Raw genomic sequence first — 57671 nt, 5'->3', positions numbered from 1 at the left:
CCCGCTCCTGGTAGAGATGGTCGAAGATGTTGCTCGGCGTCCGCGTGGTGTAGATCACCCCCGCGACGCGGTTGTTGACGATGACCGGCATCGCCGAGAACACGTGGACACCGAGGCCGCGGCTGAAGGAGTAGATCGACGGCGGCGGCTTATCGGGCACGCGGTTGCGCAAGGTGGCGCGGTATTGCCCGTGCAGCGCGTCCGCGACCTCCTCGATATGCGCGAGGGATTGCCCGACCTCCTGCCGTCCCGCGATCACCACGCCTTGGGGATCGAGGATGCGAAAGCCTGCCAGCGTCACCTTCTGGGTCTCGCGGATGATCGGCGTCAGCTTTGCGCCGATCTCGACATAGGCAGGCTGCGCCGGCCGGATTGCTGCCTGCGCATCGGGGCGCCGCCGCAATAAATCGTTGGCGGTGAGGTCGAGCGCGGGACGGATCGGCGTGACCTGGTCGCCGGGGTCGGGCAGCACGCCTGATGGTACCTCCGCGCCGAGCGTGAGGCCGCCATCGAGCTTTGCTGCGACCTCTTGCGCGTAGATGGTCGCGAGCACGCGGCTCTGCGCGATCAGTTCGGCTTGGGTCTGGCGGATCAGCTGGTTGTCGTAGAGACGGAAGAAGAACAGGCCGACCAGCGGCAGCACGCCGACGGTCGCCAGCACCGTGAAGATCACGAGGGTGAGCGAGGGCCGCCATTTGTCGGGCGCCGCGCTCATGCCTCTTTCTCGCAACGGCCGAGCTTGAAGCCGACGCCGTGAATGGTCTCGATGACGTTGTCACAGGCCAGTGCCGCGAGCTTGGCGCGGATGTTGCGGATGTGGCTGTCGATGGTACGGTCGGAGACCTGGATGTTGAGCTGATAGGCCGCCCGCATCAGCTGCTCGCGGTTGAAGACGGAGGTCGGCCGGGTCAGGAAGGCGCGCAGGATGCCGAACTCGATCGCGGTCAGCTTCAGCTGCGTGCCGGCGAAGGATGCGACATGCTGCTCGGGATCGATCAGCAGGCTGCCTTGCGCGAGTGCCGACGGCCCCGCCTTGGCCTCGCCATTGCGTGGACTGAGCCTTCGCAGGATGACGTTGACCCGTGCAACGAGCTCGCGCGGGCTGAAAGGCTTTGTCACATAATCGTCGCCGCCGATCTCGAGGCCGAGGATGCGGTCGATCTCCTCGTCGCGCGCCGACAGGAACAGGATCGGCACGTCCGAGCTTTTGCGGATTTCGCGGCAGACGTCGAGGCCGTCGAATTCAGGCATGCCGATGTCGAGCACGATGAGATCGGGCCTGTCGGCGGCAAAGCGGGCAAGGGCCTCCTTGCCGTCGCGCGCCTCGATCACGTCCATGCCGGCCTTCTTCAGCGCGACGCGGATGACCTCGCGGATGTGGCCCTCGTCGTCGACGATGAGAATGCGATGCGCCAAGGAAATCTCCGCTTACCCTGCCGGCTGATTGCCGGGCTGGCTTTTGGCCTGAGCATCGAGCCTGCGCTGTAGCCGCCAGCTCCGAAAGCCCCAGGCACGCCAGGCCAAGTTCAGCCGCTGAGCTTCTACAAGCCGATCGCGGCGCCGCGCAAGGCAGTCGTCGCCCGGGCGATGGGCGATGACCTTGTCGAGCGCGGGCAGTGCCTGCGGTCCGAGTGTGAGGAGATAGTTGGCATCGATTATCATGCCCTTGCCCGACATTTCACTGCTGTGCGCCAGATTGTAGTCGGCAATGAACGCGTCGAAGTTCACCAGAGAGACGGTATAGAGCACGATCGTCAGCGCGATCAGATTGGCGCCGACAAGCCACCGGTTGGAGCGGTCGAGCGCGATGCGGGCCACGATCAGGATCAGCCCGAGCGCCACCAGCCCCATCCAGATGAAGGCCGCGATGCGCCAATAGGTCAGCATGTAGATGTCGACGTATAGGTCGAGGCGGAGGATGGAGGACGCGACCAGAAGCACATTCTGCCCGACCCAGAGATAGACCAGCGGCCGGATCACCGTTGATTTTTCCGCCGGTCCACCCGGACGCATCGCCACCAGCACGAAGGCGGCGGCGAGGAGTGCGGTCGCGATCAGCGGATAGGCGCCGCGATGGGCATAGGCTGCGTAGGTCAAATTGGCCGGCAACGCCACATGGCCCCAGAGATAGATGCCGTCGAGAATGGACTGTGCCGCGAACAGCAGATTGAACAGGATCAGCGAGCGCAGGATGGTGGAGGGGCCCAGGAACTCAGCCGAGACTTGGGACGGCAGCGGCGGCGGCACGGGGCCATCGGCGACGGTCGCGGTGACCATCGTCCTGCGCCGCCAGCGCACATGGATGAACGGCCAGACCAGCGCCAGCATCATGGTCCAGAACAGCACACGCGCGATGCTGATATATTCGAGGATGAGCTTTGGATTGAGCAGTGACACCCACTGCTCGATCACCGGATTGGCCGCAGCGAACAGTGCGATGAAGACGGTGCTCAGCACAGCAGGCATCAGCCAGAGGGCGATGCCGCGGGCGAGCGCCGACATGTTGAAGATCTGCAGCGCGTCGAGGAAGAATCTGAAGGGCCCGAGCAGGAAGAGGTTGCGCAGCGCGCGGGCACGCTCAGTGAGTTCGGTCGTTTCCGGATTGGTCGCGATCAGAAGCGCAATGGCCAGCGCCAAGGTGAGGATCAGGAAGGACAGCATGTTGAGCTCCTCGACGGCCGGTGCGAGGCCGGCGACGAGAATGGCCGCGCTGATCACAGCGCGCCGCAGATCCAGGGCCGCATGATTGAAGAGCGCCGACACGCAAGCCATCGCGATCGCAAACAGCGTCAGCGACAGCCCGATCTTCGGGCCGTAGAACAGCCAGTCGGCGAGCGCGGCGAGAACCAGCGCGAGGCCGACTTTGGCCGGAATCGAGGAATGCCTGATCGGCTGGATTTCCGCCGCGATCGTCGTAGCCAGGCTCGTCATGTCCGGAAGACCTTTCGTGATGGGTGGCATCACGAAGTCTGAACGGTGCTTGTGCAGAAGGCGGGATCATCGTCTGCACGGTTTCAGGAGTCTCTTGCAGATTTCGTGCAGGCGCGGTTTTGGTCCTCGCGCGGCGCAGATCGGTTTGATAGGTGCGATGCGTTCATCACCTTGGGCGTGACGCATCATGCAATTCCTCAATCGCATCGGTCTCATCCTGCTCTGGCTTGCCGCGCCTCTCGTCGCATTCGCGGCAGCGAACAAGAACGATCCCTATCTACTCGTGCTGCGCGGCGCCGGAAACATCGCGATCGTCGTCGCAAGCATCGCGATTGTCCTCGTCCTGCTGCGCAGGGGGCGTTGGAGCACCGTCGCTGGCAAGCTGCTCGTCATGTTCTGGTGCGTTCCGCCGCTCCTGATGTCGGTGGCACATCTGAAATTCGAACTGCGCAAGCACGGTGTGCTCGCTGCGAGCGCCACTGAAGCACGCCAGCTCGGACCTCACTTCATGGTCGGCTATTCCTTCCTTCCCGAGGTCGCGCGCCTCGCCGAGCAGGGCTTGATCGGCGGCGTCTACGTCACCCGGCACAACATCCGCGGCCGGACCGTCGAGGCTCTGCGTGCCGAAATCGCGGTGCTCCAGGACAAGCGGCGAGCGGCCGGCCTGCCGCCGCTGGTCGTCGCCGCGGACCAGGAGGGCGGCATCGTCGGGCATCTTGCGCCGCCGCTGACGAAGCTGCCGGCGCTGGCGACGCTTGCCGGGCTTGCTCCCGATGACCAGCAGGCCAAGGCGGCAGAGTTCGGCCGTATCCACGGACGTGAACTCGCCGGGCTCGGCGTCAACCTCAATCTCGCGCCGGTGCTCGATCTCAAGCCGCCGGTCCGGCGCAATCGCCTGGATTTTCACACGCTGATCGGCCAGCGCGCGATTGCGACCGATCCGGCTGTCGTCGGCGCGATCGCGAGCGCTTATGTGCGCGGGCTGGAAGAATCCGGCGTCGGCGCCACGCTCAAGCATTTTCCCGGCATCGGCCGCGTGCGCACCGATACGCATCATTTCAGCGCCAATCTCGACACGCCGGTCAGGGAGCTGGAGGCAACCGACTGGCTTCCGTTCCGTGAGGTGCTGTCGCATTCGCGCAGCGCGCTCATGGTCGGGCATGTCACGCTCACGGCCGTCGATCCCGATCGCGCTGCCTCGCATTCGAAGCGCGTCGTCGAGGGCATCATCCGCGACAGGTGGAATTATCAGGGCGTGGTGATGACCGACGACCTCGTGATGGGCGCGATCTACCAGCACGACGTCTGCCAGGCCGTGGTGGAGGCCATCAACGCCGGGGTCGATTTGCTGCTGGTCGCCTATGACGGCGAGCAATTCTACCGGATTTTCGCTTGCGCCCTGGATGGATCGCGGCAGGGCAAGCTCGATACGGCGATGCTGCGCGCGAGCGAGGCGCGGCTCGCGCGGGGTTTCCCGTCCGAGCAGGCGCGGGCCGCCTCACACACTGTGAGCGTCGCCGATCAAAACTAGCCCTTCGCGAACTGCCGGTAGTCCGGCTCGCGATGAAACCAGAACTCGTAACCGGTGATGGCCTTCTGCATGGCGACATCGTGGATCGGCTGGTTGAGCGGGACGATGGGAACATCGCGCATGCAGAGCGCGATGAAATCCTTCACGGCCTTGTCATACTCGGCAGCATCCGTGGTGAACCGCGCCTTGTCGATCAGCGCGTCCATTTCCTTGTTCTGGTAGGAGGATATGTTGAAGATCGAATTGTTGCCGTGGAAATTCCAGTAGAAGTAATATTCGGGGTAATCGAGCCAACCGCTGAAGCGATTGAGCGCGAGCGGAAGCTCCTTCTTGTTCAGCGTCGTGCGCCAGTTCGCGCCTGGGATTTTCTCGATCGACGCCTTGATGCCGATCTTGGCGAGGCTCTCCTGGATCAGGATCGCGGTCGGCTCGCCGACGGTCGCAGTGCCGGTGTCGAGCGACAAGGTCGTCTCCAAGCCGGACTCGAAGCCCGCCTCCTTCATCAACGCCTTGGCTTTGTCGAGATCGGTGACGTAGGGAAACGGCTGCGGCCACACTGGCTTCGAAACGTCAGCGGCTCCACCATACATGGGCACGGCGCGTCCGAAGAACGCGCTGTTCTGGATCTGCTCATAGGGCATCGCCCAGGCGACGGCCTGGCGTAGCTTCACATTGTCGAACGGCGGCTTTGCCGTGTTCAGCGCGACGGACCAGAGCGCGTTCGGGATCGGTACGCCCGAGACCTTGACCTTGCCCTCTCTGATGATTTGCTCGAAGTCGCGCGGCGCAAAGCCGCTGGAGATATCCGCATCGCCCCGCTCCAGCATGGCGCGGCGGGTGCCGGCGGAGGGAACGTCGCGCGCAATGACGCGCCTGACCTTCGGCAGCGGCCCGCTCTTCCAGTCATCGAAGCGCGCCAGCACGGTCTCGCTGCCTGGCTTCCAGCTCTCGATCTTGTAGGCGCCGCCGCCGGCTTCGTTGGTCCTGAGCCAGGTCAGTGCCCATGGGTCCTCCGGCGCCGCGTTCTTCTTCGCGAGCTCGGAATTGATGATGAAGGGTACGACCACCGCGACGTTGAACAGCAGCATCTTGTCCTTGCGCACATAGTCGATGCGGAAGGTGTGGTCGTCGACCACGACGAACTGCTCGGGCTTTTCCAGCGACCCTGCTGACATCTGAAAGGTCGGAAAGCCGCCGACCTTCACGGCGCGGTCGAACGACCATTTGACATCCTTCGCGGTGACCGGTGTGCCGTCGTGGAATTTCGCGTCCTTGCGCAGCTTGAAGGTGCAGGACATGCCGTCGGCCGCAACCTCCCAGCTCTCGGCGAGTTCAGGCGCGAGCTTCTCGCGGTCATAAGACAGCGTGCTGTCGGGGAACGTCTTGGAGGCGTAGCTCAGCAGGCGATCGTAGCAATTCCAGGACAGCCCGTTCACGGTCTGGTTGGAGCCGACGCCCTGCATGTCGAGTGAGTTGGGACCCAACTCCTGCACCACCAGCAGCGTCTCGCTGCGCCCCTGCGCGGAGGCAAAGGGAGACGCGACGGCCGTCATTCCGGCGAGGCCGAGGCCACCCAGCACCACATTGCGGCGGTTCATATTGAAGGTCGATGTGCTCATGAGGGCCTCCCTGACAGCGCTTCCTGCATGAGAAGGCAAGGCACATGCCATGATGGCGTTGCATCGCCTCCGACGCCCGCGCACGTCGTCACCGGCTATGGGTATCGGCATGTTGAAATCATGCCGCGCTGTTTCCGTTGTGGCGCGCTGGCCACACGCCAACGCAATTATCAACCAGAGGGGTGCGTCCCCCTGTCGCGGCAACCGGTTTTCTGTAACAAGATCGCCGTTGCGGTTGGAATGGCGGGGGCCGGGAATGCGTCGTCTTGTTGCGGTTGGCGTTGGGTTGGTTTCGATTCTGGGATTTGCAAACGCGGCAAGTGCGGCCGATCTGGCGGTCAAGGCTCCGGTGGCGGTCAAGCAATTCAGCTGGACCGGGTGTTTCATCGGCGTTCATGCCGGAGGCGACTTCAGCTACGACAAGATCAGGAGCTCGGGCGACTTCAGCTCCACTGGTTTCATCGGCGGCGGGCAGATCGGTTGCGATTATCAGTTTGCATCGGTCTGGGTCGTCGGTGTCGAAGGCCGCGCGGCATGGTCCAGCCTGACCAGCAAGACGCCCGGGCTCGGCAATTTCGGTGGCGTGATCGTCCCGACGCAATTCACCGTCAGCAACGACTTCCTGGCGTCGGCGACTGCGCGGCTCGGCTATAGCTTTGCCGGCAACTTGCTTGCTTATGGCCGCGGCGGCGTCGCCTGGACGCGGGAAAAGGCCGACAATGTCGTCACGCCTCCGCTTCTTGGAGTCCCGGTCGATCCCAAGGCGACCATGACCCACACTGGCTGGACCGCTGGCGTCGGTCTCGATTGGGCATTCGCACCGCACTGGTCGACGAACTTTGCGTACGACTACTATGATTTCGGCGCCAACGATTTCGTTCTGACCAATTCCGTCCCGTTGGTAACCTTCAGCGGAAACCTGAAGGACAGAATCCACACCGTGACCGTCGGTGTGAACTATCGCTTCTGACCGGGGACCGCAGAGGCCCTACGGCGTGACCGCGCCGCGGCTCACGGCGCGCGGGGCGGTCAGCTCTTTCCAGGTGGAGTTGGCGACATGCACCGGCGAGAACGCCGGGCGCTCGACATAATGGCCGTCGCCGGCCTCGGCGCGCAGATCGCCATCCTTCCAGACGACGCGGCCGCGCGACAGCGTCGCCGCCGGTCCGCCGGTGCAGGAAAAGCCCTCGAACACGTTGTAATCGATCCGGCTCATCTGCCGCTTCGCGCTGATGGTCTTGCTCGCTTTGGGATCCCACACCACGACATCTGCATCCGAGCCGACGGCGACCGCGCCCTTGCGCGGATAGATGTTGAGGATGCGGGCGATGTTCGCCGAGGTCACCGCGACGAATTCCTCTTTCGTCAGCCGCCCCGTAGCGACACCGGCGGTCCATAGCAGCGCAAGGCGATCTTCGAGGCCGCCGGTGCCGTTCGGGATCTTCCTGAAGTCGCCGATCCCGAACCGTTTCTGCTCCGTGGTGAAGGCGCAATGGTCGGTCGCGACCACCTGGAGCGAGCCGGATTGCAGACCGGCCCAAAGACTGTCCTGGTGCGACTTGTCACGGAACGGTGGCGACATCACGCGCTGCGCGGAATGATCCCAGTCCTTGTTCTGATATTCACGCTCATCGAGCAACAGATGCTGGATCAGCGGCTCGCCATAGACGCGCTTGCCCGCCGCACGTGCGCGCGCGATCGCCTCGTGCGCTTCGCGGCAGCTCGTGTGCACGATGTAGACCGGCGTCCCTGTCATGTCGGCGATCATGATGGCGCGGTTGGTGGCTTCGCCCTCGACGTCCGGCGGCCGTGAGTAAGCGTGTCCCTCGGGGCCGGTGACGCCGCGCGCGATCAGCGCCTCCTGCATCAGGGCGACGACGTCGCCGTTCTCCGCATGCACCACCGGCATGGCGCCGAGATGGGCGCAGCGCGCGAACGAGTTGTAGAGCTCGTCGTCGTTCACCATCAGCGCGCCTTTGTAGGCCATGAAGTGCTTGAAGGTGTTGATGCCGTAGGTTTTGACCACGGTCTCCATCTCGTCATGGATCTGCTTCGACCACGACGTTACCGCCATGTGGAAGCCGTAGTCGGAGGCCGCCTTCTCGGATTTGTGCCGCCACTCCTGATAGGCCGCGAGCATCGACTGGCCGGGATCCGGCAGGCAGAAATCCACCACCATGGTGGTGCCGCCGACCAGCGCCGCCTTGGTCCCCGATTCGAAATCGTCTGCGGTGACAGTGCCCATGAACGGCATTTCGAGATGGGTGTGCGGATCGATGCCGCCCGGGATGACGTAAGCGCCGCCGGCATCGATGATCTCGCACCCCGTCGGTGCATCGAGCGATGGCCCGACCGCGACGACCGTCCCGCCGTCGATCAGCACGTCCGCGCGGCGCGAATGATCATGATTGACGACGATGCCGCCGCGGATGAGGAGGGGCATTGGAGGCTCCGGAGAGAGAATTGGACCTCGCGAAGCTAAGCGCGCTGCATGCGGTGCGACAGGTGAAATTTTAGTCAGGCGCCGACGACAGTTTAGCTGTTCTCTCTCGGCCCCTGCGCCGCCCGCGCCATCAGTCCGTCAATCATCGCGCGCACGAGGATGGCGATCTCCTTGCGCAGCGCCGGCAGCGGCACGGCGACCAGCCTCTGCTCGAGCCCCAGCGCCACCATGCCGTGCACGGCCGAGAACAGGCTGCGTGCGGTGATGCCGAGTTCCTCCGTCCCTCGCTTTGGAAACAACGCCGCCAGCGGCGCGTAGATGTGACGGAACAGCTGCATCTGGTCGTCGACGGACCAGTCGGGGACATCCTTGTCGGGCTCCATGCGGTGCTCGAACATTGCGCGCCAGAGTTCGAGATTCTCCGCGGCGAAATCGCAATAGGCGATCGCGATGCGGACCAGCGTCTCCTGCGGCGATGGATTGCCCGCGCGTACCGCTGCGCTGAGCGCCTGGTCGAGCCGGAGCAGCGTGCGCGAGCCGACGCGCAGGACCAACTCGTCCACGTCGGCCACGAGATTATAGACCGCGCCATTGGCGCAGCCGATCTCGCGCGCCAGATCGCGGGTTTTCAGGCCCGCCAATCCGCGGGTCGCGATCATCCGCTCCGCTGCCAGGATCAGGTCGGCCCGCAGTTTCTCTCGACGCTCCAAGGCTTTAGTCATTTGTTAACCAAATTCGTGAGCGTTGCTCAAATAATTATTGAACGATGTTCAAGGTTGCTGCTACAAACCATCTGTGAGCAACGCTCATAACAGGGAGCCGACAATGTTCAAGACTGTAGTGACACTTTTCCGCGGCAGCGTGGCCGCCGCCGGCGAGGAGCTGGAAGACCGGACCGCCCTTCTGATCCTCGATCAACAGATGCGCGACGCGGCAGCCGCCGTCGAGCGCGGCAAACGGACCTTGGCGCTGGCGATCGCACAGGACCAGCAAGAAGGCCGCAAGCTCGAGGCGACCGTCGCCCGCATCGCCGATCTCGAGACCCGCGCGATTGCGGCGCTCGACGGCGGCCGCGAGGATCTCGCCAACGATGCCGCCGAGGCCATCGCGGGCCTTGAGGCCGATCGCGATGCGGCGCTGACGGCACGCGCCTTGTTCGCAACGGAGATCATCAGGCTGAAGCGGCACGTCGCAAGCGCGCAGGCCCGCATCACCGAGCTCGACCGCGGCCGCCGCGTCGCCCGTGCCTCGGAAGCGGTGCGCTCGCTTCGCCGCAGCGGCATCGAGGCAGCACGCCCTTACGAATCCACGCTGCCGGAGGCGGAGAGCACTTTGAGGCGGCTTCGGGAGCGGCAGATGGAAGCCCAGGCCGCCGACGACGCGCTGGTCGAGCTCGATGCGGCCACCGGTCCGCTCGCCACCGCCGAGAAACTCGCCGAGCAGGGGTTTGGCCCCCGGCTCAAGACGACCGCGGACGACGTACTGGCGCGGTTGAAGTCCAAGCGCACGCCGACTGTCTGATCCCAAACCCCATCATCATTCGAACCAACAGGAGACCACCATGAACCAGAATGGCCAGCCCCACAGCAGCGCCTGGGTGACTTTCACTTACGCGTCCTTCGCAGCCTCCGCGTTCCTCATCGCCATCGGCATCTTCTTCCTGCCGATCGATCTCTGGATGAAGGGTTATCTCACCATGGGCATCGTGATGCTGATCCAAACCTGCATCACCCTGACCAAGACGGTCCGCGACAACCATGAAAGCAGCCGGATGGTGAACCGCATCGAGGATGCCAAGGCGGAACGTCTGCTGATGGAAGTCTCCAAGGCGGCTTGATGGGCATGGACAATACGCAAGGAAGCAGCGGAGCAATTCGCTCCGCTGCTTCGGCGCCGGAGCGCATTCCGCGAAACCTCATATCGCGCCTGCGAGATGCAACCGAGCCATGACGGATCGCGCGGGCGTGCGCTCTTGCGCACCGGCGGCGGCCGGAGCACTCTGGACCAGCGGTGCGCAAAGAACGCCGCCAATAAGATTGTGCGAGGAAGCATCCATGGCGGCGACGCGGATCGACTGCGACATCCATCCGGCGGTCGGTGGCACGCGCACGACGCTGCTGCCCTATCTCAGCGATCACTGGAAAGAGCAGGTGGTGAGCCGGGCCATCGACGGGCTCGACCTTACCTCCTATCCGCCGGGCATGCCGCTGGCGGGCCGCGCCGACTGGCGGCCGGCCAATGGCGCCAAGCCCGGCTCCGACCTTGCGATGGTGCAGAAGGGCGCATTCGAACAGCTGGGTGCCAGCCACGCAATCCTTAACGTGCTCTATGGCGCGCAGGCCGTGTTCGACCCCTACATGGCGGCCGACTTCTGCAAGGCGATCAACGACTGGATCGCCACCGAGTGGCTGTCGCGCGATCCGCGCCTGCGGGCCTCGATCGTGGTGCCGATGCAGGACCCGGATCTGGCGATCGAGGAGATCGAGCGCCGCTGCGGCGATAACTGCTTCGTCTCGATCCTGGTGCTGGCACAGGGCGAGACGCTGCTGGGACGGCGGCATTTTTGGCCGGTCTATCGGCTCGCTGAGAAATACAAGCTGCCGCTCGCGATCCACGCCGGCACGCAATATCGGCAGGCGCCGAGCTCGGCCGGCTGGCCGTCGCACCGCTACGAATATTACTTCGTCGAGGCGCAGGCGTTTCAGGCGCAGATCCTGAGCCTGATCTATGAGGGCGTGTTCGGCAAGTATCCGAACCTCAAGGTCGTGCTAATGGAATCCGGTGTGAGCTGGCTGCCGGCCTTCATGTGGCGCGCCAACAAGACCTGGCGCGGGGTGCGCGTCGAGGTGCCCTGGGTCGAGCGCGAGCCGGCTGCGATCATCCGCGATAATTTCCGCGTGACAATGCAGCCGTTCGATGCGCCGGGCGACGCCAAAAGCGTCGAAGAGATCATCGACCAGATCGGCTCCGAAAAGATGTTCCTGTTCGCGTCCGACTATCCACATTGGCAGTTCGACGGCGACGATCCGATCCCGCCGAACCTGCCGAACGGCATCATCTCGAAGATGTGCGTCGACAACCCGCTGGAGACGTTTCCGCGGCTGTCGCTCGCCAACTGACTTTGGAGGTTCGCATGAGTGAGGTCATCGACCGCCCGCTGCGGGAAGACGAGAAGCCCGCCGCTTCGCGGCTGCGCATCGTCGATTGCGACGTCCATCCGAGCCTGCGCTCGACCGACGATCTCAACGAGTTCCTGCCGAAGCGCTGGCAGCAGCATCTGAAGGAATATGGCAGCCATTTGCGCACGCCCTATCTGTTCACCACGCCCTATCCGCGCTCCTCGCCGTTGATCGCGCGCCGCGATGCCTGGCCGCCAACGGGCGGGCCGCCCGGCTCGGATCTCGCCTTCATGCAGAAGCAGCATCTCGATCCGCTCGACGTCGAATTCGGGATCTTGCAGGTGCTCGATCTCTTCATCTTCTCGCAGCAGAACCTCGAATTCGGCGCCGCGATCCAGCGTGCCATCAACGACTGGCAACTGGCGTTCTGGTCGCATCGCGACCCGCGCCTGAAGGCCTCGATCCTGGTTGGGCAGGACGGCGGCGACCTCGCGCTCGCCGAGATCGAACGCTGCGCGAAAATCGGCGAATACATTCAGATCAACGTCTCGCCGCGTGCCAACGAGCCGCTCGGCCGTCGCCGCTATTGGCCGATCTACGAGCGCGCCGAGGCGCTGGACTTGCCGCTCGGCATCCATGTCGGCGGCTATGGCGGGCATGCGCCGACCGGTGGCGGCTGGCCGTCCTATTATGTCGAGGAGCACCAGTCCAACGCGCACACCATTGCGGCGCAGCTTGCCAGTCTCGTGATCGAGGGTGTTCCGGAGCGCTTTCCAAGATTGAAGTTCGTCTTCATCGAGGGCGGCTTCGGCTGGATCCCGTCCGCGGTGTGGCGGATGGACCAGCATTTTGAGCGCTTCCGCAGCGAGGTGCCGCATCTCAAGCGCAAGCCGTCGGAATATGTCCGCGAGCATTTCTGGTTCACGACGCAACCGATCGACGAGCCTGACGAAGCCCGGCACCTGCGCTCGCTGATCGAATGGGTCGGCATCGACCGTCTCTTGTTCTCGTCGGACTATCCACACTGGGATTTCGACGATCCGCGCTTCGCCTTCAAGACGCCGCTGACGGAGGCCGAACGAAGGAAAATCTTCAGCAGCAATGCCCGCGCGGTCTACAAGTTCTGAGAGGGGTCTGAACGGTATGGCCCGTCACATCGTCGCGTCCATCTCGGAGATCCCGCCCGGCGGCAACAAGGTGGTCGATGTCGCCGGCCGCGACATCGTCGTGTTCCACGTCAATGGTGAGTTCTTCGCTTTGCTGAACCGCTGTCCGCACGAAGGCGCCCCGCTGGAGAAAGCGGCCTGTGTGGCGCGGCTGACCTCGCCCGAGCCGGGTATCTACGAGCGCTCGCGCGTCGGCGAGATGCTGCGCTGTCCCTGGCACGGATGGGAATTCGACATGCGCAACGGCCAGTCGTGGTTCGACCCGAAGCGCGTCAAGATAAGGTCATATCCCGTCGCGGTGGAGCGCGGCGAGGAACTCCAGAAAGGCCCGTATGTTGCCGAGACGTTTCCGGTGCATGTCGAGGACAGTTATGTGATCGTCGAGGTCTGAGCCGGCATTGCCGATTGTGATTTTGACGCAAGTGCGATATGGCTCTCGCGCTTTTCAGAGGCGGAGACGAGCTTTGTCGAAACAATCCCTGCGTGAGGAGGCCGAGCGCCTGATCCGCGAATCGATGGAAAAGAAGAACGTCGTCATCAAGCAGGGCGATACCCGCATCGAGGCCGTCTGCGGTAAATGCGGCGCCCCGAATCGGGTGCAGGCGCCAAAGGGGCAGACCCGCGTCAAGTTCGCCTGCAAGAATTGCGGGCATCAGCAAGAAACATTGTAGAGCGCCCCTGTGTAGATCCTCATCCTGAGGAGCCCGCTGGAAGCGGGCGTCTCGAAGGATCGAGGCCCCAGCCGGGCCTGCATGGTTCGAGACGCGCGTTCCGCGCTCCTCACCATGAGGATCAAATAGCCTATTTCCCCTTCACAAACTTCGCGAATGCATCCGCATGGTCCGGATGCCAGCGGGACAGCGGCGGACGGTTCTCGACGATGTCGCCGGCGGCCCACAGCATGCGCTTTTCGTCGAGTGCGCGCGGGACGTCGTTGTCCGGGCACAGGATGTAGAAATCGCCGGCCTCCAGCCGCGCCAACATGAAATTCACGGTCTGCTCGGCCGTCCAGGCGCCGGCCGGCTTCTCTGTGCGGCCCTTCGCGGTAAGACCCGTAAAGACGAAGCCGGGGATCAGCAGATGTGCGGTGATGCGGCAATCTCCAGTGTTGCGCAGTTCGTGCTGGAGCGCTTCAGTAAAAGCCTTCACGCCGGCCTTGGAGACGTTGTAGGCGGGATCGCCGGGCGGGGTGGTGATGCCCTGCTTCGAGCCGGTGTTGACGATGAGGCCGGCCCTACCGCGCGCGATCATGTTGGGTGCGAAGATGCGCGAGCCGTTGATGATGCCCCACATGTTGACGCCGATGATGCGCTGCCAGGTGTCGGGTTCGCCGAACAGCGTGCTGCCCGGCTGGATACCCGCATTGTTCATGAGGATGTCGGTGCCGCCGAAGCGCTCGCGCACGGCGCGTTCCAGCTCCGTCACGCTCTCGGCCTTGCTGACGTCAACCACGAAGGTCATCACATGTGTGGCGGACGTGACGGATGAGAGTCTTGTCGCGGCTTCCGCCAGCCGTGCCTGATCCACATCGGCGATACACACCTTCATGCCGTCGCGTGCGAAGGCCAAAGCGACGGCGAATCCGATGCCGGACGCACCGCCGGTGATCACGGCAACATTGTCTTTGACGATGGCGGGGTGCGGCATGGATCGTCTCCGGGGGAGGGGCTCGGTCGAGCTATAACATGGCGCTCGCGCGACCCTGCACAAGTCGGCATGGGAGGTCTTCGTTCCGCGCCGACTTTACGCCTATCCGGCATCGCAGTATTGTATCGACCTGACGATCCCGCCAGATCGAACCAATCAATCATTTTGACAGGGAGTGCAGCCATGGCTGTGTCGCAGGCTATTCCGATCACGCGCCATCCATTCGCCAACGGGTCCTACAAGCAGATGCTGATCGACGGGAAGTGGGTCGATGCTGCGTCCGGCAAGCGCTTCGAGACCCACAACCCCGCCACTGGCGAACTGCTCGCAACCGTTGCCGAGGGCGACAAGGAAGACATCGACCGTGCAGTCGCTGCCGCCCGCCGCGCTTTCGAAGGGTCCTGGAGCAAGGTCAAGCCGTTCGAGCGGCAGAACCTGCTCCTGAAGCTTGCCGACCTCGTCGAGAAAAATTTCGACGAATTGTCGCAGCTCGACACGCTCGACATGGGCGCGCCGCTCAGCCGTACCCGCGCCTATCGTCTGCGCGCCGTCGGCATGCTGCGCTACTATGCCGGCCAGACCACCGCGATTCACGGCGAGACCATCGAGAACTCGCTGCCCGGCGAAATCTTCTCCTACACGCTGAAGGAGCCGATCGGCGTCGTCGGCGCCATCATTCCCTGGAATGGTCCGCTGACCGCGACGATCTGGAAGATCGGTCCGGCGATCGCGACCGGCTGCACCGTCGTGCTCAAGCCCGCCGAAGAAGCGCCGCTGACCTCGCTGCGCATCGCCGAGCTCGCGATGGAAGCGGGCGTGCCGCCCGGCGTCATCAACGTCGTGCCCGGCTATGGCGAGACTGCGGGCGCAGCGCTTGCCTCGCACCACGACGTCGACAAGGTTGCCTTCACCGGCTCGCATGTCACGGGCCAGTCGATCATCCGTGCCTCGGCCGGCAACCTCAAGCGTGTCTCGCTCGAGCTTGGCGGCAAGTCGCCTGACATCGTGTTCGCGGATGCCGATCTCGATGCGGCGGTGCCGGGCGCCGCGATGGCGGTGTTCGCCAATTCGGGGCAAATCTGCAGCGCCGGCACGCGGCTGTTCGTCGAGCAGTCGATCTACGAGGAATTCGTCGGCCGTGTCGCCGAGTTCGGCAAGAAGCTGCAGGTCGGCAACGGACTCGATCCCAACACCCAGATCGGACCGCTGGTGTCCGAGCAGCAGCTCGAGCGCGTCACCAGCTATCTCGACATCGGACAGAAGGAAGGCGCGCGGGCGCTCGCCGGCGGCGGCCGCGTCACCGAAGGTGCGCTTTCAAAGGGCTTCTTCGTCTCGCCGACGGTGTTCGCGGGCGTCCAGGACAATATGCGTATCGCGCAGGAGGAGATTTTTGGTCCCGTCATCTCCGCGATCGCGTTCAAGGACATGGACGAGCTGGTCAAGCGTGCCAACGCCACCACATTCGGTCTCGGCTCGGGCCTGTGGACGCGCGACGTCAGCAAGGCGCATGCGGTTGCGAAGAGCCTGCGCGCCGGCTCGGTGTGGGTGAATTGCTACCAGGCGATGGACCCGGCCGTGCCGTTCGGCGGCTACAAGATGAGCGGCTACGGCCGCGAGTCCGGCAAGCAGCACGTCGAGGAATATCTCAACGTGAAGGCCGTCTGGATCAAGACGGCGTAAGGCGCTTTTGCTGTCGCGTCCGGGTTTCGATGGTTGATCTTGCTTGCGGCGACGAGAGGCTGCTTGCGACGACCAGGAGTTGTTGCCCGGACGCTACAGGCGATTTTGAAACTGCTGTCGCCCGCGATCTAGCGAGGATTATTATCCCATTTCGAACCTCGGCCGGTTAGTTCTGGTCAACGTCAATGTTCGGGTTTGGGATATCGGGAATGCTTCGCTTCGCTTCGATCATGTTTGTGACTTTGGGCTTGGCCTCGGCGCAGCCCGCGTTCGCAGCCGATATGGCCGCACGTGCGCCGCTCTACAAGGCGCCGCAATTACCTGTCGCCTACAACTGGTCGGGCTTCTACGCCGGCGTGAATGTCGGGTATGGCTGGAGCGACGATGCGATCAAGCTCGCGCCGCACGATCCGGTTTTCACGGCGGGTGTGCTCGACGTGGCTCTCGCCGGCGGCCTTGTCCCGCCGTCACTGGCAACAAACCCGCGCGGTGTGCTGGGCGGCGTGCAGGCCGGCTACAATGTGCAGGCGGGCTCGCTGGTGTGGGGCGTCGAAGCCGACATCGCGGCTGCCGGCATCAAGGGCAGCTCGACGGTCTCCCGAACGCTGCCGGTTTTCCCGGACATCATGACCAGGCAAGAGCAGGAGGTCGACTGGTTGGGGACCGTGCGCGGCCGGATCGGTGCCACCGTTACACCCGATTTGATGCTCTACGCGACCGGCGGTCTTGCCTATGGGCACGTCAAGGCGTCGACCTCGCTCGTGGATCCCACGCTTGCGGCCGGTGCGCCCTGCCTCAACGTGATCTGTGGCGCGGGGACGTCGGAAAGCTGGCGCGTGGGCTGGACCGTCGGCGGCGGCGGTGAGTACCGCTTTGCGTCGAACTGGAGCGTCAAGCTCGAATATCTCTATTACGATCTCGGCAGCGAGAAATACACCTTCTTCAATCCGCTGTTCCCGTTCACGCCGGGCCCGGCTCGCGGCTTTGACGCAACCGCGAATTTCACGGGCCACATCGCAAGGGTCGGCTTGAACTACAAGTTCGGCTCAGGCCCGGTCGTCGCGAAATACTGATCTGCCGTTCCGAGCAAGCAACAAGCCCCGGGGTCCCCCCGGGGCTTTTTTGATTCCGCCGCATCTTTTGGCTGGCCAGCCATCCACCCATGTGGCTTCCGGCTTGCCACCCCTTCTCATATGATCCCCGTCCTCTCATCGATCATTTTGGGGCCGGCATGAAATTCGAGGCGTTGTTTCGACCGCTGCAGGTCGGTCCGTACAAGCTCGCGCATCGCGTCGCGATGGCGCCGTTGACGCGCATGCGGGCCGAGCGCGAGAGCTTTTCGCCGCGGCCGCTCAACGCCGAATATTACGGTCAGCGCGCCACCCAGGGCGGCCTGCTCATCGCCGAGGCCTCGCCCGTGCTCTCGCACGGCCGCGGTAATCCGGCGACGCCCGGCATCTATTCGGAGACGCAGATCGCGGGCTGGCGCAAGGTTGTCGACGCCGTGCACGCCAAGGGCGGCATCATCTTTCTCCAGCTCTGGCATGTGGGCCGCGTCTCGCATTCCTCCTTCCACGGTGGTGAGCTGCCGGTCTCGGCCTCGGCGATCCCGATCAGGGCCGAAGGCATGAAGGCGATGACCGCCGACGGCAAGATCTCCGACTACGAGACGCCGCGCGCGCTCGAGACGGACGAGGTCAAGGGCATCGTCGAGGCCTTCAGGCAGGGCGCGAAGAACGCGCTGACCGCCGGCTTCGACGGCGTTGAGATCCACGGCGCCAACGGCTATCTGCTCGAGCAATTCCTGCAATCACGCAGCAACCAGCGCACCGATCAATATGGCGGGTCGATCGAGAACCGCGCGCGGCTTCTGCTCGAGGTGACGCAGGCCGCGATCGACGTATGGGGCGCGGGCCGGGTCGGCGTGCGGCTGTCACCCCACGGCATTGCCAATGATTCCGGCGAGCCAGATCCGATGCCGCTCTACACGCATGTGGTGAAGGCGCTCGACAGGCTCGGTCTTGCCTATTTGCATTTCATCGAGCCGCGCTCCAGCGGCTCGGGGCGCGCAGAAGTCAACTGGCAGAACGTGCCGTCGGCAATGCTGCTGTTCCGCCCGCTCTACAGCGGCGTGCTGATGACCGCCGGCGGCTTCACCGGCGAGACGGCCAACGCCGCGATCGCGGAGGGGCATGCCGACCTCATCGCGTTCGGCCGCATCTTCATCTCCAATCCCGATCTGCCGCGCCGCCTGCAACACGATTACCCTCTCACGCCGTACAACCGTGCGACGTTCTATGGCGGCGAGGAGAAGGGGTATACGGACTATCCGTTGTATGACGAGCTGACGCCGGCGTAGGGACCGTCGTAGCCCGGATGGAGCGCAGCGAAATCCGGGTTTGGTCCCGCGAGGCATAGGTCCCGGATTACACTGCGCTCCATCCGGGCTACGGGTCTATATTCGTCGCTCTGACCGCTACCACAAACTCCGTCATTGCGAGCGCAGCGAAGCAATCCAGCGTCTTTTCGTAGAGGCAGTCTGGATTGCTTCGCTACGCTCGTAATGACGATAAGGGAAGCACCATGGCCAAAGCCGCAGCCGCCGCAGGAGTCGCCACCGGCCAATGCCTCTGCGGCAAGGTCACCTTCGAGATTGACGTCCCCGCACGCTGGGCCTGGCACGATCATTCCGCCGCCAGCCGTCGCGCCCACGGCGCCGCCTATGCGACATACGTCGGAAGCTGGAAGAAGCGGTTTCGCATCACCGCAGGCAAGACGGCGCTTTCCCGCTACGAGGACAAGACAACGAAGACCGCGCGCAGCTTCTGCGCGCATTGCGGCACGCCGATCACGTATGAGCGCCCGCGCGGGCCGCACATGGTCAACATTCCCCGCGCGCTGTTCAGCGGGCGCACCGGCCGCCAGCCGCTCTATCACATCGCGATCGAGGAGCTGCAGGAATGGACCTATACCGGCGAGCCGCTGGTGCCGCTGAAAGGCTTTCCCGGTGTGGTCTGGCAGCGCTCAAAAAAGAAGAAGCGGGCGGGCGGCGAGGATCCGTTCGAGCTGGGGCGCGAGGAGATGTAGCGCTCTCCCACGCAACGCAGCCATGACCGCGCTTCCTTGCGCGCCTCCCGCGATTTCGGCCATCATGCGCCCGTCCTTGCGGCAACGTTCGCCTCTGGAGGAAACATGAAGAACAAGATCACCGGCCGCTCCGCCTTTCTCGCGCTGCTCAAGGACGAGGGCATCACGCATCTGTTCGGCAATCCCGGCACCACCGAGCTGCCGATCATGCATGCGCTGAAGGACCATCCCGACCTCACCTATGTGATGGCGATGCAGGAGAGCCTGGTGGTGGCGATCGCGGATGGCTATAGCCGCGCCTCCGGAAAGCTCGTCGCCTGCAACGTCCATGTCGCGCCCGGCCTCGGCAACGCGATGGGCTCGCTCTACAACGCCCAGTTCACGGGCACGCCGATGATCCTCACCGCGGGCCAGCAGGAGCAGGGCCACGGCCTGATGGAGCCGGTGCTCTACGGTCCGCTGGTGCGCATGGCCGAGCCGCTGGTGAAATGGGCGGTCGAGGTGACGCGGCTCGAGGATCTGCCGCGCATCGTGCGCCGCGCCGCAAAAGTCGCGACCACGCCGCCGACCGGGCCGGTGTTCATTTCGTTGCCCGGCGACATCCTCAACAGCGAGGCTGGGATAGATCTCGGCCGCTCCACCCGCATCGACGCCCGCACAAGGCCATCGGATCAGGCACTAAAGGCGTTCGCCGCGCGGCTGCTCAAGGCCGAACGTCCCGTGATCGTCACCATGGACGAGGTCGTCAAAAGCGATGCGCTCATGGAGGCCGCCGAACTCGCCGAGGTGCTCGGTGCGGCTGCCTACCAATCCTCGACGCCCTATGGCTCGCACTTCCTCTCGGAAAGCCCGAGCTTCGTCGGCACGCTGGCACGTGTCCAGAAAGTCGCGCGCGACACGCTTGCGCCGTACGACCTCTTGATCGCGCTCGGCGGCGATCCCCTGCGGATGTCGGTCTATAGCGAGGTCGATGCGCTGCCGGAGGGCCTTGGCATCGTGCAAATCGGCCTCGGCGATTGGGAGATCGCCAAGAACTACGGTGCCGAGATCGCGCTGAAGGCGGATTTGAAGGAAACGCTGCGCGCGCTGATCCCGGCGTTGAAGGAGATGGGCGGCGCTGCCCTGGCGCAACGTGCGAAGCAACGTCTCGCTGAGCTCGCGTCGAAGAACTGGACCGCGCGGCGCACCGCGCTGGTCGAGCAGATCGGCAAGGCTGCGGAGCGCAGCCCCATCGATCCAGACTGGCTGGTGCTGCAAATGATCGAGGCCATGCCCGCCAATGCCATCCTCGTGGACGAAGGCCTCACCTCGAGCCGCCAGATCACGGCGTTGCGCGCGCACCGCGACCGCTTCGGCTATCACGGCCTTGCTTCCGGCGGCATCGGCTGGGGCCTGCCGGCCTCCGTCGGCGCCAGCATCGCCAATCCCGATCGCCCCGTCGTCTGCTTCTCCGGCGACGGCAGCGCGATGTATTCGATCCAGTCGCTGTGGACGGCGGCGCATCACAAGCTGCCGCTCAATGTCGTCATTGCCAACAATGGCGGCTACCGCATCATCAAGCAGCGTCTGCTCGCCTTCCATGGCGACGACAATTACGTCGGCATGGATTTTGTCGATCCGCCGGTGGATTTCGCGGGCGTGGCGAGGGCGCTGGGATGCGAGGCGATCAAGGTCAGCGACCCCCGCGAGCTGAAGGCGACGCTGGCGTCGGCATTTGGCCGGCCCGGAACCAAGCTGATCGAGGTGATGGTGGACGGGAAGGTGTAGGGCAGCGTCACTTGCGGCGCTGATGCCCGCCACGCTCTCAGTCGTCATCACCCGCGAAGGCGGGTGATCCAGTATTCCAGAGGCGGCGGTGATTAAGTCGAGACGCTGCGGCGTACTGGATGCCCCGGTCAAGCCGGGGCACGACAGCGTACCTTGGGGCGCTACCCCTTCCTCCCCACCCGATACCCAGCCCCCGGATGCGGCGCACCCAGCCGCGCACGCCCGTCACCGAACAGCTTCTCCCGCAGCGTGCCCTGCGCGTACTTCGCCTTGTACCGCCCACGCCGCGTCAGCTCCGGCACCAGCATGTCGGCGATGTCCTCGAAATCGCCGGGTGAGATCGCGAAGGCGACGTTGAGGCCGTCGACATCGGTCGCCTCGAACCACGCCTCGATCTTGTCCGCGACCATCTCCGGCGTGCCGACCACGACGGGACCGGCGCCGCCGACGCCGACATGCTCGATGACGTCGCGCACGGTCCAGACGCGATCGGGATCGGCGCGGGTGACGTTGTCCATTGCGCTGCGGCCGGCGTCGTTCTGGACGTGACGCACCTGCTGGTCGAGGTCGTAGCCGGAGAAGTCGACGCCGGTCCATCCCGACATCAGCGCCAGCGCGCCCTCCGGGCTGATATGGCGGCGATAGTCGGCATATTTTTCGTTCGCCTCGGCCTCCGTCCGCCCGAGGATGATCGTCATCATCGAGAACATCAGGATTTCCGCCGGATTGCGGCCGAACGCGGCGGCCTCCTGACGGATCGCTGACACGCGCGGTGCGATCACCTTGGCCGACGGCCCGGACATGAACACGCATTCGGCATGCTTTGCCGCGAACTGCCGTCCGCGCGGCGAGGTGCCGGCCTGGTACAGCACGGGCGTCCGCTGCGGCGACGGCTCGCTCAGGTGGATGGTGTTGTTGATGCGGTAGTTCGCGCCCTCGTGGTTGACGCGATGGACTTTTGTGGGATCGGTGAAGATGCCGCGCTTGCGGTCGCGCAGCACGGCGTCGTCCTCCCAACTGCCTTCCCAGAGCTTGTAGACGACCTCCATATATTCGTCCGCGATCTCGTAGCGGTCGTCGTGACCGATCTGCTTGTCCTTGCCGGCACCGCGCGCGGCGCTGTCGAGGTAGCCGGTGACGACGTTCCAGCCGATCCGTCCCTCGGTGAGATGATCGAGCGTCGACATCCGCCGCGCGAACGGATAGGGCGGCTCGAAGGAGAGATTGCTGGTGACGCCGAAGCCGAGATTCTGCGTCACCGCCGCCATCGCCGACAGCAGCAGCAGCGGATCGTTCGAGGGCGACTGGGCTGCATTGCGCAAGGCTGCGTCAGGACTGTTGCCATAGACGTCATAGACGCCGAGCACGTCGGCGAGGAACAGCCCGTCGAAACGGCCGCGCTCCAGCGTTTTGGCAAGATCGATCCAGTAGGGCAGGCGGTTATATTCGGCGGTGCGGTCGCGCGGATGGGTCCACAGGCCCGGTGACTGGTGCGCGACGCAATTCATCGCAAAAGCGTTGAGCCTGATCTGCTTGGCCATGATGATCCCCCGGCGCCCTGTACCGGGCGCTCTTCGAATGATAGTGCTGCGCCCGAACTTGGCGAAGTTCTTGCATATAACGCGACCTTGGCAAGGCCAAAATCAGCGGCGCTGCCGCGCTTGGCAAGCCAATCTCAAGAGAGCAAGAACGAAATCCCAAGACTATCGAAGTCCCCGCCACTTTCGGAGGCCTACCCGTCTCGGGTATGCTCCTTCGTCTCGCAACCTAAAAAAGAAAATGATGACCAGAGCCGATGCCATCGCCCGCGCCCGTGACGATTTCAAATCCGGCGCGTTCCTTGCCGAACTCGACCGCCGCGTCGCCTACCGGACCGAGAGCCAGAATCCGAACCGGAGCGTCGAGCTGCGCGCCTATCTGGAACAGGAGATGGTGCCCGCTTTCGCCGCGCTCGATTTCGAAAGCCGCATGGTCGAATCTCCCAGCGGCAAGGCGCCGTTTCTGTTCGCCGAGCATCACGAGAGCGAGACGGCGCCGACCGTGCTGATCTACGGCCATGGCGATGTCGTCGACGGCATGGAAGGCGAGTGGCGCGACGGCCGCGATCCCTGGCGCACCACGGTTTCGGGCACGCGCCTCTACGGCCGCGGCACCGCCGACAACAAGGGCCAGCACAGCATCAACATGGCCGCACTCCGGGCGGTGCGCGAGGCCCGCGGCGGCAAGCTCGGCTTCAACGCCAAGTTCATCGTCGAGATGGGCGAGGAGATCGGCTCGCCTGATCTTGGCAAGGTCTGCGATCTCAATCGCGACGCGCTCAAGGCCGATCTGTTCATGGCCTCCGACGGGCCGCGCCTGTCCGCCGACCGTCCGACCCTGTTCCTCGGCTGCCGCGGTGGCATCCGCATTCATCTCGATGTGAACCTTCGTGACGGCGGGCATCATTCCGGCAATTGGGGCGGCGTGCTCGCCAACCCCGCCATCATTCTTGTCAACGCGATCTCGACGCTGGTGGACGGCCACGGCCGCCTTCAGCTGGATGCGCTGAAGCCGCCCCGGCTCACCAACCAGATCCGCAGTTATCTTGCCGACGTGCAGGTGGTGCCGACCGAGGACGAGCCGGCGTTGGCCGAGAACTGGGGCGAGGAGGGTCTTTCGGCGGCCGAGCGGCTCTATGCCTGGAACACGCTCGAAGTGCTGGCGATGTCGTCGGGCAATATCGAGAAGCCGGCCAACGCCATTCCCGGCCACGCCAATGCCGTGCTGCAACTGCGTTTCGTGGTCGGCACTGAGATCGATGGGCTGATCGAGGCGATCCGCGCGCATCTGGCGCAGAAGGGCTTTCCGATGGTCGAGGTGCGGGCGGCGCAGAGCTTTGCTGCCTCGCGCACGGATTTCGACAGCCCCTGGATCAAATGGGCCGCGGATTCGGTGCGCCAGACCACCGGCAAGGTGCCGGCGGTGCTGCCGAATTTCGGCGGCTCGCTGCCCAACGATGTGTTCTCCGAGATCCTGGGCCTGCCGACGATCTGGGTGCCGCACTCCTATCCCGGCTGTTCCCAGCATGCGCCCAATGAGCACATCCTGCTGCCACTGACCGAGGAGGCCTTGACGGTGATGGCCGGGCTGTTCTGGGATCTCGGGGAATTGCCCAGCCCGCTCGCTAGCCTGAGCCGTTAACCGGAGCCGCGATCCAGCCAAAAGTCACATTCTATTCCAACCCAATTTGTGCTTGCATCCCGCCGGCATCATCCTGAAAGGGGACAAAAAAGTGAAACATTTCCGTAGCATCGGCCTCGCGCTCGCCGCGACCTTCGCTGTCAGCCAGGCCGGAGCCCAGGAGCTGACCGGCACGCTGAAGAACATCAAGGACACCGGCGCCATCACGCTGGGCTTCCGCGACTCCTCGATCCCGTTCTCCTATCTCGACGACAACCAGAAGCCCGTCGGGTTCGCGATGGACATCTGCTACAAGATCGTCGACGCCGTGAAGAAGGAGCTCAAGCTCGACAAGCTCGAGGTCAAGCTCAACCCGGTGACCTCGGCGACGCGTATTCCGCTGATGGCCAACGGAACCATCGACCTCGAATGCGGCTCGACCACCAACAACGCCGAGCGCCAGAAGCAGGTCGCCTTTACCAACACCCACTTCCTGACCGCCAGCCGCTACGTGTTCAAGAAGTCGAGCGGCCTGAAGTCGATCGACGATCTCAAGGGCAAGACGGTGGTCTCCACCGCCGGCACCACCAACATCAAGCAGCTCACCGAAGCCAACGTTGCGAAAAGCCTCGGCGCCAACATCATCCCGGCCAAGGACCACGCCGAATCCTTCCTGATGGTCGAGACCGATCGCGCCGTCGCCTTCGTGATGGACGACATCCTGCTCGCGAGCCTCGTTGCCGGCTCGAAGTCGCCCGACGACTACGTCATCTCGAAGGATGCGTTCTCCAAGCCTGAGCCCTACGGCATCATGCTGCGCAAGGACGACGCGCCGTTCAAGAAGGTGGTCGATGCGGCGACTGCCGCGCTCTATACCTCCGGTGAGGGTCAGAAGATCTACGAGAAGTGGTTCACCACCAAAATCCCGCCGAAGGGCCTCAACCTCAACACCCCGATCTCGGCCGAACTGAAGAACGAGTTCGCGAAACCCTCGGACTCGCCAAACCCGGACGACTATAAGTAAGCTGAGTTGTTCGCCTCTCCCCGCTTGCGGGGAGAGGCGGCATATTCCGGCCATTCTTGAGGGAGAGTGGCCGGACATTTGCATAGGCGCCGGGACATCCATGACTGGCGCGTTCGCGCGGGGGACACGTGAACTACCACTGGAACTGGGGAATTTTCTTCGAGCCGAACCCGATGGGGACCGGCACCTATCTCGACATGCTGTTGTCGGGCCTGGTGCTGACCCTCAAGACGGGGGCGCTCGCCTGGATCATCGCGCTGATCACCGGATCGATCGTCGGCGTGATGCGCACGCTGCCGTCGAAGGGGGCGTACTGGTTCGGCTTTGCCTATGTCGAATTCTTCCGCAACATGCCGCTGCTGGTGCAGCTCTTCCTGTGGTTCTTCGTGCTGCCGGAACTGCTGCCGAAGGCTGCCGGGCTCTGGTTGAAGCAACTGCCGAATGCGCCGTTCTGGACGGCGGCGATCGGCATCGGCTTCTTCATGTCGGCCCGCGTCGCCGTGCAGTTGCAGGCCGGCATCGGCTCGCTGCCGCGCGGGCAGAAGATGGCCGCGACCGCGCTCGGCCTGACCACCATACAGGGCTATCGTTACGTGCTGCTGCCGATGGCGTTCCGCATCATCCTGCCGCCGCTGACGTCCGAGTTCCTCAACACCATCAAGAACACGGCCGTGGCCATCACCATCGGTTTGCTTGAGCTGACCGGACAGGCGCGCTCGATGCAGGAATTCTCGTTCCAGGTGTTCGAGGCCTTCACCGCCGCGACCCTTCTCTATCTCCTCGTCAACGCCGTTGTCGTGACCTCGATGCGCTTCCTCGAGCGCTACGTCGCGATCCCCGGCTACATCACGGGGAAATAGCACCATGTTCAGCAATTTCGATTTCGAGGTCGTCCGTCGCTCGCTGCCTTATCTTTTCTACGAGGGCATGACGTTCACGGTGACATTGACGGCACTCTCCGCGCTCGGCGGCCTGATCTTCGGCACGGCAATCGCGCTGATGCGGCTCTCGGGCTTCAAGATCCTGGGCCGCATCGCCGGCGTCTATGTCGACTTCATGCGCTCGCTGCCGCTGGTGCTGGTGATCTTCTGGTTCTACTTCCTGGTGCCCTATATCGGGCAGTGGGTAACCGGCGCGTCGCGCCCGATCAGCGTCGGCGCGTTTGCGTCCTCGCTCATCACCTTCATCATGTTCGAGGCCGCGTACTTCTCCGAGATCATGCGTGCCGGCATCCAGTCGATCTCGCGCGGCCAGCCGGCCGCAGCCAACGCGCTCGGCCTGACCTACGCCCAGACCATGCGCTACGTCGTGCTGCCGCAGGCCTTCCGCAACATGCTGCCGGTGCTGATCACGCAGACCATCGTGCTGTTCCAGGACACATCGCTGGTCTACGTGCTGTCGATTACGGATTTCCTCGGTGCTGCGAGCAAGGTCGCGCAGCGCGACGGTCGCCTGGTCGAGATGTACCTGTTCGCTGCAATCGTCTACTTCACCATCTCCTGTGTCGCGTCCTTCGGCGTTCGCCGCCTCCAGGCCCGCATCGCCATCATTCGATAGAGTTTGTCATGATCGAGATCAGCCACGTCGACAAATGGTATAGCCCGAGCTTCCAGGTGCTGACCGACTGCACCACCAGCGTCACCAAGGGCGAGGTGGTCGTGGTCTGCGGTCCGTCAGGATCGGGCAAGTCGACGCTGATCAAATGCGTCAACGCGCTGGAGCCGTTCCAGAAAGGCGACATCAGCGTCGATGGCACCAAGGTCAACGATCCCAGGACCAATCTGCCGAAGCTGCGCTCGCGGGTCGGTATGGTGTTTCAGCACTTCGAGCTGTTTCCGCATCTGAAGATCATCGACAATCTCTGCCTCGCACAGCAGAAGGTGCTCGACCGGTCGCGCGACAAGGCGATGGCGAAAGGCATGCAGCTGCTCGAGCGCGTCGGCCTGAAGGAACAGGCGCAAAAGTTTCCCGCCAACCTGTCCGGTGGCCAGCAGCAACGGGTGGCGATCGCCCGCGCGCTCGCGATGGACCCCATTGTCATGCTGTTCGACGAGCCGACCTCGGCGCTCGACCCCGAAATGGTGAGCGAGGTGCTCGACGTCATGGTGGACCTCGCCCATGAGGGCATGACCATGATGGTCGTCACCCACGAGATGGGTTTTGCCCGCAAGGTCGCCAACCGCGTCATCTTCATGGACCGCGGCGAGATCGTCGAGGACGCTCCGAAGGACGATTTCTTCGGCAAGCCCCGCAGCGACCGCGCGCAGAAATTCCTGTCGAAGATCCTGTCGCATTAATTCTCTCGTCATTCCGGGATGCGCCGAAGGCGCTGGCCCGGAAGTCATCGGGCGGCTGTACATGAGGTGAAATGGATTCTCTGATGCGCGATTGCGCATCATAGTTCGCCGCTTCGCGCCGCCCCGGAATGACGGTTGAGGGTTTCAGGGCGTCGCCAAATCCCGTATAACCGCACCAAATCTCTCTTCCCGCCAGGAGACCTGCCTTGGACTCGATCGCCTATGTCAACGGCTCATTCGTCCCGCTTTCGGACGCCAAAATTTCGGTCCTCGATCGCGGCTTCCTGTTTGCCGACGGCATCTACGAGGTCTCCGCCGTGCTCGACGGCAAGCTGGTCGACAATGCCTCGCATCTGACGCGGCTGGAGCGCTCGGTCGGCGAGATCCAGCTGAAGCTGCCCGAGACGGTCGAGCGCATCACCGAGCTCCAGAAGGAGCTGATCGCGCGCAACAAGGTCGAGAGCGGCCTCGTCTATCTCCAGGTCACCCGTGGCGCCGACAAGGGTCGCGACTTCGCCTTCCCCAAGGGCGACGTCAAGTCGAGCCTGGTGATGTTCACGTCGGAGAAGGACATCATCAACGCCGCCTCGGCCAAGACCGGCATCAATGTGATCACCGTGCCTGACATCCGCTGGGAGCGGCGCGACATCAAGAGCGTGGCACTGCTCGCGCAAGTGCTGGCGAAACAGGCCGCGGCCGAAGCCGGTGCGGGCGAAGCCTGGATGCTGGAGGACGGCTACGTCACCGAAGGCGGTTCGTCCTCGGCGTTCATCCTGACTCAGGACGACGTCATCGTGACCCGCAGGAACTCCAACGCGATCCTGCCGGGCTGCACGCGCAAGGCGGTGGTGGCGCTGGCGGAAGAGCGTCAGCTCCGCGTCGAGGAGCGTTCCTTCACGGTCGCCGAGGCGCTCGCCGCCAAGGAAGCCTTTGCCACCTCGGCGTCGCTGTTCGTCCAGCCGGTGGTTGCGATCGACGGCAAGAAGGTCGGCGATGGCAAGCCTGGCCCGATGGCGACGCGGCTGCGCGAGATCTACGTGGAGTTCGCCAAGGCGACGGCGGTTTAGAAAGCAGGCCTCGCCGTGATCGCCCGGCTTGACCGGGCGATCCATTACTCCGTGACGGGAGTGCTTGACTCGAGAAGCTGCGGCGTACTGGATGCCCCGGTCAAGCCGGGGCATGACAGTCGAATGTATGGAGGCAGTTTGGCCTCATGCATCAGCACCTCACGCCACCGACGCCTTCACCTTCACCGGGTGAACCGCACGGAACGCGATCGCGAGCCGGTTCCAGGCATTGATGGCGCCGATCAGCATGGTCAGGTTCACCGTCTCCGCATCGGAGAATTGTGCGCGGACCTGCTCGTAGACGTCGTCCGGCGCGTGCGTCTTGGAGATCAGCGTCACTGATTCGGTCCAGGCCAGCGCGGCGCGCTCGCGGTCGGTGTAGAGCGGGGATTCGCGCCAGGCATTGAGCAGATAGATGCGCTGCTCGGTCTCGCCGCGCTTGCGGGCGTCCTCGGTGTGCATGTTGATGCAGAAGGCACAGCCGTTGATCTGCGACGCGCGGATCTTGACGAGCTCGATCAGCGATTTCTCAAGGCCCGTCGACTGGATCTGCTCTTCCAGCGCCATCAGCGCCTTCATCGTCTCGGGTGCGGCCTGGTAGAAATTCATGCGGGGTTTCATGGTCGTTCTCCTTGCTTGCTGGGTTGATGTCAGTGGGCGCCGCCAGCCGAGGCATGGCCGGCCTTCTTCAGGAAGAGGGTGGCGATCAGCGCGACGATCAGTGCCACGCCGAGCAGATAGAAGGTGTCGCTGAAGGCGAGGATGTAGGCCTGCTTCTGCACGATATGGCCGATCGCAACATAGCCGCGATGCGACGCGTCCGCACGGTCGAGGACGCCGTGATTGACGAAGTATTGAGTGAGCTGTTCCAGCCGCGTCCGCGTCGCCTGCTCGAACAGCGAGACCGACTGCATCAGCACGTTGGAGTGATACTGCTCGCGCTTGGTCAGCAGGGTCTGCAACAGCGCGATGCCGACGGCGCCACCGAGATTGCGCATCATGTTGAACAGGCCGGAGGCCGAGCCCGCGTTCTCCGGTTCGATGCCTGAGGTCGCCACCGCAGACAGCGGCGCCATCACCAGCGCCTGGCCGATCGCACGAACCACATTGGGCCAGAGCAGTTGATCGGCGGCATAGTTGCCGGTCATGTAGATGTTCATGAAGTTGGAGGCCGCGAACAGGACGAAGCCGACGCCGATGATGAGCCGCGCATCGAGCTTCTGCATCAGGCGCGGCACCAGCGGGATCAGCAGGAGCTGCGGCAGGCCGGTCCAGGCCAGCACCATGCCGATCTGCTCGGCATTGTAGCCCTGGATGCGGGCCAGATATTGCGGCAGGATGAACACCGAGCCGTAGAGCGCGATTCCCAGCAGGAAGTTCGCGAGCATGCCGAAGCCGAAATTGCGGCGGACCAGCAGACGCAGGTTCAGGAGCGGCTTCTTCACCGTGAGCTCGATGATCAGGAAGGCGGTCAGCGCCACGGCCGCGATGACAGACAGCTTGACGATGAAGGGCGAGCCGAACCAGTCGTCCTTGTTGCCTTCCTCGAGCACGGTCTGCAGCGCCGATAGTCCGATCGCCATGGTGATGATGCCGGCCCAGTCACCGTCGCGCAGCAGCGCAAGCTTCATCGGCTTTGCATCGAGCGCGTACCAGAGCATGCCGACCATGACCGCGCCAGGGACGACGTTGACGTAGAAGATGTACTGCCAGCCAAAATTCTCGGTGAGATAGCCGCCGATGGTCGGACCGATCGCGGGCGCGAACGTCGCAGACAGCGCGAACAGCGCAAGGCCGACCGGCTGCTTTCCGCGCGGCAGCAATGTGATGATGAGTGTGAACGCCATCGGGATCAGCACGCCGCCGGTAAAACCCTGCACCGCCCGCAGCACGATCATCTGCGGCAGGTCCTGCGCCAAGGCACAGGCGGCCGACAGGACCAGGAACAGGACCGCGTTGGTGAGGAGATAGATTCGGATCGAGAACACCTGCGCCAGCCAGCCCGAGAGCGGGATCACCACGATCTCCGCGATCAGATAGGAGGTCGAGATCCAGCCGCCGTCGTCGATGCCGGCGCCGATCGCGCCCTGGATGTCGGCGAGCGAGGCATTGACGATCTGGATGTTCAGCACCGCCATGAAGGCGCCGAGCGTCGCGCCGATCACGGCAATCCAGGTCTTGGTCGAAACCGCGGGTGTGGCGGCTGCGGCCGGAGCAGGCATGCTGGTGACCGAAGCGGCGTTCAGGGCGGGTTGGAGCGTGCTCATGAAGGGCCTCGTCTCGGATACGGAGACAGGATGCATCGGGCGGATGGTTTCGATAATCGAGGAAGCGTGGCAAAGATCGTCCGGCAGGGCTTGATGATGCTGCCGGAGCTGGCCTTTAACCTCCGTTGGGTCGCGTCGCATTGTCGGCGAGGCGCTTGGCCGTTTCGCGCTCGGCCAGCACGGTCGCCTTGGTGTCGACTGTCGGCTCCGCCGACATGCCGGGGCGCAGCAGCCCGGTCAGGCGGTGGTCGTCGAGCACGATCTTCACCGGCACGCGCTGCACGATCTTGGTGAAATTGCCGGTGGCATTGTCGGGCGGCAGCAGTGCGAATTCGAGGCCGCTCGCCGGCGACAGGCTGTCGACATGGCCGCGCAGGGTCTGGTTGCGGAAACTGTCGACGTGCAGCTCGACCGGCTGACCGGCGCGGACATGGGTCAGCTGCGTTTCCTTGAAATTCGCCACCACATAGACCGCATCGAGTGGCACCACCGCCATCAATTGCGTGCCGGCCTGCACGAACTGTCCCACGCGCAGCGAGCGGGCGCCGACCGTGCCGTCGACAGGCGCGGCAATCTCGGTGTAGGAGAGATTCAGCGTCGCCTGCTCCGCGACCGCGCGCGCGTGTTGGAGCTGGGCTGTGGCCTGCGCGCGCTGGGTGGTAAGCACGTCGACCTTGCGTTGCGCGGCCACGAGGCCCGACTTGGCATGTTGCAGTTGCGCGTTGCTGGCGCGCAACGCAGCGTCGGTCTGTTGTGCGCGCTGAATCGTGCCGGAGCCCGACTTCATCAGGTCGTCGTAGCGGGCGCGCTCCTCCTGCGCGAATTTCAGATTTGCGTCCGCAGCGGTGACATCGGCCGTGCTCTGCTCGATGATCGGCTGCTGGAGTGCGAGCTGGGCGTCGAGGTTGCGCACCGACGCTTCCGCCGCAGCGACATCGGCGCGGGCCTGGTCGAGCGCCGCCTTGAAGTCGCGGTCGTCGATCTTCGCCAGCACCTGTCCCGCTTTGACCTTTTCGTTGTCACTGACCAGCACTTTCGCGATGTAACCCGAGACCTTTGGCGCGATGATCGTGGAGTCGGCCTTCACATAGGCGTCGTCGGTTGTCTCGAGGTAACGGCCGTTGACCCAGTAGTCGTGTCCCCAATAGACAATCGCTGCCGTGCTCGCGAGGAGCGCAAGCACCAACGCCGCCCTCCGGACGATATTCCTGGCCGGGCCACGCACCGGCGCCGTGGGGGAAGCTTGAGTTATTTCAGTCGCTTGCTGGAAGTTTTCGGTGCGGGGCATCTCGGACATGGCAGTCTCCTGTCGGCTGGCTGAGACTATCGGTCTTCCTCGGTCGATCGATAATCGGCAAAATACCGGAAGGATTATCCGCTGAGAGTGGATAGTCCGGATCTCACCTTGGACCTATGGTCTACCGAGCTGGATGCGCGACTGCCCCAGAGCGATTGCCGCGTCTGTCGAGGGATTGCGGCTAACGCATCCGCCATGCCGCGAGATGATCTGATGGATAATCCGAGGGAATTCCTTGCGATTATCGACCAAGAGCGGATAATCAGTCGGCATGGACCGATTGACCAGCCTCGAAGTCTTCAGCCGGGTGGTCGAGACCGGCGGCTTCTCTGCAGCAGCCCGCAAGCTCAACATGTCGACCACCATGGTGAGCAATCACGTTCAGGCGCTGGAAGACCGGCTCGGGGTGAGGCTGCTTCAGCGCACCACGCGCAAGGTCAACCTCACCGAGATCGGCAAGGCCTATTACGACCGCTGCATCCAGATACTCGCCGATATCGAGCAGGCCGACGATATCGCGAGCGATTTGCAGTCGGTGCCCCGCGGCACGCTACGGATCCACGTCGCCACGCACATGGTGCCGTTCGTTGCGCCCGTGGTGGCGAAGCTCCTGTCGATCTATCCGGAGCTCAAGATCGATCTGCGCATGGGCGAAGCCGACATCGACCTCATCGAAGAAGGCTATGACGTCGCCCTGCGCATGACCGCGCCGCCGGATTCGAGCCTGATCGTCCGCAGCCTCGCCACCTGGCGCCACGTGCTGTGCTGCTCGCACGACTATCTCGAAAGGCACGGTCGTGTGCAGAAGCTCGATGAGCTCACCGCGCACAATTGCGCTCGTCACTTGAACTATCCGTTCGGCGACGATTGGCGTTTCTTCGATCGCAAGGGCACGCCGGCATCGGTGCGCATCTCCGGCAGCTTCATCACCAACAGCGGTGAGGCCTTGCGGAAGGTGGCGCTGGAGGGCGCGGCCGTCTGCCTGATGGCGGGCTTTCTCGTCCAGGACGATCTCGAAGCCGGTCACCTCGTTCGCCTTCTGCCCGAATATCGTCCCGTCGAAATGTCGATGAACGCGGTCTACCCGCACCGGCATCATCTGTCGGCGAAGGTCAGGACCTTCATCGACATGCTCGTGCATCACAGCGCCGAGCAGCAGAAGCTGATCAATCCCTATTCATGATCGGGGTGGCGCCGGCAGCCGCCCGAACACTTTTTCAAGTGCCATGCCGACCGCAAGCAGGCGGCGATCGCTGCCCGCGGGGCCATCCAGCTCAAGCCCGACCGGAAGTTTGCTGACCGCGCCGAGCGCAATCGGGATCTGGATTCCGGGAATTCCGGCATTGCTGCCGGGATCGGTGTTCTGGATGAACAGGCCGAAATTTTCGAGGCTGCTGGAGTCGGGATTGGAAGTAATCGCCACGCGCGGCGTGGTCGGAAAGGCGATGGCGTCGAGCCGATTGTCCGCAAAGGTCCTGCTGTAGAGCGCCTGCAGGGCGGGACGCGCGGTCCTGATGGCAGCGTCATAGATCGGTTCGGCATCGACCAGCGTATTGTCGGGACCAGGCAGTTTGCGCGGGATCACGAGGCCGTCATAGGTGCCCTTGACGTCGGGGCTCGCGATTTCCTGCGCCAGTGCTTCGATGCTGATGCCGGTGCCGGTGTGCGCGAGATAGGCCACCATGTCGTCATAGGCCTCGTACAGCGCGACGGGAAAGCCGACCTGGCCGTTGAGTTCGGCCAATTGCGGCATTTCGATCTCCACCACCGTGACGCCCTGCGCCTTCACTTTCGCCACCGCCGCCTGGAAGGCGGCATCGGTGTCGGTATCGAGATTGATCAGCATCGACCTCACGATGCCGATTCGTATCTGCTTCGGATCAGCCGGCTGAACGGCTTCGCCACCTGCAATGACGCGGTCGAGCAGTTCGACATCCGTCAAGGTCGCGGCCATCGGGCCCGCGGTGTCGCGGGTGTGCGAGATCGGCGCGATGCCAGCCTGCGGATAGCGTCCGACCGTCGGGCGTAGTGAGGCACATCCATTCAGTGCGGCGGGGACCCTGACCGATCCGCCGGTGTCGGTGCCGAGCCCGCCTGCGACGATCCGCGCACCGATCGCGGCGCCCGTTCCGGAGGAAGAGCCGCCAGCGATCAGGGCGCGGTCATAGGCGTTGCGCACGCCGAACTCCGCGCCGGACTTGAACGCGGTGTTGTAGCCGGAGATGCCGAAGGCAAGCTCGTGCATGCTGGTCTTGCCGATGATGACCGCGCCCGCCGCGCGCAGCTTTGCGACCACCGGCGCGTCGGCCTTCGGAACGTACTGCTTCAGCGCTGGCGTTCCTGCGCTACAGGGAAGCCTCGCGACCTCGATATTGTCCTTGATCACGATGGGAATGCCGCCGAGCGGCTTGTCCTTGTTGTCGTTCACGTCGAATGCTGCCGCGGCCTTCAGGGCGCCGACCTCGTCCAGGGTGGCGAAGGCATTCAGATCGGCGTTGGCCTTGGCGCGGGCAAGAGCTTCCGTCGTGAGCGTGGTGCTCGTGATTTTTCCGGCGCGGAGGTCGGCCGCGGCCTGGGTCAGGGTCAACTGGTCGAAATCCATGATGCGTCACCTCATTGCAGGAGCGCCATCAGGGCGCCCCTCAGCTCCGGAGGCTGAAGCCTCGTCGGCGCCCCGTCAACCGTAGGCGCGCATCTTTGCAGGTGATGGCGCGTCGAGCTCGGCGAACATCCGTTCGACCTCGGCCTTCACGGTCCCGATCGCGGCGTCCTTGACCGGCCCGTAGCCGCGGATATCCATCGGCGCTTTGGCAATGGCGACGAGATTTTGCAGATGCGCCGCGTCGAGCCCGCCGAGCAGCCGTTCGATGACGCCATCGTACCAGGTGATCAGCTCCCGCTCGGCGCGCCGTTCCGCCGTGTAACCGAACGGGTCGAACGGTGTCCCGCGCAGTCCCTTCAACCGCGCCAGCATGGCAAGCGGTGTCTGGATCCACTGCCCGAAGGTGCGTTTGCGCGGACGGCCACGGGCGTCGTGCCTTGACGGCAGGAACGGCGGGGCGAGGTGATATCGGATGCTGAAGTCGCCCTCGAATTCGCCCTTCAACGCGTCGAGGAAGCCACCCTGCATGTGCAGCCGCGCCACCTCGTACTCGTCCTTGTAGGCCATCAGCTTGAACAGGGCGCGCGCGACCGCCTCGGTCAACGTCTCGCTATTCAGGTTGGCTTCCGCATTGCGAAAATTTGCAACGCGTGCTCGATAGCGCGCCGCATAGGCATCGTTCTGATAGGCCGTGAGGAAGTCGGCGCGGCGGTCGATCAGCTGGTCGAGCGTCTCGGCCTTGGGCGCTTCGTCCACCTTCGGCAAGAAGTCCGGGTCGGCGGCTGCAATCCGGCCCCAGGCGAAAGCCTGCTTGTTGCTTTCGACCGCGACGCCGTTGAGCTCGATCGCGCGCAACAGCGCCGACAGCGAGACCGGCAGCAGCCCGCGCTGCCAGGCAAAGCCCAGCATGACGATGTTGGCATAGACGGCATCGCCGAGCAGACGCTCGGCCAGTGCGTTGGCGTTGATGGTGTCGAGATTGCCGTCGCCGATCACCTGGCCGATCGCGCGCAGGCGGGCGGGTGAGGCGAGATCGGCGTCGCGGAAGCGGACGACGTCGCCGGTCGGCATCTCCGCGGTGTTGACGGCAGCGCGCGTGCCTTTCCGATAGGTGCCGGATGCCTTTGGCGAGGAACTGACGACGAGGTCGCAACCGATCAGCGCATCGGCCGCGCCCTGGTCGATACGCACCTGATGCAGCGCCTCGGGAGTTGGCGCGAGCCGGATATAGCTCAGCACCGGCCCGAATTTCTGCGCAAAGCCGGTGAAATCCAACACCGAGACACCGTTTTGTTCGAGATGCGCCGCCATGCCGATCAGCGCGCCGACCGTGATCACGCCGGTGCCGCCGACGCCGGTGATGAGCAGATCATATGGACGGTCGAGCGTTGCGGGTGCGGGCAGGGGAAGCGTGGCCGCGTGGCCGACCGCGTCGATCCGGCTCGCGCCCTTCTTCCGGCGCGTCGCGCCCTCAACGGTGACGAAGCTCGGGCAGAACCCGTTGAGGCAGGAGAAGTCCTTGTTGCAGGATGAGAGGTTGATCCGGCGCTTCCGGCCGAACGGCGTCTCCTTGGGCTCGACGCTGAGGCAGTTGGATTCGACCGAGCAGTCGCCGCAGCCCTCGCAAACGAGATCGTTGATATAGGCGAAGCGTTTGGGGGCGGCCATTTGTCCGCGCTTGCGGCGACGCCGTTTCTCTGTCGCGCAGGTCTGCTGATAGATCAGCACCGAGACGCCGGAGATTTCGCGCAGCTCGCGCTGCACACTGTCCATCTCTTCGCGCGGATGGATGGACACGCCGACGGGCAGGTCACCTGGCGAAAATTGCGCTGGATCGTCCGACACCAGCGCGATGCGCACGACGCCCTCGGCGCGGACGCTATGCGCGATGGCGTGGACGCTGATCGGACCATCGACGGGTTGGCCACCGGTCATCGCGACCGCATCGTTGAACAGGATCTTGTAGGTGATGTTGGCTTTGGCCGCGATTGCTTGCCGGATCGCCATCGAGCCCGAATGATAATAGGTGCCTTCGCCGAGATTCTGGAAAACGTGTTTGTTACCGGTGAAGCGAGACGAGGCCGCCCAGTTCACGCCTTCGCCGCCCATCTGGATCAGCGACGATGTCTCGCGGTCCATCCAGCTCGCCATGAAATGACAGCCGATGCCGGCCAGCGCCTTCGACCCTTCCGGCACTTTTGTCGATGTGTTGTGCGGGCATCCGGAGCAGAAATAGGGTGTGCGCGTCGCGCCGCTGACGTTGATCGTGCGCGCGGCCTCAGGCATCAGGCCGGCTGCGCGTGCGGCGAGATTGAGGTCCGGGAACATCGGATCGAGCCGTCGCGCCAGCACGGACGCCAGAGCACGCGGTGACAATTCGCCGATCCAGGAGATCAGCCGCGCCCCTCGCTCGTCATGCTTTCCGACCATGCGCTCGGGCTTTGCGCCGGGATAATCGTAAAAATATTCCTTGAACTGGCTCTCGATGATGCCGCGCTTCTCCTCGACCACGAGGATCTCGCGCTTGCCCTTCACGAACGCCATGGCGTCATGCAGCGCCAGCGGCCAGACCATGCCGACCTTGTAGATGTCGATGCCGATGCTGCGGCAGGCCGCTTCGTCGAGGCCCATCAACCGCAGCGCTTCCATCAGATCGAGATGCGCCTTGCCTGTGGTGACGATGCCGTAGGTGGCGCCCGGGATGTCGTAGATGTGACGATCGATCGGATTGGCCTTTGCGAAGGCGTAGACCGCATGCTTCTTCGCCTCCAGCCGCTCCTCGATCTGTGGGCCGGGCAGATCGGGCCAGCGATAGTGCAGGCCGCCTGGCGGCGGCGTGAAGTCGGGCGTGTGGAAGGCGCGCGGCGGGCGCAGCGCAACGGAGGCGCCGGATTCCACGATCTCCGAGATCGCCTTGAAACCGACCCACATGCCGGTAAAGCGGCTCAGAGCGTAGCCATATTCACCGAATTCGAGATACTCACTGACGCTTGCGGGGTGGAGCGTCGGCATGAACCAGCTCATGAAGGCGACATCGGACTGGTGCGGCATCGAGGACGAGACGCAGCCGTGATCGTCGCCGGCGACCACGAGAACGCCGCCATGCGGTGAGGAGCCGTAGGCGTTGCCGTGTTTCAGCGCATCGCCGGAGCGGTCGATGCCGGGGCCCTTGCCGTACCAAAGCCCGAACACGCCATCGACCTCGCGGTCGGCTTGCGTCCCGACCTGTTGCGAGCCGAGCACGGCCGTCGCGGCAAGGTCCTCGTTCACTGCGGGAAGGAATTCGATGTGGTCCCGCTTCAGCCGCTCCTGGATGCGCCACAGTTCGAGATCGACGCCGCCGAGCGGCGAGCCGCGATAGCCGGAGATGAAGCCCGCCGTGTTCAGCCCTGCGGCACGGTCGCGCTGCGCCTGGTCGAGCGCGATGCGGACGATGGCCTGCGTGCCCGTGAGGAAGACGCGGCCCTCCTCGCGATCGTAGCGGTCGGAAAGCTCATAGGCGTCGAGTGACGAAATGGCGTCCATGCGGACCTCCCCCGGCATCCTTGCCGGATGGCAGAAGGGTAGGCCTGGGCACCTGGTAGGTCTTACCTATCTTTCCGATTATTGCGCTTATTCTGGTAGAATTATCCGTTATGATCTACAGTGAGGTTGAATAATCCATTTTGGTGATTTCCGTGATCGAAGACCAGGACGCGCGGATTCTCGCCTATCTTCAGAAGGACGGCCGCGCCACCAACCAGCAGCTCGCCGACGCGGTCGGTATGTCGACCTCGGCGTGCTGGCGCCGGGTGCGCGCGCTGGAGGAGAGCGGTGCCATCCAGGGCTATGCGGCCTTGGTCGCGCGCGAGCAGGCCGGCTTTGCGATGTCCGCGATCCTCCACGTCTCGCTGGAACGGCACGACGCAAAATTCGTCGACGAGTTCGTCGCGCGGGTGACCACGCGGCGTGAGGTGCTGGAGTGCTTTGCGACCACGGGCGATGCCGATTACCATTTGCGCGTCGTTGTGCAGGACATGGCCGCCTACAACAGATTCCTCGACGACTTCATGTTCCGCATTCCCGGCATTCGCTATGTGAGAAGCAATGTCGTGCTGAAGGAGATCAAGACCGGCGTCGCGCTGCCGTTTTGACGGGGGGCTCCGTAGGATGGGTAGAGCGATAGCGAAACCCATCAAGGTCTATCTGACACCAGGTGATGGGTTTCGCTCCGCTCTACCCATCCTACGGCATCGGCAGTTATCGCTCCTCCCGCACGAACCTGTTCCGCAACGTCCCGATGCCGGTGATGTCGATCTCCACGACATCGCCGTGCGTGATGTCCGGCGAGGCGCCATCCGTTCCCATCCAGATCACGTCGCCGGGCCATAATGTAAAGTATTTGGTCAGCTCGACCAGGAACGGCACCACGCCAAAGATCATGTCGTTGGTGTGGAAGCGGTTGGTCTCCTTGCCGTTGACCCGGACGATCGTCTGCATCTTGGCGAGATCGGCCTCGGTCTCGATCCACGGGCCCATCGGCTTGAACGTGTCGGCGTTCTTCGAGCGCCACAGGCTGCGGTCGGCCTTCTGCCAGCTCCGCTCGCTGACGTCGTTGCCGATGGTGTAGCCGAAGACGCAATCCATGGCATTCTGTTTGGTGAGATGCTTGACCTTCTTGCCGATGACGACGACGAGTTCGCCTTCGTAGTGGATCTTGTCCGTCGCAAAGGACGGGATCACGACCTCCTCGCCATGGGCGATCAGCGCGTTCTGGGCGCGATAGCCGATCTCGGGTCTGTCCGGCACGGCCGGCACCTCGCCGCGCTTGTCGGCGGCCTCCTTCAGATGCTTCAGATAGTTCAAGCCGACGCAGTAGAAGGTGCGCGGAATCAGCGGCAGCTCGATTCTAACCTGCGACAGCGGATGCGTGCGCGAGGTGCGTTGCCATTCACTGAGCGGATCGCCGTCGACCGCGATGACCTGATCGCCTTCGACGATTCCCCAGGACGTCTTGTCCGCGGCGGTGAACTTCAGCCAGCGCATGCCGTGTCTCCGTTGTTATTCCGCGGCATCGCGCGGCTGCACTTTCCAGTCGCCGGCAGCCGGCCGCTTGAGCCCGAGATTTTCCCGTAGCGTCTTGCCGCGATATTCCTTCTGGAACAATCCGCGCCGCTGCAATTCCGGTACGATATGTTGCACGAAATCGGCATAGGAGCCGGGCACATAGGTCGCGGCGATGACAAAACCGTCGCAGCCGCGCTCGACGAACATTTCTTCGAGCTTGTCCGCGATCTCCTTGGGGCCGCCAACCATCGCATCCTGGACCTGACCGCGGCCGGAGAAGGTGACGAAGTCGCGCGCGCTCGGATTGCTCTTTCCAGAGTTCTTGAGCACGCCGTCGCGGATGCCCAGAATGCCCTGCATGCTCTTCAGGTCTTCCGTCGTCAGCGGCTCGTCGAGATCCTTGGAGGCGAAGTCGTAGTTGAGCGCTTCGGCCAGCAGCGACAGCGCGTCGATCTGCAGCGGCAGCTTGTTGATCAGCGCCATCTTGTCCTCGGCCTCGGCTTTGGTCGCGGCGCAGACCGGTGTCGTCAAATTGCAGAGGAACATCGCATCCGGATCGCGGCCGGCTTTCGCGGCCGCGTTACGCACGGACGCATAGCCTTCCTTGGCGGCGGCAAGGTTGCGCGCAGCGGTGAAGATCACCTCGCCCCATCGTCCTGCAAAGCGCTGGCCGCGGCCGGACGCGCCGGCCTGGATGATCACGGGATGGCCCTGGTCAGAGCGCGGCACGGTGAAGGGACCGCGCGACTTGAATGCCGGCCCTCTGTGATCGAGCCGCTTCACCTTGGCCGGGTCGGCGAAGCGGCCGCTCGTCTTGTCCATGATGAGCGCGCCGTCTTCCCAGGTGTCCCAATGGCCGAGCACGACCTCCATGAATTCGTCGGCGCGGTCGTAGCGGGCGTCGTGCTCGGGATGAGAATCCCGGCCCATGTTGAAGGCCTCGCCGTCATTGAGCGAGGTCACGACGTTCCAGCCGGCGCGTCCGCCGGACATCAGGTCGAGCGTTGCGAAGCGGCGGGCGATGTCGAAAGGTTCGAAATAAGTCGTCGAGCCGGTCGCCCCCAACCCGAGCTTGTCTGTAACCATGCCCATCGTAGTCAGCACGATCAGGGGATCCATCTTCACGCAGCGGATGCCGTATTCGACGGTGTGGGCGTGATCGTTGCCGTAGCGGTCCGGCATCGCCAGCCGGTCGTCGAAGAACGCCATGTGGAACTTGCCGGCTTCGAGGATCTTGGCGATCTCCTGATAATAGTCCGCCGACATCGAATCGTCGCGCGAATCCGGATGTCGCCACGAGCTCGGCAAATTCGTGCAGTTCTGCGCCTGGAGGAAGCCGACCAGTACCATCTGCCGCGTCATGCTGCTGTTCTCCGAATTCCGCTAGGCCAGATCGAGGACCGTATCGAGCCTGTACTCGCGCGCCAGCGCGCGCAGTTTTTCCCAGGTCGCATCCTCGATCTCGATGCCGTCGCGCAGGCGCTGCTGCTCGCGCACGCCCTCGATCTCACCGGGATAGAGCACGCCCTTGCTGCCCTCGGAGGGCGGGGTCGATTTGAGATAGTGTGCGAACTCGGCGACCTCGCGCTTGAAGTCCTGCAGCGGGCGAAACGCCGCGACGTTGAACACGGCCATGAAGCAGCCGTCATTGTGCCGGCCCGTGGGCTCGACGCCGAAGCCGAGGCCGGTGAGCAGGCCGCACAGCACCTCGACCATGGCGGCGAGGCCGCTGCCCTTGTAGCCCTCGGTGCCGCCGAGCGGCAGCAGCGCGCCGCCCTTGCGGTATTGGGTCGGATCGGTGGTGTGTCGTCCGTCGGCATCGATGATCCATCCCGTCGGAATCTCTTCGCCGCGAGCGACCGCGAGCTGGATCTTGCCGGCCGCGACCGCAGAGGTCGCCATGTCCAGGTAGAAGGGCGCATCGAGATCGGACGGCACCGCGATCGAGATCGGATTGGTGCCGAGCCGTGCCTCCTTGCCGCCGAATGGCGCCACGTGTTTCGGCGAGCGACCGGAATCCGCCGTTGCGATCCCGATCATGCCTTCGCGCATCGCCATCAGCGGATAGGCGGCGAGGCGGCCGACATGGCTTTGCCGGAACACGGTGCAGGCGGCGACATTCGCCGTCTTCGCTTTCTCGATCGTCAGCGCCATCGCCTTGGCGTTGACGTGGAAGCCAAAACCCCACTGGCCGTCGATCACGGTCGTAGTCGGCGATTCCCGGACGATGCTCCATTTGGCGCCGGGCACGATGTGGCCGGCCTTGATACGGTCGATATAGGTGGGAACGGCGATCACGCCGTGAGAATCGTGGCCGGCGAGATTGGCGTTGACGCAGCCGCTTGCGACCGCGTCGGCCTCTTCCTCGGAAGCTCCGGCGGCACGAAGCAGCGCGGCGCTGATGCGCGTGAGGCGGTCGGCCCGGACGATCGGCATGGCGTTTCCCCGGCATGGGTGCCCTTAACAGGCTGCTCGTTGGAGCCATGGTCTCAAAGCGCGGCTGCGATATCAATCTCCCGTAAACCAATACAGGGCTGCAAATTCGTAGCGAGAACGCGCGGTTGGGCGAAGATTCGTCCCGCGCGGCGGTATTTTCGACAGTTTGGCGTCGGTCGTTCGCAGCTCGTTCACTGTGATCGGCGGTTTGCAGCGCGCAATAACGACCACTTAGGCGATCGCCGGTCATAACGTCACCCGGGATAAAGAGGCAGAAATGCCCGGGAGTTGAGATCGTGCCGACGACACTCGCGCGCACCTTTGCGGCGTTGAGCGCCATCAACGAAGCGATCCTCTATGCGAAATCGCCGGACGAGCTGTACCAGAAGGTCTGCGACGCCGGGTTTTCGAGCGGGGACTTTTTGGCCGTTGCCGTGTTCCTGATGGGACCGGATGGCCGGCGATTGCAGTTTGCGGCCGGCTGCGGCGACGATATTCCGCGGCTGCGCTCCATCTTGATTACGGCGGAAGCCGGCACACCCGAAGGGTCGGGCGTCGGCGGCGAAGCATTTCGCGATCAGAAACTGTGCGTCAGCAACGACTATCTGAACGATCCGCGCTCGCTGGCGTGGCGCGCGGGCGCGGCCACGGCCCATATCGGAGCTGCTGCGGCGCTGCCGCTGCTCTGCAACGGCAAGAGTGTCGGCGTGCTCTTCGTGACCCGCCGGGAGGCTGGCTCGCTGAGCGAGCAGATGGTGTCGCTGTTCGAGCGCATGTCGGCCAACATTTCCTATGCACTGGACAATTTCCAGCGCGAGACCGCACGGCAGACCGGTGAGCGGGCGATGCGTCGGCTCAACCGCATGTTCGGCGCCATCAGCGCGACCAACGAGGCCATCCTGCGCGCCAAGACCGAGCAGGAGCTGTACCAGCTCGTGTGCGACGCCTCTGTCCATGGCGGCAAGTCGCTGGCGACCATCGTTCTGCTCCGCGAACCGGACTCGCACTGGATGACTCCGGTCGCGTCCACCGGACAGAACCTCGAACTGGTCACCCAGGCGCGCTACTCGATCGATCCCGAGAGCCCCTATGGCAAGGGCCTGTCCGGCGAGGTGTTCCGGACGCAGAAAGCCATCGTCGAGGACGATCTCGCCAGCCGCACCAGGGGCTCGCCGTGGGAGCACGCCAAAGTCAACACCGGCGTTGCCGCCTGCGTGGTCGCGCCGCTGATCAGGCGCGGCGAAAGTGTCGGGGTGCTCTTGTTCTTCATCAGCCGGTCCTGGGCCAAGGACGAGGAGATCGTTGCGCTCCTGCTGCGGATGGCGGAGAACGTCTCGTTCGCGCTCGAGAATTTCGGGCGCGAGGCCGACAAAGCCAGGATCGCCGTGGAGGAAGAACGCCTGGCACGCATGTATGCGGCGCTCAGTGCCACCAACGAGGCGATCTTGCGCGCGCGGTCGCGCTCCGAACTGTTCGACCTCGTCTGCGAGGCGACGGCCAAGGGTGCCAAGTTCACCTCGGTCACCATTGCGCTCGCCGATCATCGCGCCGAGCTGTTGCGCGTCGTCGCCTGCTACGGACCGAATGCGGATCAGGTCCGCACCTTCAAATTCTCCACTTCCGACCAGTTGCCCGAAGGCCGCGGGCTGACCGGCACCGCATTCCGCTCGCGCCAGCCCGCCGTCAGCAATGACGTGCTCGCCGACGACCGCATCAAGCCCTGGCAGCCAAGCGCCCGTCGCAACGCGATCGCGTCCTCTGCGGCGCTGCCGCTCTTCAACGGCGACCGCATCGAGGGCGTGTTCCTGTTCAACTCGCCCGAGCGCGACACCTTCACGGCCGAATTCATCGAACTGCTGCGCAAGCTTCAGGCCAATGTCGCCTTCGCGCTGGAGAATTTCGACCGCGCCGACGAGAAGGCGAAGGCCGACAAGCAGCGTAACAGGCTGAGCGGCATGTTCGAGGCGCTGAGCGCCACGAACGAGGCCATCATGCGCGCCAAGACCCGCGAGGAGCTGTTCGAGGTTGCGTGTCAGGCTGCCGTGCTCGGCGGTGTCTTCGCGTCGGCGACCATCGGAATCGTGGACGAAAAACGTGAGCTGGTTCACGTCGTCGCGGTCAAGGGACGGCTCCAGGAGCGAATGGTTGGACGCACCTGCGACATCTCTCCCGATCATCCCGAGGGACAGGGAATCATCGGCACGTCCCTGCGCACGCGACGGCCCAGTGTGATCAACGACTATCTCCACGACCCGCGATCGGCGCATTGGCATTCCAAGGCAATCGAAGACGGAACGCGAGCCGCTGCCAGCTTCCCGCTGCTGCGCGCGGGTCAGGAGCCGATCGGCATCCTGCTTTTCCTCGCGCCGGAAGAGAATACGTTCACACCAGATATGGTCGAGCTGCTCGGGCGCCTCGCCGAGAACGTGTCGTTTGCACTCGATAATTTCGATCGCGCCGAGGAAAAGGCCCGCACCGAGGCGCGGACGGAGCGCCTGGCTCGCATGTTCGCGGCGCTGAGTGCGACCAACGAGGCGATCATGCGGGCGAAGTCGCGCGCCGAACTGTTCGACCTTGTCTGTCTCGCCGCATCGAACGGCGCCAAGTTTACCTCGACGACCATAGCGCTGGCGAGGGCCGACAGCGACCAGCTGGAAATCGTGGCGAGCGCCGGACCGTCGTCCGACACCACGCGCAATGTTCGCCTGTCAATCGACCCCGACCGTCCCGAGGGGCGCGGAATGAGCGGCACGGCGTTCCGCACCCGCCAGCCTTGCATCAGCAACGACTATCTCAACGACGACCGCGTCCGCGCCTTCCATGCCGTCGTCCGCAACGACGGTGCACGGTCAGGTGCGGCTTTTCCGCTCGTCGCGCACGATCAGGCCGTCGGTGTCATGATCTACATGTCGACCGAACCGGGCACCTTCACGGCCGAGTTCGTCGAGCTGTTGCAGCGCCTCGCCGACAACGTTTCCTTCGCGATGGAGAATTTCGACCGGGCCGACGCGAAAAACCAGGCGGACGAGCGGATCGAGTACCTCGCTTCGCACGACAGCCTGACCGACCTGCCGAACCGCGAGACGTTCAACGGGCTGCTGCGCGAGGCGATCGACGAAGCGCAGCGCCACGATCACCGTTTTGCAGTGCTGTTCATCGACCTCGACCGTTTCAAGGTCATCAACGATTCGCTGGGCCACGAGGCCGGCGACCTGCTCCTGCTCGAAGTGGCGAACCGGCTGCGCGGTGCGCTGCGCGCAAGCGACGTGGTGGCGCGGCTCGGCGGCGACGAGTTCGTGGTGATCCTCGATCAATGTAGCGAGATCGATGACGTCCAGCGCATCGCGACCGGGCTGTTGACGGCGCTTGCCGAGCCCATGGAGCTGGCGGGGCACGAGTGCCACACCACGGCTTCGATCGGCATCGCGATGTATCCGACCAATGGCTCCGACGCGCAGACGCTGACCAAGAACGCCGACATGGCGATGTATCTTGCCAAGGAAGACGGCAAGAACGGCTATCGCTTCTTCTCTAAGGAAGTGAAGACGCAGTCGATCGAGCGGCTGTCGCTGGAGAGCGCGTTGCGCCGGGCGCTGGAGCGCGAACAGTTTTCGCTGAACTACCAGCCCAAGGTGGACATGGAGACCGGCCAGATCACCGGCGTGGAAGCGCTGCTGCGCTGGACGCACCCCGATCTCGGCAGTATCTCGCCGGCGCAGTTCATTCCGCTTGCGGAAGAAACCGGGCTGATCGTGCCGATCGGTCGCTGGGTGGTCAAGGAGGCCTGCGCGCAGGCCATGGCCTGGCAGCGCTGCGGCCTGTTGCCGGTATCGATGGCGGTCAACCTGTCGCCGAGGCAGTTTGTCGACGAGCATCTGTTGCAGGACGTCGATGAGGCGCTGGCCGCCAGCGGCATGTCACCTGTTCTGCTCCAGTTGGAGGTCACTGAGAGCATGATGATGCGCAACGTCGGGCGTGCGCTTAAGGTGCTCGACGCCATCCAGAGTCGCGGCATCCGCCTCGCCATCGACGATTTCGGCACCGGCTATTCGTCGATGTCGCTGATGAAGCATTTTCCGATCGACACCATCAAGATCGACCGCTCTTTCGTGCGCGACCTGCCGCAGGATTCGGAAGACCAGGCGATCGCGCAGGCGATCATCAGCATGGGCAAGGCGCTCGGCATGACCGTGGTGGCCGAAGGCGTCGAGAACGTCGAACAGGAGGCATTCCTGCGCGCCCATGGCTGTGACGAGATGCAGGGCTTCCTAATCTCCAAGCCGTTGCCGGCGCGGGAGATGGCCGAGCTGCTGCGGCCGATGCAGCTGCCTGTCGCGCCGCCGCTCCAGCCGGAGCCGGATCATGCCGCCACCGAAGCCGCGGCGCTACGGTTGAAACGCGCTGTCGTCTGACGGCTGCGGGTGCAGCTCGCGGACGTCCTCTTCCCTGGTCTCCGCCTTGCGTGGAAAATCGTCCGGCCAGGGAAGCGAGGTTTGTTCGACGAACAGCCTGAGAAGGACATGCGCTCCCTCGGCAAAGCTCGAGCCGTCGCCAAGGCCCAGCTCGCAACACCAGGGCTGTCGCATCGGCTCGTGCGCGTCGAACACCGCCATCGCCGGACCCCACCACCAGGCCGGCGCCGGCGATCGTTCCTCCTCCGGCACGGCATGCCAGAGGACGAACTCGTCCATCACGCGCTCGAATTGCAGGCTTGCGGCCTGATGCATTCGCTCCGTGCTCCCTTGGGTCGCGCCTGAAAGCAGGCCGATGCGCGGACTCGATCGTGGCCTTCGCTGTGAAAAGCTGGCTCGCGCTATTGGCTGAGCTACGTGTGCCGCTTGTGTCGGCGGCCATACAAGAACATGCGGCGGCCGGGAAAGTTGCCGACGCCGACTGTGATAATCTCTTTAGCCGCTTATGAGCCCGGCCCGCAAGGCGCAATACCGGCGCCTAACGCGACTTGAACGGATGCGCCTTCTGGTGCCAGTCCCAGGCGCTCCGGATCACGGTGGAGAGGTCCGAATGGCGCGGCACGAAATTCAGCACTTTTCGCGCTGCGGAGGGGTCGGCGACCAGATAAGTGGGATCGCCGGCGCGGCGCGGCTTGACGGTGTGCGGCACCTCGCGCCCGGTCTCCTGCCTGATCGCGGTCAGGATCTCGCGCACCGAAAAGCCCGTCCCGCTGCCGAGATTGAAGCTGCCGCCGGAGTGTCCTTCTTCCAGCAGCTTCAGTGCCGCGAGATGCGCCGCCGCGAGGTCGGTCACGTGGATGTAGTCACGGATCGCGGTGCCGTCGGGCGTGTCGTAGTCGTCGCCGAACAATGCGAAGTCGGCATGGCCCTGGAGCGCCATCATGGCGCGCGGGATGAGATGGGTTTCGTTGTCACGCAACTCGCCGATGCCGCCGGCCGCATCGGCGCCGCTCGCGTTGAAATAGCGCAGGCAGAACGCGCCGAAGCCGTAGGCTGCGCGATAATCGGCGAGCATGCGCTCGATCATCCATTTCGACGCACCGTACGGATTGATCGGTGCGCAGGGGAAGTCTTCCGGCAATTCCTTGGAATCGGCGTTGCCGTAGACGGCGCCGGTCGAGGAGAACACGATGCGCCGGCAGTCTGCGTTCCGCATCGCCTGCAACAGCGACAGCGTGCCCTGGACGTTGTTGAAGTAGTATTTCTGCGGGTCGGTCATGGACTCGCCGACCAGGCTTGCCGCCGCGAAATGCATCACCGCCGCGACCTTGTAATCGGCGAAAGCGCGCGCCAGCGCCGCGCCGTCGAGCAGATCGCCGGTAATCAGCGGGCCGGCGACGAAGCCGCGATGACCGGTCGAAAGATTGTCATAAACGACGGGCTGATAACCGGCGGCGGTCAGGGCGCGGCATGCATGCGAGCCGATATAGCCCGCGCCTCCCGTAACGAGGACAGTCGGTCGGTCGGTCATGTCGTTGTCTACTCAGCGATTGAAGGGCCGGTGGCGGCTGAACAGCAGATAGATTGCGCGAGGGTTGGTGGTCAAATAGCGCCAGAACAGGCGGCGGGGCTCGAGTAAAGTGCGCCAGGCCCATTCCAACCCGATCTTCTGCATCCATTGCGGCGCGCGGGAGCGACTACCCGACAAGAAGTTGAACAGGCCGCCGGATGTCTTGATGACGCCGACATTGGTCAGCAGCGGTGTGAATTCCTCGACGAACGCCTGCTCAGAGGGCACGCCGAGTGCGACCCACAGATAATCCGGCGCGAGCGCGTTGATCTCTTCGACTTTCGCGCGCAGGGCGTCGCCGCGGAGATAGCCGTGGCTGTATCCGACGATCTTGAGGTTCGGATAGAGGTTCTGGACCTTCCTCACCGCCGTGGCGTTCTCGTCCTCGCTGGCGCCGAACATGTAAAAAGTGCGGCCCGCCGCCTCGGCTTTGCGTGCGACGAGATGGAACAGGTCGGTGGTCGCGACGCGCTCGGGCAGCGGAAACCAGGATTGCAGTTTCGACGCAGCCACCAGCGGTTGGCCGTCGGCGTTGATAAGGTCGGCGGCACGGAACAGGCGCTCGGTCTGCGGCTCTGTCGAGCAACGCGCCAGCACCTCGCCATTGGCCGAAGTCAGGAATAGCGGGCGGCCGATGCGATGGCGCGGATCGGTCGCCTCGATCATGAAATCGGCGGTCGCTTCCAGGTCGAGCGCGGCCATGCGAAGGCCGCCGACGGTGATCCGGGGTACGTCCGCGGTTGCGGCCCGGCCCTCCAGATTGATGCGGCGCTCAAGCATATTGTCTGCCTCGCTGGCGCGCTTGGGCCATAGGGGTGAGCTCGTCGAGCACGACGCCGACGAGCTTGCGCTCGGCGCGGCCGAGCGTGTTCAGGATCTCTTCGAGGCCGTCGTTGATGTCGAGGGTGGTCGGCAGCACCGCCACCAGCGCGTCGGCATCATCGAGCAGCTTGCGGCTGCCGGCCGTGAGTGGCGCCGCGGGGCCGTCGAGGATCACGAGATCATAGCCGCCGGCGGAGCGCGCCTGCTCGATGGCTTTGCGGATGGCGTCGGTGGCCTTGCCGGCGTCGCTCTCGGCGGCCGGCAATACCGAGATGCCGTTGAGTGTCTTGATCTCGCGCGCGGCCTTGCTGCCGATCGAGAGCCAGCCGAGCTTGCTCGGCTCGCTTTTGCCGGGACGGTTGACCTTGTTCGAGAGCGAATGCGCCTGATGGTCGGCATCGATCATCAGCACCCGGGCGCCGTCGCGCGCGGCCGCGAGTGCGAAATTCAGCGCGGTCACGCTGCGCCCGGTGGTCTCACTGGCACCGACCAGCGCGATGACTGGCATCGTCTTGCCGCCGGCGCGCCGGGCCACCGCGGCGCGCATGTCGCGCCAGGCGTTGAGCAGCGTCGTCAGCGGAAAGCCGGGGCGCAGCGTCGGCCAGCCCAGCCGGGTGAGGTCGACGCCGCCGCCGGTGGCGAGAATGGCGCCGAGCGTGTGGATGACGTCGGCCTCCTGGAGGCGGGCGATCAGCGGCTTTTCGATCGAGGGCTTCTCGACCATGGAAGGTTGCAGCGACGGGGCGGTGAGTTCCGGCAGTGCCTGCGCGACTTCCGGGGCTCGCGAAACCGGCTGGGGCTGCGCGATCTCCGGAGTACGCGGAGTCTCTGGAACTCGGGGAGCTTGCGGCAACGGAGTGCGATTGGGACGGGCCGGCGCGGGTGCCGACGCGGACGCAGCGGCGAACAGCAGTTCGGCTGCGACGAACCAGCTCGAGGCGGCGATCGCGCCGAAGATGAAGCCGATCATGGCGAACAGGCTCATCGCCGGCGGGAACGAGCGCCGCTGCGGCACCGTCGCTTCGCCGATGACACGGGCCGCGGAGGTGTTCAGCGTCTCCTGCTCCTCGGTCTCGCGCGAGCGCTTGAGGAAGGATTGATAGACGTCACGGCTGGCATCGGCTTCGCGCTCGAGCTCGCGCAGGCGCACAGCGGCCTGGCTGAGCTGGACACTCTGCCGCTTCTGCGCCTCCAGCGCCCGGTTGAGCGAGGCTTCGAAGTCGCGGGCGCGCGTCAAATCGTTCTTGGCGGACTGGGCGAAACGGTCGATCTCTTCGTTGATGGTTCGCTTGAGATCCTCGACCTGCTTCTCGGTCTGGCGCAGCGCCGGATGGCGCGGGCCGAGCTCGCCGGCCTGCTCCGCATATTTCTTGCGCGCGTCGGCATATTGCGCGCGCAGGTTCGCGATGGTCGGCGATTGCAGCGCTTCGGAGTTCGCGCCCGCATCTGCCGTGGTGCGTCGGCTCGCCTCGATCTGGTCGAGGCGCGCCTGCGCGTCCATCGTCGCGGCGCGGGCGGCGGAAAGCCGCTGGTTGCTGGCGGAAAGCTGCTGGTCGCTGATCAGCGCGTCCTGGGTACCGACGAAATTGTTCTGGGCCTTGTAGGTCGCAAGCACGGTCTCGGCGTTGCGCAGCCGCTCGCGCAGCTCCTTCAGGCGGCCGGAGAGATCGTTGGTGGCGCGCCGCGCGGCCGAAGCCTGCGAGTTGCGGGATTCCGCGAGGTAGGCGCTGGTCAGCGTGTTGGCGAGCATCGCCGCTTTCGCCGGATCGATCGACCAGACCTCGATGTCGACGATGAAACTCTTCTCGGTCTTGCGGATCGTGATGTGCCGGTTCAGCGCCTCGAGGGCGGCGAGCTGCACTTCCTTCTTCTCCGTGGCGGAGGGCGCGCCGGGCTGAAGGCCGATCAGGCCGAGCAGCGACGAGACCAGGCTCTTGCCATCACCGCCGCCGAATTCGGGATCCTTGTCCAGATCAGCGTGCTGGATGACCTGGAGCAGGACGCTGTTCGAGGTGATCAGGCGCGCCTGGCTCTCGACCACCATCGACATGCCGGAGACGTCCTGCGCGCGGGGCGTCAGCTCGCGATCGACGAGCTGAAGCTCGCGCGGATCGACATAGAGCTGGGAGGTGGCGGTGTAGCGGGGCGCCAGGCTCTTGCCCACGGTGACGGCAATCGCTGCACCGAGCAGCGCGGCAGCGGCAATCGCGATCTTCCGCCGCCAGAGCAGATTGACGAGCTCCAGCACGTTGAAACCGGCCTGAGGCCGCTGCTGCGCGGCCTCCGGTCTGGCCCGGTCTATCGGCTGGTTATAGTCAAGCATGATCCCCAGCTTTCATTCCAATTGTCGCGTGCTGAGGGGTTACTCTTCGCTCTACGCCACGCACCTCAGATATAGGTGCCCAATCAACGCAACAGGGAAAATTAACCATACTCATTGAGGGACTATTCACCGAAATGGCAAACAAAGCGTTTAAGCGCATGCCACTCTTCGACGCGTCGCCGTGACGCGTGCGATGGCGGGGTCTTTCAGAGATTAACGGTTCGTTACCGCGTGCGGCGTGGCCGCGAGGCTTCGCTCGTCTTGCGATCGGCCGCGCGCGCACCATGGCCGTCAGCTTTTCCGCAGGATGACATGATAGTCGCCGCGGCGGACGTCGGTCCCGCGCGGAAGCACGGCGTTGAGCACGGCGGCGCCGGCGTCGACGAGGGCTGCGAACAGCGGCTTGCGCCGGCGCATCTCGGGATAGCGCGGGCTCTCGACCTCACGGCGGTAGATCATCTCGAGGCCGTTGGCGGCGGCGAACGCTTCGAGCCTCGGCAGCGACACCAGAGGATGGAAGAAGGTCGGGAACGGCGGCTCGCCCGGCAAGCCGGCATCCTTGATGCCTCGAATGTGCCGGTAGAACCAGACGTGGAACCAGTGCGGCGAGTATTTGGTGACGACCCCGGACAGCGAGCGCGGATTGGGCGCGCCGATCAGGATCATGCCGCCGCGCTTGAGTGCATCGCGGAAATTCAGCAGTGCGGCGTCGACGTTGGGAAGATGTTCGATCACGTTGTAGCAGATCACCAGATCGAAGGTCTCGCGCCCGAAGCGGTAGGTCTGGACGTCGCCGAGGATCGCTTCGTCAGCATAGCTGTTGTTGCGGACCTGGTCCTCGTCGATGTCGACGACGGTGACCTTGCTGCGGCTCAGCAATTCCGGTGGCAGAACGCTGCACGAGCCGCCGCCGGCTTCATAGGTGGCGAGCTGGCCCTGTGGCAGTTCGCGGCGCAGGACGTCGTGGACGGCGAGCAGGCTGTCGCGGGCTTCGCCGGGGACGAGATCGTGCAGCGCCTGAGTGTGGGCAATGGCCGCGGGAATTTGGATCGCCGTGGTTGTCGCGAAATCGATCGTGGCTGGCTTGTTCATATTTTCTGACCGCGCTTGTTCGACTTAAATTTACAGGAAAAATCTCGTGTGCCCGTAGAGCAAATCCGATGCCGCGACGCTTCACCCGTCGCGGTGCTTACGGACGGGTTAATGAACATGTGCGTTAACTACGGCATCGTCCGCGCTAGCCGCCGTCGGCACGGTGGACCGCGAATTGCAGTATCACGCGCGCAAGGTATCGCAGCAGAAACACGCGAAAGCGGTTAAGCGTATGGATGGCGGAAAATCGGCGGTGTGGCGCCGTCGCGAGCCTCGGGCCGGCCGCTCATTTTGGGACGTGCCCGTCCCGCGGCGATGTGCCGTCGTGGGACGGCGCCGATTCCTGGGATCGAAGCAGGGCTTTTTCAATCTATCTCGGACATCTAGAGCGTCATGACATTGATCCCGACAGACCTGTCCGCCACGCGCATCTCGGATGCCGTGCGCGATCCCAACCGGGAGATCGCGGCGAGCTCCCGAATTATCGACCTGTCGGTTGGTATCGTCGTCTGCATCCCCTGCTTCCGCCGCCCGCCGCACCTGCGGTTGACGCTGGACTCGCTCGCCAGCCAGCGCACCCCGCGCTCCTTCGCCGTCGTCATGGTCGAGAACGACGCGGTACGGCGCGAAAGCGCACCGGTGGCCGCGGAGTATCTCGCCGATGGCAGGCTTCAGGGCGTCTGCCTGGTCGAAAAACGGCAAGGCAACGTCCAGGCGATCAACGCCGCGTTCGAGACGGCGCTGGCGCTGTTTCCCGCCGCGACCCGCTTCCTGATGATCGACGACGACGAGATCGCTTCGCCCGATTGGCTCGAGCTGATGGTTCGCACCGCGGAGGCGACCGGCGCCGATGTGGTCGGCGGGCCGGTGCTGCCGGTCTTCGAGGACGACAGTATGCCCTGGCTTTCGCGTCACCCCGTTTTCTGTCCCGCCTATGATTACAGCGGCGCGGTGCCCCTGATCTATGGCTGCGGCAATTGCCTGATCACGCGTGTGGCGTTCGAGAGGTTCGCCCGTCCCGCCTTCGACCCGCGCTTCAACTTCCTCGGGGGCGGCGACTGCGATTTCTTCGTGCGGTGCCGCGATGCAGGCATGACGTTCCACTGGACGGCAGAGGCGGTCATCACCGAGACGGTGCCGCAAAGCCGCACCAGCCTCGGCTGGATCGTGAAGCGAGGCTTGCGCATCGGAGCGATCAACTATCGTGTGCAGTCCAAGGCCGCGCAGGGCGCAGCCGCGCGCGTGTGGGTGTTCGCGCAGATGCTCGCAAGGTTGCCGCTGTCGCTGGTACGCGGAGCCGGTCTGCTGAAATCGTCGAAGGCCGTCGTCGCGATGCATCCCGTGATGGTCGCGCTCGGCTCGGTGCTCGCCGCGTTCGGCATCGAGCCGAAACCCTATAAGGCCTCGAAGATCGTGTCCTGACGCCGAGGTGGCTCGTTATTGTTTGAGCATGATCTCTTCGGAAAACCGCTGCACACTTTTCCGGATCATGCCCTAAATGCCAAAGCAGGCGAGGGCGACCCTGACCGCGGAGCGCGGCAGCGATTTGAGCGAGCGGCGCCCGACCATCCCCAGATAGGCGAGGGCCTGGCGATATCTGCCGAAGCGGACCGCTTGCATCGCCGAATACGTGACGAGATGAACCTCGGCGGCCTGGCGCAGCCCGGCTGCCATGCCCGCGGGCAGTCGTGCCATGATCAGCCCGTCGTCGAACACCCGCGCGATCGCCGGGAAGAAATCCTGTGGCGTCCGCACCGCCGCGTTCATGGTGTTGGCCGTGTGCAGGCGGTAGTCGAGCAGAAGGTTCGGCGCAAATTCGAATTCGCCGATCGCGGCAAGACGGCACCAGCAGTGCCAGTCCTCGCAATATCTGAGCGAGACGTCGAAGCCGCCGATGGCGCGGAAAGCCTCTGCACGCGCGAGCGCAATGCCGCCATTGACGATGAAATTGCCGGCCGCGAGCCGCGCCAGCACGTCGCCGGACGGTTTGCGGCGTCCTTTCAGCAGATCCCGACGGCCGATCTGCCGTCCCTCGCTGTCGATCGTGTTGTAGTCGCCGTAGACGAGAACCGCTCGCGGCGCACCGCGCGCAGCCGCCAGCAGCGACGCGACCGCGCCGGGCCGCAGGCGATCGTCGGCGTCGAGGAAGAGCAGCCATTGGCCGCTCGCGTGCTGCGCGCCGAGATTGCGCGCTGCCGATACGCCGGCGGCGCCGTTGGTCATCAGGCGCAGTCGCGGGTCACGAATGGCACGGACGATGGCGGTGGTGTCGTCGGTCGAGCCGTCGTCCACGACGATGACTTCGGTGACCTCGGCCTGCGCCAGTGCGCTGGCGAGGGTTTCGCCGACATAGGCCGCAACATTCTTGGCCGGAATGACGACGGACACCGATGTGGTTGAGCCGACCTGCAGCGGAAGGCGCGCCGCCGGAACGACGCGCGATGTGGCCGGCAAATCGAGAATTTCGTCGGCGGTAATCAAGCTACGGCTCGCCTTTAAGGGTCTGTTAACCAGGGCGCGTCTGCGAATTGGCAATGCGATATCGCAACCTTCGCCGTCGCGAATGATACTCGTATTGCGGTCAAAATCGTCGCCGCGAAGGCCGGCGTAGCGCCGCTTTCGTAGATTAGCGTTAAGCCGCCGGCATTAAGCCTGTGGCAAATTTGGAAGAGTGCGACAGCCGGTCCCATGCGAGAATGCGCACTGGACCGCCGCGGATGGACCCAGTGCCCGCAAAGACATTCGACTACGATCCCGACGACATGGTCCTCAACCTGTTCTACGAGGACAAGGACGATCGCTGGTTTCCCGGCGACCGGCATCTGCGGCGCATGGCGCGCCGCATGCTGCTCGGTGAGCCGCGCATGAGCGGGCAGCTCCGCGTGTTCCTGAATCTCTGTGCGGGGCTCGACCGGCTTGGTATCCGCTATCGCGTCAACGACTATGGCTACATCGCGCAGCATCCGGGCGAGCTCGCCTGCATCATCGGCCGCACCTTCCTGCTCGACAAGTTTGCCTGGAAAAATCCGATCCTGCTCGGCGTCGCCGCCCACAATCATCCGCTCGACGATCCCGACCTGTTCAGGCGCCTGCCGGTCAAGAGGGTCGTGGTGCCCGGCCCGTGGTACGCCGACATGTATCGGTCGCATTGGCCGGACACGGAGGCCTGGCCGGTCGGCATCGACACGGATCTCTGGGCGCCGTCGCTGACGTCGCAAAAGACCGTCGACGTCCTGATCTACGACAAGGTCCACTGGGACCGCGAGCGCTATGCGCCGGAGCTGATCGAACCCGTCCGCGCCCGGCTCACCAAAGAGGGCCGCTCGTTCACGGAACTGCGTTACGGCGGTTACAAGGAAGAAGACTATCAGGCCGCGCTCGCGCGTTCGCGTGCGATGATCTTCCTGTGCCAGAACGAGAGCCAGGGCATTGCCTATCAGCAGGCGTTGTCTTGCGGCGTGCCGGTGCTCGCCTGGGATCCCGGCGGCCCCTGGCGGGACCCCGATTATTATCCGCATCGCGTCCAGTTCGCGCCGGTGTCGTCGGTGCCGTACTGGGACGATCGTTGCGGCGCCAAGTTCGCCGACATCGCGGGGTTCGAGGCGGGCTGGGACGATTTCTGGGCCGGGTGCGCCGCCGATACGTTCGATCCGCGCGGTTTCGTGCTCGACAATCTCACGCTGGAACAGCGCGCGCTTCAATATTACGAGATCGCGCGGAGCATCGTGCGGCAGCAGGCGGTGCCGCAGAGCGCCGGTGTAGTGGTTGACGGATGCTTAACAGGGATCGGCTAAGACTTGGAGCTTCCCCCGGCTTCACCACCAGCCTCGAGCCATGGATCACAGCGCCACTGACATGACCGACGTGCAGGCCCGATCGTTCGGCTACGTCCTGCGCGATGGGCTTGCGGGGGTCAACGCCGCGCGGGCGGCGCGCTGCCTCGTCGCAATCGCAGCGCTGCTCCTCGTGCTGGTGACGCTCGATCCGTTTCCGGACCTGCGCAGCGAGGATGTCGCCACCGTGGTCGGCGGACGAATGGCGCTCACCTATGTCTCCTGGGGCCTGCTGGCTGCGGTCGCGGTACTGTTGGTCGCCGCAACGGATGCGCCCGCGCTGAAGACCCTGGTGACGCCGCTGCATCTCTGTTTGGTCGGCTGGCTGTTGATCAACATCGTCTTCTCCGAGAACCGCGGAGTGTCGATGCAGCGCTTCGTGCTCGCAGCCAGCGTGATGTCGCTCGCGGTGCTGTTGCCATTGCTGCCGCCGACGCAGCGCGGCTTCAACCTGTGCCTCGGCGGCGCCGCGCTCGTACTGCTCGCGCTCTGCTATCTCGGCGTCTTCATGGCGCCGCAATATTCGATCCACGCCGCACTCGACGTCACCGAGCCGCAGCTGGCCGGCGACTGGCGCGGCAGCTTTGGCCACAAGAACATTGCCTCGCCCGTGATGACCATCCTGGTCTATGTCGGCATTTACCTGTCTGCCGTAGGCTCGTTCGTGATGGGCCCCGCGATCGCCGCGCTGGCCGGAATCTTCCTGATCTTCACCGGCGGCAAGACGTCGTCGGTGCTGTGCCTTGCGATCTACGCGCTCGCCTCGCTGGTCTGTGTCACGCCAAGCCTGTGGCTGAAGCGGATCATCTGCTTCGTGCCGCTGATCGTGATGAACCTGCTGACGGTCGGCAGCGTCTTGAGCCCGGCGCTCGGAGCGATGACGCGGCTGCTTCCGCTCGATCCCACCTTCACCGGCCGTTCCGCCATCTGGGAGTTCGCGCTCGCAGCCGTCGCCGAGAAGCCGATCATCGGTCACGGCTACGCCGCGTTCTGGGACGACGTGACCGCGCGGCAGACCGCCCAGGGCGCCGAATGGGCGACGAGCGCGGCGCACAGCCACAACAGCTATCTCGACCTCGCGGTCACCATCGGCCTGCCGGGTCTCGTGCTCGTGATCCTCGTCTTCGTGCTCGCGCCGCTCAGCAATTTCCAGGCGGCCCGGACTCACAATAGCAGCGGTGCGTTGGCAAAGCTGTTCCTGACCGTGTGGCTGTTCGGCCTGTATTACGGGGCCACCGAGACCTTCCTGCTTGAACGGCAGAATCCAATCTGGTTCATGTTCGCTGTCGCCGCGGCCGGCCTGCACTTCCTGGCCAGGTTCCAATGCGTCGCGCAAATGGAACCTGAAACCTGACATCTTGTCGCAACCGACCCGGCTGCAGTGGTATCGGCTTAACGATAAGCAGTGACGTCGCTTGTGGTCTGCGACAAAAC

General features: G+C 64.3%; 47 protein-coding genes (1 of these 47 only partly in view). 25 read left to right on the top strand and 22 right to left on the bottom strand.

All coding sequences use genetic code 11. The features are described 5' to 3' along the window. The 3 genes in view from JQ591_RS15175 to JQ591_RS15165 are tightly spaced (at most 12 nt apart) and all read right to left on the bottom strand, a layout consistent with a single transcriptional unit that may run on beyond the window. Positions 1 to 715 carry the beginning of an ATP-binding protein gene (locus JQ591_RS15175; protein WP_211396804.1) on the bottom strand. Its footprint begins 872 nt before the window's first position, so 715 of the gene's 1587 nt are visible here — the first part of the coding sequence; it begins with the start codon at positions 713 to 715; its stop codon lies beyond the left edge, outside the window. Continuing rightward, a complete protein-coding gene (locus JQ591_RS15170; RefSeq protein ID WP_211396803.1) occupies positions 712 to 1416 on the bottom strand; it encodes a response regulator transcription factor in 705 nt (234 codons plus the stop codon). The genes JQ591_RS15175 and JQ591_RS15170 overlap by 4 nt, the downstream gene beginning before the upstream one ends. Before the next feature lie 12 nt (positions 1417 to 1428). Next, the gene (locus tag JQ591_RS15165; RefSeq protein WP_211396802.1) at positions 1429 to 2931 is read right to left on the bottom strand and encodes a DUF4153 domain-containing protein; all 1503 of its coding nucleotides are present in this window, start codon (positions 2929 to 2931) and stop codon (positions 1429 to 1431) included. A gap of 187 nt (positions 2932 to 3118) precedes the next feature. Here JQ591_RS15165 and JQ591_RS15160 point away from each other — a divergent pair, with 187 nt between their 5' ends. Continuing rightward, positions 3119 to 4462 (top strand): glycoside hydrolase family 3 protein, encoded by a 1344-nt coding sequence (locus tag JQ591_RS15160; RefSeq protein ID WP_211396801.1) that lies wholly within the window; start codon positions 3119 to 3121, stop codon positions 4460 to 4462. Here the strand turns inward: JQ591_RS15160 and JQ591_RS15155 are convergent. Next, the gene (locus JQ591_RS15155) at positions 4459 to 6081 is read right to left on the bottom strand and encodes an ABC transporter substrate-binding protein (protein WP_211396800.1); all 1623 of its coding nucleotides are present in this window, start codon (positions 6079 to 6081) and stop codon (positions 4459 to 4461) included. The genes JQ591_RS15160 and JQ591_RS15155 overlap by 4 nt on opposite strands. A 97-nt stretch (positions 6082 to 6178) precedes the next feature. Here JQ591_RS15155 and JQ591_RS15150 point away from each other — a divergent pair, with 97 nt between their 5' ends. After that, the gene (locus tag JQ591_RS15150) at positions 6179 to 7051 is read left to right on the top strand and encodes an outer membrane protein (protein WP_249136969.1); all 873 of its coding nucleotides are present in this window, start codon (positions 6179 to 6181) and stop codon (positions 7049 to 7051) included. 18 nt (positions 7052 to 7069) lie between these two features. Here the strand turns inward: JQ591_RS15150 and hydA are convergent, their stop codons facing one another. Further along, positions 7070 to 8524 (bottom strand): dihydropyrimidinase, encoded by a 1455-nt coding sequence (gene hydA / locus JQ591_RS15145; RefSeq protein WP_211396799.1) that lies wholly within the window; start codon positions 8522 to 8524, stop codon positions 7070 to 7072. Between the two features lie 92 nt (positions 8525 to 8616). Beyond that, on the bottom strand, positions 8617 to 9246 hold the full coding sequence (locus tag JQ591_RS15140; RefSeq protein WP_211396798.1) for a TetR/AcrR family transcriptional regulator: 630 nt from the start codon (positions 9244 to 9246) through the stop codon (positions 8617 to 8619). Between the two features lie 103 nt (positions 9247 to 9349). On the opposite strand from JQ591_RS15140, the gene JQ591_RS15135 reads away from it, so the two are divergent. The 6 genes from JQ591_RS15135 (at position 9350) to JQ591_RS15110 (ending at position 13480) form a co-directional block, all read left to right on the top strand. Then, complete coding sequence (locus JQ591_RS15135) at positions 9350 to 10045, top strand: PspA/IM30 family protein (protein ID WP_211396797.1); 696 nt, start codon at positions 9350 to 9352, stop codon at positions 10043 to 10045. 40 nt (positions 10046 to 10085) lie between these two features. Continuing rightward, the gene (locus JQ591_RS15130) at positions 10086 to 10361 is read left to right on the top strand and encodes a YiaA/YiaB family inner membrane protein (protein ID WP_211396796.1); all 276 of its coding nucleotides are present in this window, start codon (positions 10086 to 10088) and stop codon (positions 10359 to 10361) included. Between the two features lie 217 nt (positions 10362 to 10578). Further along, positions 10579 to 11643 carry an amidohydrolase family protein gene (locus JQ591_RS15125; protein WP_211396795.1) on the top strand — a complete coding sequence of 355 codons (1065 nt, stop codon included), beginning with the start codon at positions 10579 to 10581 and terminating at the stop codon, positions 11641 to 11643. A gap of 14 nt (positions 11644 to 11657) precedes the next feature. Continuing rightward, positions 11658 to 12770, top strand: a complete 1113-nt coding sequence (locus JQ591_RS15120; RefSeq protein WP_211396794.1) for an amidohydrolase family protein — start codon at positions 11658 to 11660, stop codon at positions 12768 to 12770. Positions 12771 to 12786: 16 nt separating this feature from the next. Further along, entirely contained in the window at positions 12787 to 13200 is a 414-nt protein-coding gene (locus tag JQ591_RS15115) for a Rieske (2Fe-2S) protein (RefSeq protein ID WP_211396793.1), read from the top strand. Positions 13201 to 13273: 73 nt separating this feature from the next. Then, positions 13274 to 13480, top strand: a complete 207-nt coding sequence (locus tag JQ591_RS15110) for a hypothetical protein (protein WP_211396792.1) — start codon at positions 13274 to 13276, stop codon at positions 13478 to 13480. 130 nt (positions 13481 to 13610) lie between these two features. On the opposite strand, the gene JQ591_RS15105 is transcribed toward JQ591_RS15110, so the two are convergent. Further along, positions 13611 to 14456, bottom strand: a complete 846-nt coding sequence (locus JQ591_RS15105) for an SDR family NAD(P)-dependent oxidoreductase (protein ID WP_211396791.1) — start codon at positions 14454 to 14456, stop codon at positions 13611 to 13613. A 183-nt stretch (positions 14457 to 14639) separates the two neighbouring features. Here JQ591_RS15105 and JQ591_RS15100 point away from each other — a divergent pair, with 183 nt between their 5' ends. The 5 genes from JQ591_RS15100 (at position 14640) to JQ591_RS15080 (ending at position 20990) form a co-directional block, all read left to right on the top strand. Then, a complete protein-coding gene (locus tag JQ591_RS15100) occupies positions 14640 to 16136 on the top strand; it encodes an aldehyde dehydrogenase family protein (RefSeq protein ID WP_211396790.1) in 1497 nt (498 codons plus the stop codon). Between the two features lie 209 nt (positions 16137 to 16345). Then, positions 16346 to 17209, top strand: coding sequence for an outer membrane protein (locus JQ591_RS15095; RefSeq protein WP_211396789.1), 864 nt, complete (start codon positions 16346 to 16348; stop codon positions 17207 to 17209). A 158-nt stretch (positions 17210 to 17367) separates the two neighbouring features. Continuing rightward, a complete protein-coding gene (locus JQ591_RS15090; protein WP_211396788.1) occupies positions 17368 to 18495 on the top strand; it encodes an alkene reductase in 1128 nt (375 codons plus the stop codon). A gap of 224 nt (positions 18496 to 18719) precedes the next feature. Next, entirely contained in the window at positions 18720 to 19223 is a 504-nt protein-coding gene (locus JQ591_RS15085; protein WP_211396787.1) for a GFA family protein, read from the top strand. Between the two features lie 105 nt (positions 19224 to 19328). Next, positions 19329 to 20990 (top strand): thiamine pyrophosphate-binding protein, encoded by a 1662-nt coding sequence (locus JQ591_RS15080; protein WP_211396786.1) that lies wholly within the window; start codon positions 19329 to 19331, stop codon positions 20988 to 20990. A gap of 161 nt (positions 20991 to 21151) precedes the next feature. Here the strand turns inward: JQ591_RS15080 and JQ591_RS15075 are convergent, their stop codons facing one another. After that, entirely contained in the window at positions 21152 to 22531 is a 1380-nt protein-coding gene (locus tag JQ591_RS15075; protein ID WP_211396785.1) for an LLM class flavin-dependent oxidoreductase, read from the bottom strand. A 241-nt stretch (positions 22532 to 22772) separates the two neighbouring features. Between JQ591_RS15075 and JQ591_RS15070 the strand changes: the two genes are divergently transcribed. The 6 genes from JQ591_RS15070 (at position 22773) to JQ591_RS15045 (ending at position 28537) form a co-directional block, all read left to right on the top strand. After that, entirely contained in the window at positions 22773 to 24170 is a 1398-nt protein-coding gene (locus JQ591_RS15070; protein ID WP_211396905.1) for a M20 family metallopeptidase, read from the top strand. 91 nt (positions 24171 to 24261) lie between these two features. Next, a complete protein-coding gene (locus tag JQ591_RS15065; RefSeq protein WP_211396784.1) occupies positions 24262 to 25173 on the top strand; it encodes an amino acid ABC transporter substrate-binding protein in 912 nt (303 codons plus the stop codon). A gap of 128 nt (positions 25174 to 25301) precedes the next feature. Then, complete coding sequence (locus JQ591_RS15060; RefSeq protein WP_211396783.1) at positions 25302 to 26033, top strand: amino acid ABC transporter permease; 732 nt, start codon at positions 25302 to 25304, stop codon at positions 26031 to 26033. A gap of 4 nt (positions 26034 to 26037) precedes the next feature. Next, the gene (locus tag JQ591_RS15055) at positions 26038 to 26730 is read left to right on the top strand and encodes an amino acid ABC transporter permease (protein ID WP_211396782.1); all 693 of its coding nucleotides are present in this window, start codon (positions 26038 to 26040) and stop codon (positions 26728 to 26730) included. Positions 26731 to 26738: 8 nt separating this feature from the next. Beyond that, on the top strand, positions 26739 to 27470 hold the full coding sequence (locus tag JQ591_RS15050; RefSeq protein WP_211396781.1) for an amino acid ABC transporter ATP-binding protein: 732 nt from the start codon (positions 26739 to 26741) through the stop codon (positions 27468 to 27470). Positions 27471 to 27676: 206 nt separating this feature from the next. Next, positions 27677 to 28537 (top strand): D-amino-acid transaminase, encoded by an 861-nt coding sequence (locus tag JQ591_RS15045; RefSeq protein ID WP_211396780.1) that lies wholly within the window; start codon positions 27677 to 27679, stop codon positions 28535 to 28537. Between the two features lie 159 nt (positions 28538 to 28696). On the opposite strand, the gene JQ591_RS15040 is transcribed toward JQ591_RS15045, so the two are convergent. From JQ591_RS15040 to JQ591_RS15030, 3 genes are all read right to left on the bottom strand, one after another. After that, on the bottom strand, positions 28697 to 29158 hold the full coding sequence (locus JQ591_RS15040; RefSeq protein WP_211396779.1) for a carboxymuconolactone decarboxylase family protein: 462 nt from the start codon (positions 29156 to 29158) through the stop codon (positions 28697 to 28699). Between the two features lie 29 nt (positions 29159 to 29187). Further along, positions 29188 to 30804, bottom strand: coding sequence for an MDR family MFS transporter (locus JQ591_RS15035; protein ID WP_211396778.1), 1617 nt, complete (start codon positions 30802 to 30804; stop codon positions 29188 to 29190). A gap of 115 nt (positions 30805 to 30919) precedes the next feature. Further along, a complete protein-coding gene (locus JQ591_RS15030; protein ID WP_211396777.1) occupies positions 30920 to 32101 on the bottom strand; it encodes an HlyD family secretion protein in 1182 nt (393 codons plus the stop codon). Positions 32102 to 32372: 271 nt separating this feature from the next. On the opposite strand from JQ591_RS15030, the gene JQ591_RS15025 reads away from it, so the two are divergent. Continuing rightward, positions 32373 to 33284 (top strand): LysR family transcriptional regulator, encoded by a 912-nt coding sequence (locus tag JQ591_RS15025; RefSeq protein ID WP_211396776.1) that lies wholly within the window; start codon positions 32373 to 32375, stop codon positions 33282 to 33284. On the opposite strand, the gene iaaH is transcribed toward JQ591_RS15025, so the two are convergent. Both iaaH and JQ591_RS15015 read right to left on the bottom strand, forming a co-directional pair. Next, a complete protein-coding gene (iaaH, locus tag JQ591_RS15020; protein WP_211396775.1) occupies positions 33279 to 34703 on the bottom strand; it encodes an indoleacetamide hydrolase in 1425 nt (474 codons plus the stop codon). The two genes, JQ591_RS15025 and iaaH, sit on opposite strands and share 6 nt — an antisense overlap. A 75-nt stretch (positions 34704 to 34778) precedes the next feature. After that, complete coding sequence (locus JQ591_RS15015; RefSeq protein WP_211396774.1) at positions 34779 to 38228, bottom strand: indolepyruvate ferredoxin oxidoreductase family protein; 3450 nt, start codon at positions 38226 to 38228, stop codon at positions 34779 to 34781. Positions 38229 to 38380: 152 nt separating this feature from the next. On the opposite strand from JQ591_RS15015, the gene JQ591_RS15010 reads away from it, so the two are divergent. Beyond that, the gene (locus tag JQ591_RS15010) at positions 38381 to 38836 is read left to right on the top strand and encodes an Lrp/AsnC family transcriptional regulator (protein ID WP_211396773.1); all 456 of its coding nucleotides are present in this window, start codon (positions 38381 to 38383) and stop codon (positions 38834 to 38836) included. 106 nt (positions 38837 to 38942) lie between these two features. Here the strand turns inward: JQ591_RS15010 and JQ591_RS15005 are convergent, their stop codons facing one another. The 3 genes from JQ591_RS15005 to JQ591_RS14995 are packed head-to-tail and all read right to left on the bottom strand — an operon-like array spanning position 38943 to position 42185. Next, a complete protein-coding gene (locus JQ591_RS15005) occupies positions 38943 to 39728 on the bottom strand; it encodes a fumarylacetoacetate hydrolase family protein (RefSeq protein ID WP_211396772.1) in 786 nt (261 codons plus the stop codon). Between the two features lie 15 nt (positions 39729 to 39743). After that, on the bottom strand, positions 39744 to 41111 hold the full coding sequence (locus JQ591_RS15000; protein ID WP_211396771.1) for an LLM class flavin-dependent oxidoreductase: 1368 nt from the start codon (positions 41109 to 41111) through the stop codon (positions 39744 to 39746). A gap of 21 nt (positions 41112 to 41132) precedes the next feature. Next, the gene (locus JQ591_RS14995; RefSeq protein WP_211396770.1) at positions 41133 to 42185 is read right to left on the bottom strand and encodes an Ldh family oxidoreductase; all 1053 of its coding nucleotides are present in this window, start codon (positions 42183 to 42185) and stop codon (positions 41133 to 41135) included. A 296-nt stretch (positions 42186 to 42481) separates the two neighbouring features. On the opposite strand from JQ591_RS14995, the gene JQ591_RS14990 reads away from it, so the two are divergent. Beyond that, positions 42482 to 46597 (top strand): bifunctional diguanylate cyclase/phosphodiesterase, encoded by a 4116-nt coding sequence (locus JQ591_RS14990; RefSeq protein ID WP_211396769.1) that lies wholly within the window; start codon positions 42482 to 42484, stop codon positions 46595 to 46597. On the opposite strand, the gene JQ591_RS14985 is transcribed toward JQ591_RS14990, so the two are convergent. The 5 genes from JQ591_RS14985 to JQ591_RS14965 all read right to left on the bottom strand — a co-directional run bounded on the left by JQ591_RS14985 (position 46571) and on the right by JQ591_RS14965 (position 52404). Then, entirely contained in the window at positions 46571 to 46912 is a 342-nt protein-coding gene (locus tag JQ591_RS14985; RefSeq protein ID WP_211396768.1) for a hypothetical protein, read from the bottom strand. The genes JQ591_RS14990 and JQ591_RS14985 overlap by 27 nt on opposite strands. Positions 46913 to 47135: 223 nt before the next feature. Next, entirely contained in the window at positions 47136 to 48128 is a 993-nt protein-coding gene (gene galE / locus JQ591_RS14980) for a UDP-glucose 4-epimerase GalE (protein ID WP_211396767.1), read from the bottom strand. A gap of 12 nt (positions 48129 to 48140) precedes the next feature. After that, positions 48141 to 48947, bottom strand: coding sequence for a WecB/TagA/CpsF family glycosyltransferase (locus tag JQ591_RS14975; protein WP_211396766.1), 807 nt, complete (start codon positions 48945 to 48947; stop codon positions 48141 to 48143). Continuing rightward, positions 48940 to 51312: an exopolysaccharide transport family protein gene (locus JQ591_RS14970; protein ID WP_211396765.1), complete on the bottom strand. Its 2373-nt coding sequence runs from the start codon at positions 51310 to 51312 to the stop codon at positions 48940 to 48942. The genes JQ591_RS14975 and JQ591_RS14970 overlap by 8 nt, the downstream gene beginning before the upstream one ends. Before the next feature lie 291 nt (positions 51313 to 51603). Beyond that, positions 51604 to 52404: a class I SAM-dependent methyltransferase gene (locus JQ591_RS14965; RefSeq protein WP_211396764.1), complete on the bottom strand. Its 801-nt coding sequence runs from the start codon at positions 52402 to 52404 to the stop codon at positions 51604 to 51606. 393 nt (positions 52405 to 52797) lie between these two features. On the opposite strand from JQ591_RS14965, the gene JQ591_RS14960 reads away from it, so the two are divergent. Next, a complete protein-coding gene (locus JQ591_RS14960; RefSeq protein ID WP_211396763.1) occupies positions 52798 to 53826 on the top strand; it encodes a glycosyltransferase family 2 protein in 1029 nt (342 codons plus the stop codon). Positions 53827 to 53898: 72 nt separating this feature from the next. On the opposite strand, the gene JQ591_RS14955 is transcribed toward JQ591_RS14960, so the two are convergent. Then, complete coding sequence (locus JQ591_RS14955; RefSeq protein ID WP_211396762.1) at positions 53899 to 54885, bottom strand: glycosyltransferase; 987 nt, start codon at positions 54883 to 54885, stop codon at positions 53899 to 53901. Between the two features lie 245 nt (positions 54886 to 55130). Between JQ591_RS14955 and JQ591_RS14950 the strand changes: the two genes are divergently transcribed. Further along, entirely contained in the window at positions 55131 to 56198 is a 1068-nt protein-coding gene (locus tag JQ591_RS14950) for a glycosyltransferase (RefSeq protein WP_211396761.1), read from the top strand. Between the two features lie 40 nt (positions 56199 to 56238). After that, entirely contained in the window at positions 56239 to 57591 is a 1353-nt protein-coding gene (locus JQ591_RS14945) for an O-antigen ligase family protein (RefSeq protein WP_211396760.1), read from the top strand. Positions 57592 to 57671 lie beyond the last annotated feature (80 nt).

The organism is Bradyrhizobium canariense (genome assembly GCF_018130465.1).
Classification (GTDB): Bacteria; Pseudomonadota; Alphaproteobacteria; order Rhizobiales; family Xanthobacteraceae; genus Bradyrhizobium; species Bradyrhizobium canariense_C.
The sequence above is the reverse complement of the archived record's forward strand: the minus strand, read 5'-3'. Positions and strand labels throughout refer to the sequence as shown.

Bases quoted from the DNA above. Each gene is read 5' to 3' on its own strand.
- JQ591_RS14960 (WP_211396763.1), top strand. From the start codon at position 52,798: ATGACATTGATCCCGACAGACCTGTCCGCCACGCGCATCTCGGATGCC.
- JQ591_RS15125 (WP_211396795.1), top strand. From the start codon at position 10,579: ATGGCGGCGACGCGGATCGACTGCGACATCCATCCGGCGGTCGGTGGC.
- hydA (WP_211396799.1), bottom strand. From the start codon at position 8,524: ATGCCCCTCCTCATCCGCGGCGGCATCGTCGTCAATCATGATCATTCG.
- JQ591_RS14995 (WP_211396770.1), bottom strand. From the start codon at position 42,185: ATGCCGATCGTCCGGGCCGACCGCCTCACGCGCATCAGCGCCGCGCTG.
- JQ591_RS15090 (WP_211396788.1), top strand. From the start codon at position 17,368: ATGAAATTCGAGGCGTTGTTTCGACCGCTGCAGGTCGGTCCGTACAAG.
- JQ591_RS15120 (WP_211396794.1), top strand. From the start codon at position 11,658: ATGAGTGAGGTCATCGACCGCCCGCTGCGGGAAGACGAGAAGCCCGCC.
- galE (WP_211396767.1), bottom strand. From the start codon at position 48,128: ATGACCGACCGACCGACTGTCCTCGTTACGGGAGGCGCGGGCTATATC.
- JQ591_RS14945 (WP_211396760.1), top strand. From the start codon at position 56,239: ATGGATCACAGCGCCACTGACATGACCGACGTGCAGGCCCGATCGTTC.
- JQ591_RS15130 (WP_211396796.1), top strand. From the start codon at position 10,086: ATGAACCAGAATGGCCAGCCCCACAGCAGCGCCTGGGTGACTTTCACT.
- JQ591_RS15080 (WP_211396786.1), top strand. From the start codon at position 19,329: ATGAAGAACAAGATCACCGGCCGCTCCGCCTTTCTCGCGCTGCTCAAG.
- JQ591_RS15155 (WP_211396800.1), bottom strand. From the start codon at position 6,081: ATGAGCACATCGACCTTCAATATGAACCGCCGCAATGTGGTGCTGGGT.
- JQ591_RS15035 (WP_211396778.1), bottom strand. From the start codon at position 30,804: ATGAGCACGCTCCAACCCGCCCTGAACGCCGCTTCGGTCACCAGCATG.
- JQ591_RS15160 (WP_211396801.1), top strand. From the start codon at position 3,119: ATGCAATTCCTCAATCGCATCGGTCTCATCCTGCTCTGGCTTGCCGCG.
- JQ591_RS15165 (WP_211396802.1), bottom strand. From the start codon at position 2,931: ATGACGAGCCTGGCTACGACGATCGCGGCGGAAATCCAGCCGATCAGG.
- JQ591_RS15150 (WP_249136969.1), top strand. From the start codon at position 6,179: ATGGGTATCGGCATGTTGAAATCATGCCGCGCTGTTTCCGTTGTGGCG.
- JQ591_RS15040 (WP_211396779.1), bottom strand. From the start codon at position 29,158: ATGAAACCCCGCATGAATTTCTACCAGGCCGCACCCGAGACGATGAAG.
- JQ591_RS15105 (WP_211396791.1), bottom strand. From the start codon at position 14,456: ATGCCGCACCCCGCCATCGTCAAAGACAATGTTGCCGTGATCACCGGC.
- JQ591_RS15000 (WP_211396771.1), bottom strand. From the start codon at position 41,111: ATGACGCGGCAGATGGTACTGGTCGGCTTCCTCCAGGCGCAGAACTGC.
- iaaH (WP_211396775.1), bottom strand. From the start codon at position 34,703: ATGGATTTCGACCAGTTGACCCTGACCCAGGCCGCGGCCGACCTCCGC.
- JQ591_RS15005 (WP_211396772.1), bottom strand. From the start codon at position 39,728: ATGCGCTGGCTGAAGTTCACCGCCGCGGACAAGACGTCCTGGGGAATC.
- JQ591_RS15140 (WP_211396798.1), bottom strand. From the start codon at position 9,246: ATGACTAAAGCCTTGGAGCGTCGAGAGAAACTGCGGGCCGACCTGATC.
- JQ591_RS14985 (WP_211396768.1), bottom strand. From the start codon at position 46,912: ATGCATCAGGCCGCAAGCCTGCAATTCGAGCGCGTGATGGACGAGTTC.
- JQ591_RS15095 (WP_211396789.1), top strand. From the start codon at position 16,346: ATGCTTCGCTTCGCTTCGATCATGTTTGTGACTTTGGGCTTGGCCTCG.
- JQ591_RS15055 (WP_211396782.1), top strand. From the start codon at position 26,038: ATGTTCAGCAATTTCGATTTCGAGGTCGTCCGTCGCTCGCTGCCTTAT.
- JQ591_RS15135 (WP_211396797.1), top strand. From the start codon at position 9,350: ATGTTCAAGACTGTAGTGACACTTTTCCGCGGCAGCGTGGCCGCCGCC.
- JQ591_RS15015 (WP_211396774.1), bottom strand. From the start codon at position 38,228: ATGGACGCCATTTCGTCACTCGACGCCTATGAGCTTTCCGACCGCTAC.
- JQ591_RS14970 (WP_211396765.1), bottom strand. From the start codon at position 51,312: ATGCTTGACTATAACCAGCCGATAGACCGGGCCAGACCGGAGGCCGCG.
- JQ591_RS14965 (WP_211396764.1), bottom strand. From the start codon at position 52,404: ATGAACAAGCCAGCCACGATCGATTTCGCGACAACCACGGCGATCCAA.
- JQ591_RS15025 (WP_211396776.1), top strand. From the start codon at position 32,373: ATGGACCGATTGACCAGCCTCGAAGTCTTCAGCCGGGTGGTCGAGACC.
- JQ591_RS15115 (WP_211396793.1), top strand. From the start codon at position 12,787: ATGGCCCGTCACATCGTCGCGTCCATCTCGGAGATCCCGCCCGGCGGC.
- JQ591_RS15075 (WP_211396785.1), bottom strand. From the start codon at position 22,531: ATGGCCAAGCAGATCAGGCTCAACGCTTTTGCGATGAATTGCGTCGCG.
- JQ591_RS15100 (WP_211396790.1), top strand. From the start codon at position 14,640: ATGGCTGTGTCGCAGGCTATTCCGATCACGCGCCATCCATTCGCCAAC.
- JQ591_RS15070 (WP_211396905.1), top strand. From the start codon at position 22,773: ATGACCAGAGCCGATGCCATCGCCCGCGCCCGTGACGATTTCAAATCC.
- JQ591_RS15050 (WP_211396781.1), top strand. From the start codon at position 26,739: ATGATCGAGATCAGCCACGTCGACAAATGGTATAGCCCGAGCTTCCAG.
- JQ591_RS15085 (WP_211396787.1), top strand. From the start codon at position 18,720: ATGGCCAAAGCCGCAGCCGCCGCAGGAGTCGCCACCGGCCAATGCCTC.
- JQ591_RS14975 (WP_211396766.1), bottom strand. From the start codon at position 48,947: ATGCTTGAGCGCCGCATCAATCTGGAGGGCCGGGCCGCAACCGCGGAC.
- JQ591_RS15030 (WP_211396777.1), bottom strand. From the start codon at position 32,101: ATGTCCGAGATGCCCCGCACCGAAAACTTCCAGCAAGCGACTGAAATA.